The organism is Microbacterium aurantiacum (genome assembly GCF_002872075.1).
GTDB lineage: Bacteria > Actinomycetota > Actinomycetes > Actinomycetales > Microbacteriaceae > Microbacterium > Microbacterium aurantiacum_A.
This window is the reverse complement of record NZ_PGGU01000008.1, coordinates 1-51,374: the sequence shown is the minus strand read 5'-3', so window position 1 is coordinate 51,374 and position 51,374 is coordinate 1. Positions and strand designations below refer to the sequence as shown.

The 51,374-nt window shown below is 67.2% G+C and carries 46 protein-coding genes; 26 read left to right on the top strand and 20 right to left on the bottom strand.

The features are described from left to right. The 3 genes from CUR96_RS08345 to CUR96_RS08335 form a co-directional block, all read left to right on the top strand. Positions 1 to 1,412: rhamnan synthesis F family protein (locus tag CUR96_RS08345; RefSeq protein WP_102192854.1), on the top strand; the 1,412-nt coding region annotated here is incomplete at its 5' end. A 54-nt stretch (positions 1,413 to 1,466) separates the two neighbouring features. After that, positions 1,467 to 2,372: an ABC transporter permease gene (locus tag CUR96_RS08340; RefSeq protein ID WP_432612419.1), complete on the top strand. Its 906-nt coding sequence runs from the start codon at positions 1,467 to 1,469 to the stop codon at positions 2,370 to 2,372. Then, on the top strand, positions 2,372 to 3,571 hold the full coding sequence (locus CUR96_RS08335; protein WP_102192846.1) for an ABC transporter ATP-binding protein: 1,200 nt from the start codon (positions 2,372 to 2,374) through the stop codon (positions 3,569 to 3,571). The genes CUR96_RS08340 and CUR96_RS08335 overlap by 1 nt, the downstream gene beginning before the upstream one ends. A gap of 47 nt (positions 3,572 to 3,618) precedes the next feature. Here the strand turns inward: CUR96_RS08335 and CUR96_RS08330 are convergent, their stop codons facing one another. Continuing rightward, positions 3,619 to 5,766, bottom strand: a complete 2,148-nt coding sequence (locus CUR96_RS08330; protein WP_102192845.1) for a glycosyltransferase — start codon at positions 5,764 to 5,766, stop codon at positions 3,619 to 3,621. A gap of 94 nt (positions 5,767 to 5,860) precedes the next feature. Here CUR96_RS08330 and CUR96_RS08325 point away from each other — a divergent pair, with 94 nt between their 5' ends. Then, positions 5,861 to 6,757, top strand: coding sequence for a glycosyltransferase family 2 protein (locus CUR96_RS08325; protein ID WP_245861142.1), 897 nt, complete (start codon positions 5,861 to 5,863; stop codon positions 6,755 to 6,757). Between the two features lie 10 nt (positions 6,758 to 6,767). Further along, complete coding sequence (locus tag CUR96_RS08320) at positions 6,768 to 8,570, top strand: glycosyltransferase (protein WP_102192844.1); 1,803 nt, start codon at positions 6,768 to 6,770, stop codon at positions 8,568 to 8,570. A 45-nt stretch (positions 8,571 to 8,615) separates the two neighbouring features. On the opposite strand, the gene CUR96_RS08315 is transcribed toward CUR96_RS08320, so the two are convergent. Continuing rightward, positions 8,616 to 10,187, bottom strand: coding sequence for a DUF2142 domain-containing protein (locus tag CUR96_RS08315; protein WP_245861145.1), 1,572 nt, complete (start codon positions 10,185 to 10,187; stop codon positions 8,616 to 8,618). Positions 10,188 to 10,249: 62 nt separating this feature from the next. Between CUR96_RS08315 and CUR96_RS08310 the strand changes: the two genes are divergently transcribed. Genes CUR96_RS08310 through CUR96_RS08295 form a run of 4 tightly spaced genes read left to right on the top strand, consistent with a single transcriptional unit; the run spans position 10,250 to position 14,526 of the window. Then, positions 10,250 to 11,140 (top strand): glycosyltransferase, encoded by an 891-nt coding sequence (locus tag CUR96_RS08310; protein ID WP_102192842.1) that lies wholly within the window; start codon positions 10,250 to 10,252, stop codon positions 11,138 to 11,140. Positions 11,141 to 11,183: 43 nt separating this feature from the next. Continuing rightward, positions 11,184 to 12,320, top strand: coding sequence for an NAD-dependent epimerase/dehydratase family protein (locus tag CUR96_RS08305; protein ID WP_102192841.1), 1,137 nt, complete (start codon positions 11,184 to 11,186; stop codon positions 12,318 to 12,320). Continuing rightward, positions 12,317 to 13,402, top strand: coding sequence for an acyltransferase family protein (locus CUR96_RS08300; RefSeq protein WP_102192840.1), 1,086 nt, complete (start codon positions 12,317 to 12,319; stop codon positions 13,400 to 13,402). Before CUR96_RS08305 ends, CUR96_RS08300 begins: the two co-directional genes overlap by 4 nt. Before the next feature lie 17 nt (positions 13,403 to 13,419). Then, positions 13,420 to 14,526, top strand: coding sequence for a glycosyltransferase family 4 protein (locus CUR96_RS08295; RefSeq protein WP_102192839.1), 1,107 nt, complete (start codon positions 13,420 to 13,422; stop codon positions 14,524 to 14,526). Here the strand turns inward: CUR96_RS08295 and CUR96_RS08290 are convergent, their stop codons facing one another. Genes CUR96_RS08290 through CUR96_RS08265 form a run of 6 tightly spaced genes read right to left on the bottom strand, consistent with a single transcriptional unit; the run spans position 14,527 to position 20,117 of the window. Beyond that, positions 14,527 to 15,714, bottom strand: coding sequence for a DegT/DnrJ/EryC1/StrS family aminotransferase (locus CUR96_RS08290; RefSeq protein WP_102192838.1), 1,188 nt, complete (start codon positions 15,712 to 15,714; stop codon positions 14,527 to 14,529). It lies immediately after the preceding gene. Further along, positions 15,711 to 16,649, bottom strand: a complete 939-nt coding sequence (locus CUR96_RS08285) for an NAD-dependent epimerase/dehydratase family protein (RefSeq protein ID WP_102192837.1) — start codon at positions 16,647 to 16,649, stop codon at positions 15,711 to 15,713. The genes CUR96_RS08290 and CUR96_RS08285 overlap by 4 nt, the downstream gene beginning before the upstream one ends. Positions 16,650 to 16,655: 6 nt before the next feature. Then, positions 16,656 to 17,684 (bottom strand): GDP-mannose 4,6-dehydratase, encoded by a 1,029-nt coding sequence (gmd, locus tag CUR96_RS08280; protein ID WP_102192836.1) that lies wholly within the window; start codon positions 17,682 to 17,684, stop codon positions 16,656 to 16,658. A 42-nt stretch (positions 17,685 to 17,726) separates the two neighbouring features. Next, positions 17,727 to 18,998, bottom strand: coding sequence for a hypothetical protein (locus tag CUR96_RS08275; protein WP_102192835.1), 1,272 nt, complete (start codon positions 18,996 to 18,998; stop codon positions 17,727 to 17,729). After that, on the bottom strand, positions 18,985 to 19,392 hold the full coding sequence (locus CUR96_RS08270) for a DUF2304 domain-containing protein (protein WP_102192834.1): 408 nt from the start codon (positions 19,390 to 19,392) through the stop codon (positions 18,985 to 18,987). The genes CUR96_RS08275 and CUR96_RS08270 overlap by 14 nt, the downstream gene beginning before the upstream one ends. Next, positions 19,389 to 20,117 (bottom strand): glycosyltransferase family 2 protein, encoded by a 729-nt coding sequence (locus CUR96_RS08265; protein WP_102192833.1) that lies wholly within the window; start codon positions 20,115 to 20,117, stop codon positions 19,389 to 19,391. Before CUR96_RS08265 ends, CUR96_RS08270 begins: the two co-directional genes overlap by 4 nt. Before the next feature lie 119 nt (positions 20,118 to 20,236). Here CUR96_RS08265 and glf point away from each other — a divergent pair, with 119 nt between their 5' ends. The 3 genes from glf to CUR96_RS08250 are packed head-to-tail and all read left to right on the top strand — an operon-like array spanning position 20,237 to position 22,936. Next, positions 20,237 to 21,373 carry a UDP-galactopyranose mutase gene (glf, locus tag CUR96_RS08260; protein WP_102192832.1) on the top strand — a complete coding sequence of 379 codons (1,137 nt, stop codon included), beginning with the start codon at positions 20,237 to 20,239 and terminating at the stop codon, positions 21,371 to 21,373. A gap of 10 nt (positions 21,374 to 21,383) precedes the next feature. Next, positions 21,384 to 22,202, top strand: coding sequence for an ABC transporter permease (locus tag CUR96_RS08255; RefSeq protein WP_102192831.1), 819 nt, complete (start codon positions 21,384 to 21,386; stop codon positions 22,200 to 22,202). Next, entirely contained in the window at positions 22,202 to 22,936 is a 735-nt protein-coding gene (locus CUR96_RS08250; protein WP_102192830.1) for an ABC transporter ATP-binding protein, read from the top strand. The genes CUR96_RS08255 and CUR96_RS08250 overlap by 1 nt, the downstream gene beginning before the upstream one ends. A 10-nt stretch (positions 22,937 to 22,946) precedes the next feature. Here the strand turns inward: CUR96_RS08250 and CUR96_RS08245 are convergent, their stop codons facing one another. The 4 genes from CUR96_RS08245 to CUR96_RS08230 form a co-directional block, all read right to left on the bottom strand. Beyond that, on the bottom strand, positions 22,947 to 23,546 hold the full coding sequence (locus CUR96_RS08245) for a hypothetical protein (protein ID WP_102192829.1): 600 nt from the start codon (positions 23,544 to 23,546) through the stop codon (positions 22,947 to 22,949). Between the two features lie 2 nt (positions 23,547 to 23,548). Further along, the gene (locus tag CUR96_RS08240) at positions 23,549 to 24,505 is read right to left on the bottom strand and encodes a glycosyltransferase family 2 protein (RefSeq protein WP_102192828.1); all 957 of its coding nucleotides are present in this window, start codon (positions 24,503 to 24,505) and stop codon (positions 23,549 to 23,551) included. A 107-nt stretch (positions 24,506 to 24,612) separates the two neighbouring features. Continuing rightward, positions 24,613 to 25,914: an O-antigen ligase family protein gene (locus tag CUR96_RS08235; protein WP_245861141.1), complete on the bottom strand. Its 1,302-nt coding sequence runs from the start codon at positions 25,912 to 25,914 to the stop codon at positions 24,613 to 24,615. After that, positions 25,911 to 27,335, bottom strand: a complete 1,425-nt coding sequence (locus CUR96_RS08230) for an O-antigen ligase family protein (protein ID WP_102192827.1) — start codon at positions 27,333 to 27,335, stop codon at positions 25,911 to 25,913. The genes CUR96_RS08235 and CUR96_RS08230 overlap by 4 nt, the downstream gene beginning before the upstream one ends. 53 nt (positions 27,336 to 27,388) lie before the next feature. Between CUR96_RS08230 and manA the strand changes: the two genes are divergently transcribed. From manA to CUR96_RS08210, 4 genes are all read left to right on the top strand, one after another. After that, the gene (manA, locus tag CUR96_RS08225; RefSeq protein WP_102192826.1) at positions 27,389 to 28,516 is read left to right on the top strand and encodes a mannose-6-phosphate isomerase, class I; all 1,128 of its coding nucleotides are present in this window, start codon (positions 27,389 to 27,391) and stop codon (positions 28,514 to 28,516) included. A gap of 178 nt (positions 28,517 to 28,694) precedes the next feature. Beyond that, positions 28,695 to 29,015: a WhiB family transcriptional regulator gene (locus CUR96_RS08220; protein ID WP_102192850.1), complete on the top strand. Its 321-nt coding sequence runs from the start codon at positions 28,695 to 28,697 to the stop codon at positions 29,013 to 29,015. A gap of 100 nt (positions 29,016 to 29,115) precedes the next feature. Continuing rightward, positions 29,116 to 32,187 (top strand): glycosyltransferase, encoded by a 3,072-nt coding sequence (locus tag CUR96_RS08215; RefSeq protein WP_102192825.1) that lies wholly within the window; start codon positions 29,116 to 29,118, stop codon positions 32,185 to 32,187. Beyond that, entirely contained in the window at positions 32,184 to 33,569 is a 1,386-nt protein-coding gene (locus CUR96_RS08210) for a DUF5719 family protein (RefSeq protein WP_102192824.1), read from the top strand. Before CUR96_RS08215 ends, CUR96_RS08210 begins: the two co-directional genes overlap by 4 nt. Positions 33,570 to 33,621: 52 nt before the next feature. Here CUR96_RS08210 and CUR96_RS08205 read toward each other — a convergent pair whose 3' ends face one another. Then, complete coding sequence (locus tag CUR96_RS08205; protein ID WP_245861140.1) at positions 33,622 to 34,050, bottom strand: hypothetical protein; 429 nt, start codon at positions 34,048 to 34,050, stop codon at positions 33,622 to 33,624. Between the two features lie 78 nt (positions 34,051 to 34,128). On the opposite strand from CUR96_RS08205, the gene CUR96_RS08200 reads away from it, so the two are divergent. The 4 genes from CUR96_RS08200 to CUR96_RS08185 all read left to right on the top strand — a co-directional run bounded on the left by CUR96_RS08200 (position 34,129) and on the right by CUR96_RS08185 (position 37,332). Continuing rightward, on the top strand, positions 34,129 to 34,335 hold the full coding sequence (locus CUR96_RS08200; protein WP_102192823.1) for a DUF3499 family protein: 207 nt from the start codon (positions 34,129 to 34,131) through the stop codon (positions 34,333 to 34,335). A gap of 89 nt (positions 34,336 to 34,424) precedes the next feature. Continuing rightward, complete coding sequence (locus CUR96_RS08195; RefSeq protein ID WP_245861139.1) at positions 34,425 to 35,384, top strand: efflux RND transporter periplasmic adaptor subunit; 960 nt, start codon at positions 34,425 to 34,427, stop codon at positions 35,382 to 35,384. Then, on the top strand, positions 35,381 to 36,121 hold the full coding sequence (locus CUR96_RS08190) for an ABC transporter ATP-binding protein (RefSeq protein WP_102192822.1): 741 nt from the start codon (positions 35,381 to 35,383) through the stop codon (positions 36,119 to 36,121). The genes CUR96_RS08195 and CUR96_RS08190 overlap by 4 nt, the downstream gene beginning before the upstream one ends. Beyond that, positions 36,118 to 37,332, top strand: coding sequence for an ABC transporter permease (locus tag CUR96_RS08185; protein WP_102192821.1), 1,215 nt, complete (start codon positions 36,118 to 36,120; stop codon positions 37,330 to 37,332). The genes CUR96_RS08190 and CUR96_RS08185 overlap by 4 nt, the downstream gene beginning before the upstream one ends. Positions 37,333 to 37,350: 18 nt before the next feature. On the opposite strand, the gene CUR96_RS08180 is transcribed toward CUR96_RS08185, so the two are convergent. Then, positions 37,351 to 38,160, bottom strand: a complete 810-nt coding sequence (locus tag CUR96_RS08180; RefSeq protein WP_102192820.1) for an RDD family protein — start codon at positions 38,158 to 38,160, stop codon at positions 37,351 to 37,353. A 16-nt stretch (positions 38,161 to 38,176) separates the two neighbouring features. Here CUR96_RS08180 and CUR96_RS08175 point away from each other — a divergent pair, with 16 nt between their 5' ends. Then, entirely contained in the window at positions 38,177 to 39,169 is a 993-nt protein-coding gene (locus CUR96_RS08175; protein ID WP_102192819.1) for a stage II sporulation protein M, read from the top strand. Between the two features lie 3 nt (positions 39,170 to 39,172). Here CUR96_RS08175 and CUR96_RS08170 read toward each other — a convergent pair whose 3' ends face one another. From CUR96_RS08170 to CUR96_RS08145, 6 genes are all read right to left on the bottom strand, one after another. After that, positions 39,173 to 39,949 carry an aquaporin gene (locus CUR96_RS08170; protein WP_102192818.1) on the bottom strand — a complete coding sequence of 259 codons (777 nt, stop codon included), beginning with the start codon at positions 39,947 to 39,949 and terminating at the stop codon, positions 39,173 to 39,175. 19 nt (positions 39,950 to 39,968) lie between these two features. Next, on the bottom strand, positions 39,969 to 41,276 hold the full coding sequence (locus CUR96_RS08165; protein ID WP_102192817.1) for a DUF58 domain-containing protein: 1,308 nt from the start codon (positions 41,274 to 41,276) through the stop codon (positions 39,969 to 39,971). Continuing rightward, complete coding sequence (locus CUR96_RS08160) at positions 41,277 to 42,200, bottom strand: AAA family ATPase (protein ID WP_245861144.1); 924 nt, start codon at positions 42,198 to 42,200, stop codon at positions 41,277 to 41,279. It lies immediately after the preceding gene. Between the two features lie 98 nt (positions 42,201 to 42,298). Next, positions 42,299 to 43,486, bottom strand: a complete 1,188-nt coding sequence (locus CUR96_RS08155) for a DUF4350 domain-containing protein (protein WP_102192816.1) — start codon at positions 43,484 to 43,486, stop codon at positions 42,299 to 42,301. Then, complete coding sequence (locus tag CUR96_RS08150; RefSeq protein ID WP_146008136.1) at positions 43,483 to 44,124, bottom strand: DUF4129 domain-containing protein; 642 nt, start codon at positions 44,122 to 44,124, stop codon at positions 43,483 to 43,485. The genes CUR96_RS08155 and CUR96_RS08150 overlap by 4 nt, the downstream gene beginning before the upstream one ends. Beyond that, positions 44,121 to 45,476, bottom strand: a complete 1,356-nt coding sequence (locus CUR96_RS08145) for a hypothetical protein (protein ID WP_102192814.1) — start codon at positions 45,474 to 45,476, stop codon at positions 44,121 to 44,123. The genes CUR96_RS08150 and CUR96_RS08145 overlap by 4 nt, the downstream gene beginning before the upstream one ends. A gap of 115 nt (positions 45,477 to 45,591) precedes the next feature. On the opposite strand from CUR96_RS08145, the gene mtrA reads away from it, so the two are divergent. The 5 genes from mtrA to hpf all read left to right on the top strand — a co-directional run bounded on the left by mtrA (position 45,592) and on the right by hpf (position 51,245). Further along, complete coding sequence (mtrA, locus tag CUR96_RS08140) at positions 45,592 to 46,281, top strand: MtrAB system response regulator MtrA (protein WP_102192813.1); 690 nt, start codon at positions 45,592 to 45,594, stop codon at positions 46,279 to 46,281. A gap of 9 nt (positions 46,282 to 46,290) precedes the next feature. After that, complete coding sequence (gene mtrB / locus CUR96_RS08135; RefSeq protein WP_102192812.1) at positions 46,291 to 47,982, top strand: MtrAB system histidine kinase MtrB; 1,692 nt, start codon at positions 46,291 to 46,293, stop codon at positions 47,980 to 47,982. Next, positions 47,972 to 49,702 (top strand): LpqB family beta-propeller domain-containing protein, encoded by a 1,731-nt coding sequence (locus tag CUR96_RS08130; protein ID WP_102192811.1) that lies wholly within the window; start codon positions 47,972 to 47,974, stop codon positions 49,700 to 49,702. The genes mtrB and CUR96_RS08130 overlap by 11 nt, the downstream gene beginning before the upstream one ends. Positions 49,703 to 49,801: 99 nt before the next feature. Continuing rightward, entirely contained in the window at positions 49,802 to 50,491 is a 690-nt protein-coding gene (locus tag CUR96_RS08125; RefSeq protein WP_102192810.1) for a ComF family protein, read from the top strand. Between the two features lie 94 nt (positions 50,492 to 50,585). Next, the gene (hpf, locus tag CUR96_RS08120; protein ID WP_102192809.1) at positions 50,586 to 51,245 is read left to right on the top strand and encodes a ribosome hibernation-promoting factor, HPF/YfiA family; all 660 of its coding nucleotides are present in this window, start codon (positions 50,586 to 50,588) and stop codon (positions 51,243 to 51,245) included. Positions 51,246 to 51,374 lie beyond the last annotated feature (129 nt).

The window sequence follows — 51,374 nt, the reverse complement described above, 5'->3', positions numbered from 1 at the left end:
GGCGTGATCTGCCGGAGATGCCTTCGTATTTCGATGCGGTGCTGAAGCATGAGACGGTCTTCACGGAGCACTTCGCGGAGCGCGGCTTCACCCACGACGTCGCCTACCCCTCCACGGAGATCGGAACGAAGAACCCGTCTTTGTATCGTGCCGAGGCGCTCCTGGACGCGGGATGCCCGATCCTGAAGAGGCGTCCCTTCATGCAATGGCCTCCCTATCTGGATCGGCATGCTGTCGTCGGGCGGTGGACGTTGGAGGCTGCGGAGCGCTATGGCTATCCGATGGAGCTCTTCTGGCAGAACGCCGCGCACACGATCGCACCGAAGGATCTGAACACTGACGCATCGATGCTCGAGGTGCTTCCCGACATCGACGTCTCCTACGACCCAGGCCGACCGCTTCGAATCGTCGTGATCGCGCACATCTTCTACGTGGAGATGACCGACGAGATGCTGGACAGGGCCGACACGCTCCCGGGCGGGTACGACCTCGTGGTCACGACACCAGATGCTGGTCGCGCGGCACAGATCCAGGAAGTGATCAGCAAACGGGGCGCGAGGGACGGCAAGGTGGACGTCCGCGTCGTCTCGTCCAACGACGGGCGAGATCAGAGCGCCTTCCTCATCGAGTGCCGTGATGTGCTGCTCTCGGACGAGTACGACCTGGTGGTGAAGATCCACTCCAAGAAGACTCCTCAGGACGGCTTCAACGTCGGCCGCCACTTCAAGGAACAGCAGTTCGACAATCTGCTGAACAGCCCCGGCTACACCGCCAACCTCGTCGCGTTGTTCCAGCGCGAACCGGGTCTGGGACTCGTGTTCCCGCCGATGATCCACATCGGTTATCCGACCCTGGGGCGCGGATGGTCGGTGAACAAGGAAGGCGCAGCACGGATGGCCGCGGAACTGGGCATCCGTGTTCCGCTCGACGACGTGTCTCCGCTCGCCCCGTTCGGCTCCATGTACATCGCCCGTCCGCAGGCGCTGCGGATCCTCGTCGCGCACGATTGGTCGTACGAGCAGTTCGGTGGCGCCGAGGCGTACCGTGACGGAGGGCTCGCCCATATCCTCGAACGCATGCCCGCGTATGCGGCCGGGGAGCGTGGTTACCACGTCCGCACCGTCAGCACCACGGAGTACATGTCGATCAGCCACACCGCCATGGAGTTCAAGCTCGACGAGATGTCGGTGACGACGCCCGGCTACGCATACGAGCAGATCGAGTTGCTGCGACGCGCGGGCTTCGTCGGTACGGGGTCTGCGTCAGACTTTGCAAGAATGTACATGCGCATCAACTTCCCCGGAACCGGTGCGAAGCTGCGCGAGATCGTGGCGTCTGACGGCCTCGTGGGCAAAGCAGCCCGTGCGGTGCGGCGCCCTGGCGCAGCGATTCGACGCGTCTTCGGCCGCTGATCGCATCGGAACGAAGATGACGGCAGCGGATTCGCGAAAGTGTGAGTGAGAACAGTGGAAACCTTGCAACGATTTGAACGGCTCGAGACCGAGCCGTTCTCAACGATCGATTCGCGCGGTCTCCGCGTCCGGGGTGGGAAGCTGCGGGAGCTGGTGTCCCGCCGCGAATTGTTGGGCCTTCTCATCCGTCGCGACCTGCAAGCCCGGTATCGGGACAGCTTCCTGGGATTCCTGTGGACCGTCATCCGGCCGCTCATACAGTTCCTGATGTACTACATCGTGCTCGGGCAGTTCCTGCGGGCAGCTGAGGGCATTCCGGATTTCGCGATCTACCTGTTCTCCGGCTTGACGCTGTACGTCTTCTTCAACGACATGATCGCCGGATCCACCGGCTCGATTCTCAACAACGCCGCGCTCGTGAAGAAGATCTATCTTCCGCGCGAGGTGTTCCCGCTGGCGAGCATCGGCGCGGCGGGGTTCATGGGAGCCGTTCAGCTCGGCGTCCTCCTGATCGCAGCCCTTCTGTTCCGCGCGCTCCCGGAGCCGGTGCAGATGCTCTGGTTCTTCCCATCTCTGCTTCTGATCAGCGTGTACGGGCTCGCCTTCGGGTTGTTGCTCTCCGCGGCGAACGTCTACCTCCGCGACATGCAATACCTCACCGAGGTCGTCCTGATGCTCGCGATGTGGGCATCTCCCATCGTCTATTCCTGGGCGATGGTGAAAGACGTCCTCCACCGCTTCTCTCTTCCGGAGTGGTTCATCGAGATCTACGCGGCGAATCCTCTGACCATCGCCGTTCTCGGCTTCCACCGAACGTTCTGGGGGGCCGGCACGGATGCCGACTACCCAGCCAACCTCGGCTTGCGGATGGCGATCGCCACGCTCATCGGCCTCGTCCTCCTCTGGATAGCACACCGCGTCTTCGTGCGTGTCCAGGGCAACTTCGCACAGGAGCTGTGATGACGACGATCCAAGGACCCGACATCATTCGCCTCGACTCGGTGACCAAGCAGTTCACCGTGCGCAAGGACAACAGCCTGAAGGATCGGATCGTTCATTTCGGTCGTCTGGGCAAGGACTTCCGTGAGGACTTCGTCGCGGTCGACGACGTCAGCATGCAGATCCAGGCGGGCACCACCGTGGGTCTGCTCGGTGCCAACGGGTCAGGCAAGTCGACCCTGCTCAAGCTCATCGGCGGCATCATCTCACCGACCACGGGAACGGTGCAGACCCGAGGGCGAATGGCCGCACTGCTCGAGCTCGGGGCAGGATTCCATCCCGATCTGAGCGGCCGTGAGAACGTCTATCTCAACGCATCCATCCTGGGGCTCTCACGTGCTGACACCGACCGTCAGTTCGACGACATCGTCGAGTTCAGCGGCATCGGCTCCTTCATCGACACCGCGGTCAAGTTCTACTCGTCGGGGATGTACGTCCGCCTTGCGTTCGCAGTCGCGGTGCACACCGACCCCGACCTCCTCCTCGTCGACGAGGTCCTCGCCGTCGGCGACGAGACCTTCCAGCGCAAGTGCATGGACCGCATCTCCCAGTTCCGCGCCGAAGGGCGGACGATCGTCCTCGTGAGCCATTCGGCTCAGCAGGTGGCAGAACTCTGCGACCGCGGCGTCGTGCTCAGCGAAGGACGGGTGGTCCACGACGGAGATACGAACGATGCCATCCGGGTGCTGCGGGAGTCTCTCGAACTGCGACGTCGTGCGTCGGGTGGCGCCTCGGATGCTCAGCCGATCAGGGTCACCAAGGTCGACCTCCTCACCTCCGGGAGTCAGCCTGCCGACACCATCGTGTCTGGCGAACCGCTGACGATCCGCGTGCACGTCGCCTCCGACCATCGTTTCGACCGATGGGACGTCGGCTTCAGCATCGACACCCCCTTCGGCCATATGGTGCTCGCGTCCAACACCGAGCTTCTGGGTCGGGAGCTGGAGCCGATCGACGGTGAGGCGACAGTGGACCTCCAGATCGCGAGCCTCCAGGTCGGTCGCGGTCAGTACTTCATCAACGCGAACGTCGCCGGAGTCAGCGAGATCAGCACTCATGCGCTGATGCAAGGCGCGATGCTGAACGTGGACGGTGCCGAGGGGACCATGGGATCCTCCTCCGCGTTCATCACGGTCCCGGGGACTGACGTCCGCAGCTGATCCCGCGGTGTGGTCGGCGCGTCCCGAATCCGGGCCGAGCGTGCGACTCAGATCCGGTGCGCGACCGCGGCACGGAGCAGCTCTTTCGCGCGCGCGTCGAAGGAATGCAATCTGCGGACCCGTGATGAGATCTCGGCAAGGTCGTCCTCGGCCGGAAAGAGTGAGTCGAGTGGACTGGCCACGAGCTCGAGCAGCTCCTGTGTCGTGCGATAGGTGCGCACCGCCCCGCCGAAGAGTTCGGGGATCCCGGTGACATGATCGCTGATGGCGCGACCGCCGGCGGATACGACATCGTACAGACGGTTCGACACGAATCCTTCGCGCTGCATGGCCGGCCAATGATCGTTCATCACCGCGCCGGCGCTCTCGTAGAGCAGTGGCAGCTCTTCGTTCGGCACGTGGGTGCCGGCGATCGCCGAGGCGGGGATGTAGCCGCGCCAGTCCGGCCCGTAGACCCTCAGCGGTGCTCCCGCCCGCAGCGGTTCGACCACGGACGGCCTGACGATGCCGCGGGCGGTGCCGACGAAGACGAGGTCGTCTGACCGCTCGAGTCCCCTCGGCGAGAATCGGACCGCATCGCTGCACTGCAGCAGGGGCAGAATCGTCCGTCCCAGCCGTGTCGATGCCCCGGCACTCCACCCTTCGGACGCCGCGAACACGATGTCGAACAGCCCCACCTCTTCGGACGTGATCTCGTCGGGATGACTGATGATCCATTGAATCGTCGTCTCCGACTCGGGCGGGTCGATGCGTTCTGGACCGCGAAGGACGACAGTGACATCGTCGAGTCCGGCCGTCGCGCGCCGGGCGGCTGGGTACGCGTCGATGGCGACGTGCTGGCCGAGCCGCTCCAGCGCCGCCGCAAGGCCGCGAGCGAAGTGCGTGTCTCCCCAGGACTCGCCTCGTCTGCCGGCCGGCGCCGCCGTCTTGATCGCCCAACGCAACCGGGGAACCGAGTCGCCGTCCGCCAGGACGAGTCGTTCGGCGTGCCGTTTCTGCAGCGACGGCACGAGACCGGCTGCCGTCACGAACTCCAGCCCGCGACCTGGTGAGAGCTGGTCGAAATCCGTGTTGCCGGTGTGCGTCCGGAGTGCAGGCGCATGCCTGCGTTCCCGCGTCGCATGAGCGTCCAGCAGAGTGTTCGGTCGGGAGAGATCGCCGAGTCGGTGGGCCCTCACCGGCGCGTCCAGGGCAACGGCAGGGATGGTCTCACCGAGCTCCTGAAGGTCCTCGATCGGATGACCGGCGAAGAGGGGTACCGTCTGGCCGTCGTATGCGGCGGCGGCGGCGGAGGCGATCGTTCCGTCCGGAGCCAGCCAGAGTGCTTGGACCGGACGCGCCTCAGCGCCGGAGAGTATGGCGCGCACCGCCTCGGCAGCGATCTCCGAACCGGATTCGCGGACCAGGAGGATCGTGCCCGGAGGAAGCGAGATCTCGGCCTCTGCTTCGATGAAGCCGTTGACGATGAACGTGCGGTCTCGCCAGAGAGAGATCTGAGCGGATGCAGCGCGAAGATCGTCGGGTGCGGCTGGGTCGAGTACGAGGATGACGGCGGCGTCGTCGCAGTGCGAGGCCACGGACGCGAGAACTTCGAGCGAGGCGCCATCAGCGTCCTCCGCTCCGACCTTCCAGACGAGCACACGAGGCGCAGCGATCGAGTCGCGAGGGGGGAGGTGCGGAGGCGGATTCAAACCGGTCGCCGCAGTCCGCATGAGATCTTCGTGGGTGATCATGCGGTGGAGCGAGTCGGCCCCCATCGGGAGCTCGCCACCCTGTCGGAGGCTGCGCCAGGCATACCCGAGCGGGCCTCCCGCCCCGTGAAGGCTCTCGGGATGTGCTGCGGCGTACGCCGGCGCATCCCAACTGATCGTCGTCGAGACCTTTGCGGGGTCTCCCACGAGGTAGGCGTAGAGCGCCGGCACCCGATCACTGTCCGGCAGCTGCGCGGACACGAGTTGCTCCAGGAACAGCGGGTTGAGGGAGAGACCTCGCCGGAAGCCGCCTCGGACGTACGCGCGAACTGCGCCTCGGGCGGAGACGGCGCGTCGCAGCTGAAGCCGGACGAACTCGACGTCGACGATGTCGGCACGACGTATGACGCGGGACCAGTAGAGGCGGTCGGCGGCTGCGAGGACGGGGCTGACCACCAGGGCTGATCGCGATGCGCGCCACAGGCGTCGGAGACGGTTGAGCACCTTCGGAGTCTATGGGGTCAGCTCAAGGAAGCACTGAGTGTGGGAATGGTAGCCTCGAAAGATCGGTCACTTCGGCAGTCTGACAGGAGTACTTGTGTCTGACTCTTCTGCGCGTGTCGGCATCGTCGTGAGAACGAAGGACCGACCCACGCTTCTCGCTCGGGCGCTCGACGACATCGTCGGCCAGAGTTTCTCCGCCTGGCATGTCGTGATCGTCAACGATGGGGGAGACTCCGACGCGCTCGTGGCGCTGGTCGATTCTCTGGATGAGCAGGTCCGTGCCAAGGTCTCCGTGATCGACCACGACGTCTCGCTCGGTCGATCCGCTGCAGCGAACGCCGGCGTGAGTTCGCTGTCGACCGAATACGTCGTCCTGCACGACGATGATGATCTCTGGGATGCGGATTTTCTGGCGCTGTCGGTGGAGTGGCTGGACAGGACGCCGGCCGACATCGGCGTCGTGTCACGCACGGACATCGTCTACGAGCGTTTCGACGGTGAGCGATTCGTCGAGACCGACCGCGAGCCGTTCTGGGCCAAGATGAAGCAGATCAGCTATGCCGACCTGCTGCAGGTGAACAGGTTCGTCCCGATCGCCTATGTGTATCGCCGGGTCGTGCATGACGAAGTCGGGCTGTACCGAGTCGATATACACGCGGCCGAAGACTGGGAGTTCAACCTCCGAGTGTGCAGGAAGTACCCGATCGGATTCATCGATGGACCGGCCCGTGCCTTCTGGATGCAGCGCCGGGATGTCACCGGCGCCCTGGGCAACAGCATGTTCGTCCTCGCCGCCGAGCACGAATACTACGACCGCCTGATCCGGGATGAAGCCCTGCGCGCGTTCACGACGGCGCACGGAGATGGACTCGCCCTCTACCTCGCCCGCTTCATCCAGGAAGAAGTGGGTCGCCAGCTCGATGCGCGGCGTTCGATCGGCGATCGATTGATATCCCGCATCCGCGGACGCGGGAACAGGGCCGCACGGTGAAGGGACCGCGATGAGCACACTTCTGACGGCCCAAAGGCTCGTCATGCCCCCCCCAGAGCGCACGGACGCGCTGGCGCTCTATGCCCGAGGCGATGCCGACCCTCTCGGGCGCACCACCGCGCGGATCGCGGCCGGGAAGCGGGCATCGTTCGCGACGTACTTCAATGCTTTCCCTTGGGGTATCTGGTCCGAGAACACTTCGGCGGTGTCGCCGGTGCTCCGACTGGATGTGAGCGGTTCAGCAACGCTTACCGTGCACTGCGTCACGACTGCGGGCATCCGGACCGTCGTCAACGAGCTTCGCGATGCCCATGGGGAGATCCAGCTGGATCTCGACGGTATCCCGGTGGATGCGAGCTGGCTGTGGCTGGAGGCTTCCGCCGGTGGTGAAGATGCCGTTCTCAACGAGGTTCTTTGGCTTGTTCAGTCGGATCGACATCGTGAAGTCCGCCCCGTAGTCGCCATCACGACCATGAATCGCGTGGATGATTGCCTTCGCCTTCTCCGAGCGCTGGGAAGCGATGGGCTGCCCGGGCTTCTGTCACGTGTCTTCGTTGTGGATCAGGGTACGAAGCGGATCGCCGCCGCCACAGACGTCGACGCTCTGGCGGCGGGCGTCGATGTCCATGTCATCGAACAGGACAACCTCGGGGGTTCCGGCGGCTTCAGCAGGGGAATGATCGAGGCGCTCAGGACGGACGCCACGCACGTCCTCCTTCTCGACGACGACGTGATGCTCGAGCCCGAGTCCATCCGGCGAATGTGTGCGTTTGCGTCCGTTGCCACCGGTGCCCCCCTCGTCGGCGCGCAGATGCTGAGTTTGATAGATCCCACCGTCCTCCATTCGATGGGGGAGGTCATCGACCGCAGCACGATGTGGTGGAATGCCACGGAGCCCGAGATGACGGCGGCAGACCTCGCAGAGCATCCGATCGAATCCACGCAGGCTTTCCTCAATCAGAAGCCGGTCGACTTCAACGGCTGGTGGATGTGCCTCATCCCGCTGCAGGTCGTCCGCGAGATCGGCGCTGCTCTTCCCTACTTCCTTAAATGGGACGATGCCGAGTACGGCCTGCGCGCATCGGCATCCGGCCATCGGACGATCACCTTGCCCGGGGCGGCGCTGTGGCACGTTCCCTGGACGGCGAAGGATGATGGTCTCGATTGGCAGGCGTACTTCCAACTGCGCAACCGCCTGGTCACCGCGCTCGTGCATTCGACCCGCCCCCGGCGCGTGCTGAGTGACACGTGGCGCAACGATGTGAACCACCTCATCGGAATGCAGTACGGAGCGGCCGAGGTGCGGTGCATGGCCCTTCGTGACATTCTCAGCGGTCCCGCGCACCTGCAGAACACTCTCAGAACTCGACGCGCGGAGCTTCAGTCTCTGCTGCGTTCCCGCGGGCAGGCCGTGCGGTCGTTCGACGATATCGATCATTCGGACGGGACCGAGTTGCCGTCCGCGCCGCATGGAATGGCTCGGAAGATCTCACGGATGGTGTCGGTTCTCGTGCACCAGCTTGTTCCTGCGCGGCCGGGGTATGGACCCAGGATCGAGCGTGACATGGGCAGATGGTGGCTTCTCGGAAAGCTGGACGGCGCTCTGATGGAGAGCGCGGCGGGCGATGGCGTATTCGTCCTGCAACGCCGACGCTCGACGATGTTGCGCCTGCTGGTGCGGTCCTTAGCGTTGCGTGCCCGGATCTGGATCAGTTGGCGGTCGCTCTCGCGGAGCTATCGCCAGGCAGCGACGGAGCTCTCCCAGCCACTTGCCTGGCAGAGGTGCTTCGTGGAGAACGTAGCGTCTCACTGATGTGAGCAGACGATCGTGGCAGCGGATCAAACCCTGACGCGGTGACTACGACCCGCTGATCCCGCTGGGGAACCGTCGCCGAGCCCCGTGGGTCGTGGTGCTACGGCGTCTCAGATCGAGCGGGGCGGTTGCCGATGAGCGACGCAGTTCGATTTCGAGCGCCGCGAAGATCGCCGCGAAGGAGACGACTCCGACCAGGAGCACGATCAACGGGGAGGGCGCGACGGACCACCACCATTCGGCCCTGGCCCCAGGATCGATCGCACGATCGTCGATTCCCGTGGTATATCGACGGATGTTCGTATGGAGCGCCAGTCCCATTGCGACCGTCAGAGCGATTCCGGCGACGAGCAGTCTTGGTCCTTGCCAACTGCGTACCGGATCGACATCGAGGGCAGCCACGCCGATCAAGATCACGAGCAAAGGCAGAATGTATCGCGGCTGCACCTGCTGACCGACCACCGCCTGAGTCTGTGCGAGTAGGACGAAGGGTACGCCCCACGCGGCAGCGACAGCGAGTGTGAGTGCGATCGTCTTACGCCATGGGAGCCGATGGATGCCGATCGCGATCGCGCCGAAGAAGACCGAGCTGGCCATGACCGTCACGCTTCCCGGCATGATCGTATCGAGCCAGCCCAGTCCCCACCCTCCCAATGCGCCGGTCCAAAGCGTTGGAATCTCCAACAGGTTCCCGACGTGCTGAGCGAGCGTCAGCGGCACCTGATCGGGAGCAAGCCCGGTCACGACCGCGCCACCCTGTCCGGCGCTCAGGTAGAAGGCGAGGCTGATCGCGCCGCCGACGGCGGCTGCGATCGCAGGCAGGAGCAATGATCGGCTCAAACGCTGAACGCCGACCACGCACGCCAGGAGCAGACCGAAGACGGCAAATGCCGCCGCGTCCGCGCGCGCACCGGCGCCGATCACCGTCGCGACGACCGCGAGTACCGAGAGGACGATCTGTCGTCGGCCAGTGGTCGTCAATGCACCGAGGAAGGAGACCCACACGGTGGCGGCCGAAAGCAGCGTCCAGGACGTCGGATTGGTGGAGGGGATGATGAAGAATCCCAAGGGAACGGCAGTGGCGAGTACGGAGATCACCAGCGGGACTCGGAGTCTGCGCGGGAGCGCGATGAACACGACGGTCAGGAATCCGACGAACAACGCCGAATTGGCGATTCGCATGCCTAGGACGGACGCCTCGACATTCTCGCTGGCGAAGATCGACATGGTGCCGTAGAAGAGCGGTGGGTAAAGACCGCCGGTATTCAGCCGCTCGACCAGCACGAGTCCGTTCTCATCTGAATCCCAGCACGCGCCACTCTGCTCGGGCGCGAAAGCGTAGCAACTGGCGTCGATGAGTGGCTCTGGGACGAGGCGGGCGTCGTTGCCCTGGGCAGGCTCGCACAGGCCTTCCCTATCGCCCAGACCGCACCAGATGGAAGGTAGATGGAAATTGTCGTCCGGGCTTGATCCTGCAGGCGAGGCAAAGGCCCACATCACGAGAGAGAGGAAGAGCAACACCGGAACAGCGGATAGAAGGAGTCCGGGACGCGTGATTCTCTTGAGCTGCACGAATGGCATCGTATCCTGCGGTCCCCGATAGACTCGTGCAGACACTTCCAGCAAGACAGAGTCGAGGTCGCCGCTCGAGCAGGCATCTCGCAGACGGAGCGCATCTGATGACCCCTGAGATCTTCGTGCCTTTCTGGGGAGAGCCGGATCTGCTCTTCGAGACGGTCGACTCGGTGCGTGCTCAGACTCGTGACGACTGGAGAATGACGATTCTGGATGACTGCTACCCCGATGATTCGGTCGCGCAGTACTTCAGTTCACTCGGCGACCCCCGCGTGGTGTACCTGCGCAACGAGGTGAATCTCGGGATCACGGAGAACTATCGCGAAGCGATCCGTCGGGTGCGCGGAGAATATGTGACGATTCTCGGTTGCGACGACCTGATGCATCCGAACTATCTGGAAGTGATCTCAGACACCATTTCGGCGGTGCCGGAGGCCGACGTGATCCAGCCGGGAGTGGACGTCATCGATGGGCACGGCTCGCCTGTGCGACCGCTGGTAGATCGCGTCAAACAGCAGATCCTCGCGCCAAGAGGTGGCGACGGCATCGCTGTGCTCACTGGCGAGGCGATGGCGACGAGTCTCATCAGAGGGGATTGGCTCTACTGGCCGTCGCTGACCTTGAAGACAGAGACGTTGCGGCGCATCGACTTTCGTGACGGCCTCCCGATCATTCAGGATCTTGCGCTCCTGATGGACGTCGCGTTCCAGGGCGGCACCCTCGCCTTCAACGCCCAGCCCGCGTTCTCGTATCGACGCCATTCGGGCAGCGCTTCGCAGAAGACGTTGCTGGATGGGCGGCGATTCCGCGATGAGCGGTCTTACTACCACGAGGCCGCACGGATCGCCCGGGGACAGAATTGGCGAAGAACAGCTCTGACTGCCCGAGTTCGTCTCATGTCACGGCTGCATGCTCTTGCCGAGCTGCCAACGGTCATCCGGAAGGGAACGCGGCCCGGGATACAATCGACGCTGGCTCATATCTTCGCGCCCTGACATGGGGTCACGCAGAGCGCACTACGACTGGAGACCCTCTTCCATGGCTGAACACGTTCTCATCACCGGTGGCGCCGGATTCATCGGATCCAGGCTTGCACGGAGGCTCGTAGACGGCGGACACGCGGTCACCGTGCTCGACGCACTCATCCCGCAGGTGCACGGGGCGAATCCGGCCGAGTCCTCGCCGTTGCTGAAATCGCTCGACGGCGTCGCGTCCGTCATCCACGGAACGGTGACGAGCGTCGAAGATCTCCGCAGGGCGCTTTCCGGCGCGACCGTCGTTGTCCATCTCGCTGCAGAGACCGGTACCGGGCAGTCCATGTACGAGATCGATCGCTATGTCGAGACCAATGTCGGGGGCACCGCCAAGCTCCTCGATCTGCTCGCGAACGAACCGCATTCCGTGAAGCGCATCGTGGTCGCTTCCTCTCGCTCGATCTATGGCGAAGGCGCTTACGAAACGAGCGAGGGGCAGATCGTGTATCCGCCTCATCGGTCGGATGAAGCCATGTCACAAGGGGACTTCCACGTCCGCGGGACGCAGGGGGAGCAACTGTCGTTGATCCCGACCGACGAGACTGCGAAGCTGCATCCCTCGTCTGTGTACGGAATCACGAAGCAGATGCAGGAATCACTGATCATGACGGTCGGGCCGACGCTCGGCATCGAGCCTGTGGCCCTGAGGTACCAGAACGTCTACGGGCCGGGGCAATCCCTCAAGAACCCGTATACGGGGATCTTGTCCATCTTCTCGACCTTGATCCGCCAGGGCAAGCCCATCAACATCTTCGAGGACGGCTTGGAGAGTCGCGACTTCGTCTATATCGACGATGTCGTCGAAGCGACCTACCTCGGTGTGACGCATGCCGACGCAGCGGGCGGGGTCTTCAACGTGGGGTCCGGTGTCGCGACGACGGTCAGTGAGGTCGTCGGCTCGCTCTTCAAGGCGTTCGGAACAGAAGTGCCGACCCACATCTCAGGCAACTACCGCCTCGGCGACATCCGTCACAACGTAGCCGACACCACCCGGTTGCGGGAGGTGCTGGGCTTCACGCCCGAGACGCCCTTCGCGGATGGCGTCCAGAACTTCGTCGAGTGGGTTCTCACCGAGCCCGTCGAAGGCGACACCTATCAGCGGTCACTCGATGAGATGGCCTCCCGAAACCTCCTCAAGTGAGCGCCCGGACCCTTCTTGCAGGCAAGCCGTACCCGTATCGAGGGAACAGCCTCAACCTGTTCCGACTGGCGCTCGCAGCGATCGTACTGTTCGCCCACAGCTGGTACATCGCCGGCCGGGGGACCGGACCTCATATCCACGAGGAGAACCTCGGCGGCTGGGCGGTCGCCGGCTTCTTCGTTCTCAGCGGCTTCCTGATCACCAGGAGCCGCATGCGGACGTCAGCAGGCGACTACCTTCTGCATCGAGTCGCACGGATCTATCCCGCGTTCGTCGTCTGTCTGATCATGACGGCCGCCGTCTTCGCTCCCGTCGCTGCGATTCTCGAGCACGGGACACTCGCCGGTTATCTCACGACCCAGGTCACCCCGTTGCAGTACATCTGGGGGAACCTGGGGTTGGCCGTCTCCAGCTATGACATCGGCGCCACGCTCGACACCGTCCCGTACCCCAATGCGTGGAACGGTTCGCTCTGGACGCTCTACTACGAGTTCCTCTGCTACCTCGTCGTCTGGATCCTCGGGGCACTGGCTATCTTCCGCCGCTCGATCGTCCCGGCGGCGTTGGTATTCGTCGCCAGCGTGGTCATCTGGATGAACATCGGCCTGGCCGGCCGGCTCGGCCTGGACGCGAATTTCGGGTTGCTTTTCAAGCTGCTGCCGTTCTTCATGGGAGGTGCGTGTGCATACTTCGTGATCGAGCGGTTCGGACTCAACCGTTGGATCGGCATCGCGTCTCTGGCGGTCGCAGTACTGCTCATCGCTTTCGTGCCAGGATGGGGCGGGCAGGCGTCGTCACCATTCCTCGCATACGGGCTGCTCTTCCTTGCCACGGTGATCCCGCAGCCGACATGGATCGCACACAACGACATCTCCTATGGCTTCTATATCTATGCGTGGCCCGTGCAGCAACTCGTTGCGCTCGCCGGCGGGGTGCAGTGGGGCATGCCCGTGTACATCCTCATCACCGTGGCCGGAACGGTGGTGCTCGCCGCATTGAGCTGGTTCCTCGTGGAGCGGCCGTGCATGCGTCGCGTGCGCGGCCGATCGGTTCCCCGTCCCGTCGTGAACGCCGTCGCCTGACGCAACTGGAGCACACAATGGCCCGTATCTTCGTCGATCTGCTCTCTCTCACCGGGAAGAAGGGAGGGATGGAGACCTACTCACGCGAACTGTACACACAGCTGGGGCGACTGGCTCCGGAGCACGAATACATCGGCTACTTCAGCAAGGAAGGCTGGGAGCTCGACCGCAGCTGGTTCCCCGGCGAGGGGGTCGCGTCGGGCATCAGCGGCGAGAACCGATTCTCGTGGGCGTGGGGTGAGCTTCGCTGCGGCCGTGCCGCATCCCGAGTTGGCGCCGATCTGCTGCATTCCCCGATGACGCTCGGGCCCGCTCGCACCAGGATGCCGGCCGTGATCTCGATGCACGACATGCTGTACTGGAGTCATCCGCAGTACATGTCGACACCGATGTACACGCAGCCGGTCAAGCTCATGGAGAGGATCGCCGCGCGAAACGCCACGCGCATCCTGACCATCAGCGAGGTCTCGAGGGAAGCGATCGTCCGCTATCTGAAGGTGCCCGTCGAGCGCGTCGACCTCGTGCCGCTCGCCGGTACTCCGATGCAGGATGTCGACCGGTCTCGGGCATCGGAGAACGGCCCGATGATCCTCGCGACCGGCAACCGTCGTCCGCACAAGAACTGGCCATCGCTCATTCGAGCGCTTCCTCTGATCGACCCGGCGCAGCGCCCTCACGTCGTGGTCACGGGAAGCCATGGTGACGACCCGCTCATCGAGGTGGTCGCCGAGACCGGCATGCAGGACTGGGTGACGTTGAAGAGCTGGGTGGATGCCGACGAGATGCGCGAGCTGTACTCGACGGCCACAGCCCTCGCGATGCCCTCATTCGCCGACGGCTTCTCCCTTCCTGCGCTGGAAGCGATGATGGCGGGGTTGCCGGTGATGATCAGCGACATTCCCGTGTATCGCGAGGTGGTGGGCGATGTCGCGTTGTTCATCGATCCGAACGACTTGGGGTCGATCGCCGACGTGATGCGCACGGCCGCGACCGACGCGGTGCTGATGCAGGATCTGACTCGTCGAGGCTACGTCAGGGCCGAGCGGTTCTCGTGGGAGCGTACGGCAAAGGGCACGCTCGAATCCTTCGAACGCGCCCTCACCGAAAGCCCCCGGAAGCGCTAGCTAGCTCCTCGCGACGCGCTCGACCGTTTCTGCCACCAGATCGATGCCGTCGGTCACCGGGTAGTGGTGGTTTCCCACGAACAGGCCGTCGGTGTCGATCTTGTCCGCGGCTGGAAGGGCGTCGGGAACGATCGCATCCAGGTGCGCCATCACCGGGTTCCGCGTGAAGTTGCCGGCGACGATCGGCCGGGATTCGATTCCGGCCTGGGCGAATGCGGCGACGAGGTCGGAGCGGCGCCCGGCCAGTCCTTCCTCCAGGACGAGAGAGAATCCGAACCAGCTGCTCTCCCCGATCTCCTGCTGGAGCCGTACGGACGGGATGCCGGCGAAGCGCTCCCGGAAGTAGCGGGCGTTCTCGCGCCGGCCTGCGATGAGGGCGGGAATCTTCTTCAGCTGTTCGATGCCCAGGGCCCCCTCCATCTCCAGCGGGCGCACGTTGTAGCCGGGGAGGACGAATCGGAACAGGTCGTCCCATGCGTTCCCCGTCTTGTTGTGCACATGGTTCTCGTTCGGAAGATCGCGTGTCCAGCCGTGCGATCGGAGAGAGAGCATCTCCTGATAGAGCTGCTCGTCATCCGTGAGGATGATCCCGCCCTCCATCGTGGCGATGTGGTGGGAGAAGAAAGAGCTGAAGGTGCCGACGAGTCCCGCAGTTCCCGCGGAGATGTCATCGCTCACAGCACCGAGCGATTCGCAGTTGTCCTCCAGCAGGACCAGGCCGTGGCGATCCGCGAGAGCGCGCAGTCGGACGAAGTCGTTCGGATTGCCGAGAAGATTCACGGCGAAGATCGCCTTCGTGCGAGGACCGATCGCCTCCTCGAGCAGGTCGAGATCCATGTTGAGCGTGTCGAGATCGATGTCCACGAAACGCGGACGGAGTCCGTACTGAGTCAGGGGATAGTAAGTGGTGGGCCAGGAGACCGCGGGTACCAGGACCTCGTCGCCACGCGACAGATCGAATCGTGGATCAAGGACGGCGGCGGCGACGGCGATGAGATTCGCGGAGCTGCCCGAGTTGACCATGACGCCGAAACCTGCGCCGAAGTGCTCGGCGAAGGAAGCTTCGAACTGGCGGACGAGGGGACCCATCGTGAAACGACCGCTCTCGGTCACTCGCTTGATCGCCTCGTATTCTGCGTCATCCCAAGTGCTGGTGGCTAGGGGGTATGCGGGCTCAGCAGAGGTCATCGAAGTTCTCCGTTCACAATCTGTCTCAGGTAGGAGTCGTAGCAGGCGCGCATGCCGTCCAGCATGGTCGTCTGCGGATGCCAGCCGTGCTCGCGTGCCAGAGACGAGTCGATCAGACGCTGGGGCACGCCGCTCGGTTTGGTGGGGTCGAATCTCAAGGATCCATCGAAGCCGACGATCTCGGCCGCTAGCTCGTAGAACTCACGGATGCTGTGATCCGAACCGGCGCCCACGTTCATCGTCGCGGGCCAGGTCGAGAGCTGGTCGATTTCGTCGACCAGCCAATCCGCAAGGTCAGGCGCGTACGTGAATTCCCGCCGCGCGGTGCCGTCTCCCCACACTTCGACGTTCTCGACGCCACTCGCCTTGGCTTCGTGGGTCTTTCGGATCGTTGAGGCGATCAGGTGCGCCCGCTCGGGTGAGAAAGTGTCCTTCGGGCCGTAGAGGTTGGAGGGCAGGATGGACCGATAAGCGTGGCCGGTCTGCTGGGCGGCGTACCTTACGGCCGTGAGGCCGGTGAGCTTCGCGAGGCCGTAGCCCTCATTCGCCGATTCGAGAGAGCCTCCGAAAAGCTGCGATTCCGCGATCGGATTCGCAGCATCCGCCGGGTACGCCGCCGCGCTGGCCACGTACAGGAAGTTCGGGACATCGATCTCCACGGACGCGCCGATCACCGACCTGTCGATACCGAGGTTGTCCAGGAGATAGGGCAACGGGCGGGCGATCTTGTCGCCGATCCCGCCGACGAAGGCGGCGCTGTGGATGACGAGATCCGGGTCGATCTCGCGTATGGCATCGAGGGTCGCAGTCGAGTCCCGGAGGTCGACCTCGCGGCGTCCGAGGGTGACGAGTTCATCGCCGGATCGCCGGGAACGCCAGTTCTCGGCGATGCTGGAGCCGAGCATGCCGCCCGCTCCGGTCAGGAGTACGCGCACGTGGCGTCAGCTCTGAACCTGATCGACGAAGTGCCGGCCTTCGACCTCGAGCGCGGCGACGTCGGCATCGACCATAATCTGCGCCAGCCGAGGAGTGAGCACCTTCGGCTCCCATCCGAGCAGATCCTTGGCGCGTCCGTAGTCTCCGACGAGCGCATCGACCTCGGTCGGGCGCAGGTACCGCTCATCGAACCGGACGTACTTCTCCCAATCCAGCCCGACGTGCTCGAACGAGAACTGCAGGAAATCCTTGACGGTGTACGCGGTGTTCGTGGCGAGCACATAGTCGGTCGGCTCGTCATGCTGCAGCATTCGCCACATGCCTTCGACATACTCGGGTGCGTAGCCCCAGTCACGAACGGAATCCAGGTTGCCGAGGTACAGCTCATCCTGGAGGCCGGCCTTGATCCGGGCAGCAGCCCGCGTGATCTTACGAGTGACGAATGTGCCGCCTCGACGGGGGGACTCATGATTGAAGAGGATGCCGTTGACGGCGAAGAGATCGTACGCCTCGCGATAGTTGCGAGTGATCCAGTAGGAGTACACCTTCGCCACTCCATACGGGGATCGCGGGTAGAACGGCGTGTCCTCGTTCTGTGGCGGCGGCGTCGCTCCGAACATTTCGGAGCTTGATGCCTGATAGAAGCGGCAGTCGATGTGTGCGGCGCGAATCGCCTCGAGGAGTCGGATCGTTCCGAGCCCTGTCACGTCGCCCGTGTACTCCGGCTCGTCGAAGCTGACGCGGACGTGCGACTGCGCGGCGAGGTTGTACACCTCATCAGGCTGGATCTCGTTGAGGAGGGTTACAAGGCGGGATCCATCCGCGAGGTCTGCGAAGTGCAGAAAGAGACGGTGGTCCTCAGCCTGGGCCGGCTGGTAGACGTGGTCAATTCGCTGGGTGTTGAAGGACGACGAACGACGGATCAGCCCGTGGACCTCGTATCCCTTCGCCAGGAGCAGTTCGGCGAGATAGCTGCCATCCTGTCCGGTGATGCCGGTGATGAGGGCGCGTTTCGGCGACTTGCTTTCGGTCATTGGGGAACTCCTGGATCGCGAGGGTCTGGGCGATGGCCGCACTCAGTCTAGCGGAGACGAATCAGCGAACCTCGGCGTCACCGACGGTCGCGCGGGCCGCACGGGACGCAGGAGCGCGACCAGATGGATGACCAGCCCTAAACACGGAGGAAGCGCGAGGGCGATATCGATTCGGGTCATCAGATCTAGCGGGAGCATCAGGCTGAGAACGGTGAAAACGGCCGCGGTCGCCCATCCCGCGATGTTCACGCTGTGCTTTCGTTCCGCGACGAGCGCAGGGCCCGTGATGCACATGAGTCCGACGAGGCCCGCGCTCGCGACGATGACTGCCATCATGCCGGCCTCGATGCTGTACCGGCCGCTGGAAATCATGTGGATGAGGAACGGCCCCACGAAGAACGCCAGGATGGCAAGAAACAAGATGGTTCCGAGTGCTGTGGTCAGCAGCGCGAGTATTCTGCGTGGGCTCGCACGTGCGCGACCACGGAACACTGCCGAGATCAGAAAACTCTGAAATGCGAGGATCGGAACGACGATGGGCGCGCGCGAGAGGGTGATGGCGAGCATCACGGCGCCCAGCGCTGCGGGAGACTCGCGCGTGCCGGTGAGACCGATGAGGAGCGGCAATCCAGAGATCATCGCGCCGGTGCATGCGGCTGCGCCGACTGTGCTGAGCACGTTCCGGATCAGGCCGCCCAAAGGCACGTCGAGAACGAACCCGCCGACGACCCGGCGCCGAGACGTGGCCCAGATGGCCAAGAATGCGAGACCGAAAGGAAATGCGACCGCGCAGGCGAGCCAGATCACGGGAAGCTGCAGGAAGAAGGCGATCACGAGCATCGCCGTTCGCAGGGCCGCATCCACGATCGTGAGTAGCGCCACGTGCCGCCAGAGGTGGAGGCCGTAGAGGACGCCACCGAGCACGGCGGTCAGAAGGTAGCCAGCCAGTCCGATAGCCAAGATCCCGGAGAGCGCGAATGCAGACACGGGCACTGCGCGGACGCCGAGGGCGATCCCAAGGATGCAGCTCACGACGACGACAGCTGCGCCGGTGATCAGGGTGAAGGTGCGCAGAACCGTGTTCGGCTCATGATCGCTTGAGCGGTGCGAGGCGCGAGTGACCTCTTGCTGGATCCCGGACATGGCAGAGACACAGAGATAGATCGTCGACCACACGACCGAGAACGCGACGTATGCGGCGGGATCGAGAAGTGCGGGGGCGAGCAGCTGGGTGACATAGCCCAACGCTCCCGCAACCGCCGTGGCGAGCAGAATCCATCGGAAACCGCGGGCCGCCCCGTCAGTCGTCGTCATCGGACTTTCGGGGTTCGTGATCCGAAGGGAGCGGCGGCGCTGTCTCGCGCCCCCGCTGGGCCATCAGGGATTCGACGTCCGCACGAAGGAGTGTCACTTCTTCCGCAACACGCCGCACCTCGTCTTCTGCCTGGGACAGTTCCCATGACAGGTGGAGGGTGACACCGACCAGAAGGACCAGCGCGAGGGCGAAGATCAGGTTCGAGGGCACTTCGACGTTGAGGAGCTCGGAGAGGCCGACGAGGAGTCCGGGGAAGACCGCGAGAATCAGGATCGCGAAACCGATGAGGAGCCACATGATCGCGTACTTCTCACGAAGTTGCCGCCGTAGAAGCAGAGTGAAGATCACTCCCAGTACCGCGAGCGCGAATATGACTCCGAGCATGGCGATCATGCGGGCACTTCCTCTGTGCGTCGCCCGCGGAGCAGGGCGAGCGACAACGCGAAAGTCGCTCGAAGCAAGTACCGTGCGGCGCTGAACGGGTTGTGACTCGGCTTGCCGTAAGCGCGCGGTCGCATCGCGACCGGGACCTGGGTGACTGTGAGGCCGGCATGGATCGCGCCCACAAGAGAGTCGATGGTGTCTCCGAGGTACTCGGCGGGATAGTAACGAACGTACTGATCGATCGCGCGGTCGTTCGCGGCTCGGAAGCCGGAGGTCACATCAGTCAACCGGACTCCACTGATCCGCGAGATCACTCCCGCGAGCATCTTCATCGCCCATCGCCGCGGCCCTCGGGCCTTGTAATCGCCGACTTCGGCGAATCGTGCGCCTATCGAGATATCGGCGGTTGAGAGTCCCGCCAGTACGGCCGCGATATCGGCCGGATTGTGCTGCCCGTCGGCGTCCACCTGGATCGCCCTGCGGTATCCGCGGCGCTGCGCATAGGTGAATCCGGTGCGCATCGCACCGCCGACTCCCATATTGAACGGCAGGGTCAGCACTTTGGCGCCTGCCGCGCGAGCCCTATGTGCTGTGTCGTCAGTCGAACCATCGTCGACCACGACGACGTCGTATGCAGGATCGGCCGCGAGAATTTCGCTTACCGTGTTCCCGACGTTCTGAGACTCGTTCCAGGCCGGAACGATGATGAGGGCGCGCTCAGCGGATGAAGGCATGGTGTGCTGATTCTAACTGGTGGCGACGGTCCGATCCGAAGGCTTCCCGCAACGGGGCGAAAGAGTCGGATCGGGCCTTGAGGACTGAGCTTCCAGCCGCTCGCCGATACGATGGGGAAATGGATCTCCTCGTCGTCGGGTCGGGCTTCTTCGGCCTCACCATCGCAGAACGCGCCGCCAACGCCGGCCGCAAGGTCACCGTGATCGACCGTCGCCACCACATCGGCGGCAACGCGTACAGCGAAGCCGAGCCCGAGACCGGAATCGAAGTGCACCGCTACGGCGCGCACCTGTTCCACACCTCGAACGAGACCGTGTGGGAGTACGTCAACCGTTTCACGACCTTCACGAACTACGTGCACCGGGTCTACACGACGCACAAGGGCGTCGTGTTCCCGATGCCGGTGAACCTCGGCACGATCAACCAGTTCTTCCAGGCGGCCTACACGCCCGATGAGGCGCGGGCACTGGTCAAGGAGCAGGCGGGTGAGTTCGACGCGAAGACAGCAAGGAACTTCGAGGAGAAGGGCATCGCACTCGTCGGACGTCCACTGTTCGAGGCGTTCTTCCGCGACTACACGGCGAAGCAGTGGCAGACCGACCCGCAGAAGCTGTCGGGCGACATCATCAGCCGACTCCCGGTGCGCTACAACTACGACAACCGCTATTTCAACGACACGTGGGAAGGACTGCCGACCGACGGCTACACCGCGTGGTTGGAACGGATGGCAGATCACCCGAACATCGAGGTGAAGCTGAATGTCGACTACTTCGACGAGTCGCAGCCGCTGAACAAGCGCGCGACCGTCGGGCAGGTTCCGGTGGTCTACACCGGTCCCGTCGACCGCTATTTCGACTACACGGAGGGTGCACTCAGCTGGCGCACGCTCGACTTCGAGCAGGAAGTGCTCGACGTAGGCGACTTCCAGGGCACGACCGTCATGAACTACCCCGACATGGATGTCCCGTACACCCGCATCCACGAGTTCAAGCACTTCCACCCCGAGCGCAAAGAAGTTTATGCGTCGGACAAGACCGTCATCATGCGCGAGTTCTCGCGCTTCGCAGAGCGTGAGGACGAGCCCTACTACCCGGTCAACACGCAGACGGACCGTGACGGGCTGCTGGCGTACCGGGAACTTGCGAAGGGGGAGCAGGGCGTGCACTTCGGCGGGCGCCTCGGCACCTACCAGTACCTCGACATGCACATGGCCATCGGCTCGGCGCTGTCGATGTGGAACAACTCTCTCTCGTAGACTCGGCATTGTGAGTCACGCAGCTGTCGGGGCGCCGGGGACGCCCCGGCGATACCTGCATTCTCTGTGGATCCTGTCCGCCCGCGACCTCAAGGTGCGTTACGCGACCAGCATGCTCGGCTACGTATGGTCGGTGCTGGACCCGCTGGTGATGAGCCTGATCTACTGGTTCATCTTCACGCAGGTGTTCCACCGCGACGTGGGCGAGGAACCGTACATCGTGTTCCTGATCAGTGCGCTGCTGCCCTGGGTGTGGTTCAACTCGTCGGTCAGTGACTTCACGCGCGCCTTCAAGAAGGACGCCCGTCTGGTGCGCTCCACGGCGATCCCGCGGACGATCTGGGTGAACCGCATCGTGCTGAGCAAGGGCATCGAGTATCTGTTCTCGCTCCCGGTGCTCGTGCTTTTCATCGTCATCAGCCTGCTGATGGAGACGGACCCGAACAACGTCGTCCAGATCGGCTGGGGCATTCTCTGGATGCCGGTGGCGATGCTGCTGCAGACGGTACTGCTCGTCGGACTGGGGCTGCTCATCGCCCCGCTGTGCGTCATGTACGTCGACCTGGAGCGGACGACGGCGCTGATCCTGCGCGCGATGTTCTACGCGACGCCGATCATCTACAACGTCACGGATCTGCCCGGTATCGCCCAGACGCTGGGAGCCTTCAATCCGCTCGCCGGCATCTTCATGCTGTATCGGATGGCGTTCTTCCCCGATCAGTGGAACCTCTTCGCCCTCGTGATCAGCGTCGTGATGAGCCTGGCGATCCTCGCGCTGGGAGCATGGACCTTCGGCCGGCTCGAGCGCCCCGTGCTGAAGGAGCTGTGATGACGGCGGCGATCGAAGTGCAGGGGCTCGGCGTCCACTTCCGGCGCAACAGGCGGGGCAACCGTACGTTCAAAGATCTGTTCGCCGGGGCATCCCGTCGATCGCGGCCGGGCGAGTTCTGGGCCCTGCGCGATGTCTCGTTCACCGTGCAGCCGGGCGAATCGATCGGCGTCGTCGGACGCAACGGCCAGGGCAAATCCACACTGCTGCGCCTGGTCGCGAAGGTGCTGCTCCCCGATGAAGGCACGGTCGTCGTCGACGGAGGAGTCGCCCCGCTGATCGAGATCACCGGCGGCTTCGTCGGCGACCTCACGGTGCGCGAGAACGTCCGTCTCACCGCCGGCCTGCACGGGATGTCCCGCGACGAGGTCTCGCGCAGGTATGACGGCATCATCGCCTTCGCCGAGCTGGCCGGCTTCGAGGACACCCCGTACAAGCATCTCTCCAACGGGATGAAGGTGCGTCTGGCGTTCTCCGTGGTGTCGCAGCTCGACGAGCCGATCCTGCTCGTCGACGAGGTGCTCGCCGTCGGCGACAAGGCCTTCCGCGAGAAGTGCTACAAGCGGATCGACGAACTGCTCGCCGAGGGTCGAACGCTGTTCTTCGTCAGCCACAACGAGCGGGATCTCCGGCGCTTCTGCACGCGCGGCCTCTACCTCGACAAGGGCGGTCTGGTGCTCGATGCGCCGATCCGCGAAGTCCTCGATCGCTACAACGCCGACTACGCGCTGTGATCCGCAGGGCTCAGAGCCCGACGAGGCCTCGCAGGTGCTCCGCCGCTGCTCGCGCCGCATCCACGGCGCCCGCCGTGTCGGACCCGGCGTCGACGGCGGCGCGCAGTTCCTCGAGACGCTGGGCGTAGGCGGAGACGCTGTCGTACCACGTCGCCTGGATCGACGAGGGGGCCACGACACCTGCGAGGTGCTGGGCGTCTCCCTGCAGCGTGTCCAGAACGCTCAACGCTTCCTGGCCACTCGTCTCGGACACGATGTCGAGACCGGTCATGGCATCGCTGAGCCGGGGGCTCACCTGATCCCGGAACGCGTCCAGATCGGGATCGGCGACGGGTGGCTCGGTCACGACCGGTTCCGGTGAGGGAGGTGGAGGCGTGGGAGCCGGCGTCTGGGTCGGCGTCGAGGTGGGAGTCGGAGTCGGAGTCGGAGCCGTCGTGGGTGAGGGCGTGACGTCCGGAGTGGCAGCGCCGCGCGGGAGCAGGAAGAACAGCAGTGCGCCGACGATCGCCAGCGCCGTGACCGTGAGCCCGACGATGAGCCAGATGCGGCGGCCATTCTTCGGCTTCGGGGGGATGGGTGCCCACCGGACTTCGGGCTGATTTTCGCTCATCGTCACGCCTCCAGCGGTGGCATCGGCTTCCAGTTGCGGTCTCGACTGAGCTTGCCGCCCTCTCGGAGTCCACGGAACAGATTGCTCGTGCCGCGCACGGTGCGCTCCACGAAGACGAGACGGATGAGCTCCTTGGCGAAGGTCATCGACGTGCCGAGAGCGAAGAGAACTGGGTTGTAGGCGCCGTGCGCCCGGTAGTACTTCTTGATGTATGCCCGATTGCGCATGATGTAGAAGCGGTAGGCGTTGCTGGACGCGTTCATGTGACGGACGCCCATGTCCCACTGCTTGATCTCACGGGTGCGGCGCAGCACGAACTCGTCCACGATCACCGCTGTCGTCTTCCGTGAGGCGAGCCAGCCGTACATCTGGTCATCCCAGTAGATGAAGAAGCGCGGATCGGGCAGGCCGATCTGAGTGACGATGGAGCGATGGATGAACATGCCCTCGAAGCATCCGCTGTTCATCTCCTTGAACCCGGACTCGTCGAAGCCCGAGGGGGCGAACGGGATCGGGATGCCCATGCGCTCGGCGATGCGGTACTGCCAGTAGAACTCGCTGCCGTCGTAGTCGTATCGACGACCCTGGATGCTCTTGAAGCGCGGCGTCCACTTGCCCATACGAGCGAGGCCGTCGGGGAGCACCTCGACGTCGTCGTCCATCATCCAGATCCACTCGGATCCGAGCTCGTACGCCGTGCGCATTCCCTCGCTGAAACCGCCGGATCCGCCGGTGTTCGTCTCGAGCCGGCGATACACGATCTCGGTTCCGATGCCCTCGCGGAACGACTCGACGACCTCGGTCGTGTCATCCGACGAGGCATTGTCGATGATCACGACGTGGCCGGGTTTCGGATCCATCGCGGTGATGCTCGTGAGGAGGCCGGTGAGCAGGTGCGATCGGTTGAAGGTGACGATGACGATCGTCGCGGATGCAGGGTCGAAGGGGACGTGTGTCACGAGGTGGGATCTCCGGAAGCTGTGCACCCGCAGGGAGCCGCGAGCTGACAACAGCCTACCCGGGCCCTGGCTCGGGATCAGCCGAGAACGCCGCGCGGGGGTTCGGTCTACCGCTCCGGTCGCAGGGTCGGGATGGCTCCGGTGTGCGCCGCATCGATGTGCTCGCGCCAGGAGCGCGACTGCCCGGCACGCAGCGCGCACAGCACGAGCATGAACCAGCCTGTCCCGGCCAGCGTGAAGCTCTCGAACATCGAATCGACGGCGAGCGTGACCAGCACGAGAGGCGTCCACGCATAGACGACGGGGCGGCGGACGCTCGCGACCAGCCAGGAGCGGATGAGGGCGACGCCGCCGAGCAGCAGGAACAGCGCGAGCCCGGCCGCGCCGAGCTGCAGCAGGGCGTCGAAGTACGCGTTCAGGGCCGTCTCGTGCCGTTCGTCGAGCTGGAAGTTGATGTACGTGAAGGGATACTCTCCGCGCTGCCACGGGCCGAACCACCCCCAGCCCTGCAACGGCTTCACAGCCGAGAAGTCGAGGATGGTGTTCCACAGCGTCGCGCGCACGGAGAAATCGGATCCGGCATCCATCATCGCGATGATCTGGTGGCGGAGCACGAACGCGAAGGTCAGACCCGCCGCGACCACACCGCCGAGCGCCCACTGCACCACGTTGCGACGCTCGGCGGGGGCATGCCGGACGATCATCAGGGCGGTGGATGCGATGCCGACGGCCACGGCGAGCACCAGAACGGTGGGGGAAGACGACAGGAGCGCCAGGAAACCGGCCACGCCGACAGACGCGACGGCCACCGGGGGGTTCACCGACTGCGTGCGCCATTCGATGACGAAGGTGATCAGGGCGATGACGGCGACGAAGCCCAGCATGTTCCGGGTTCCGAAGATGCCCTGCACGGGGCCGCCCATCGCGAGCTGCCCCTGGATGCCGAGGAACGTGAACGGCAGGTCGAGGAGGACCCCGGAGAGGATCTCGAGGCCCAACGAGACGGCCAGCAGCACCCGAAGCGCATCCCCGATCGCCCGCACCGTCTGCAGGGTGTCGCGGATGTGGCCGACCGTGATCGCGAGGAAGGCGAAGCCGAACAGCGACATCCAGCCCAAGAGCGTGTCGGTGCGGTCGGTGGTCCACACGAAGCTGACCAGCGCCCAGCCCATGAACGCGAGGAGCGACGACGGCGCGATCCGCAGCAGCGACAGTTCCTCACGCCGCACGAAGAGGATGCCTGCGCCGAGTACGCAGAGGACCGCGATGACCGCGGCGAGGGTGACCGGCGAAGTCATCCTCTGGATCGCGAAGGAGCCGAAGATCGCGGTGAGCACGGCGAGCGTGAATGCTCGCGCCATCTCCGCGGAGCCGAGCAGGCGCCCCAGCCGCCGGCGCGGCGTCGTCACGGAACCCGCCGTCGGCGCTCGCCGTGATCGGTGACGCGGGCACGCTCGCTGAGGCCGACCCCGACCAGCGGAACGGACTTGATCTTGAACGAGAGCAGCACGAGCAGCATCCACCCCCACAGCATGATGGGGGTCGACTCCGCGTAACCCTGGACGAGCAGCACGACGGTGAAAAGGCTGGGAAGCAGAGTGAGCGCCGAGTACGGGCGGTCCGCCTGCAGATCCCACCGCGGGCGGTCCACCGCGAGGAACCAAGACCGCCAGAGCAGGCTGAGATACGCGACCGCCATCAGGACGACCCCGACCGCCCCGAGCTGCAACAGCACGTCGAGCCACATGTTGTGAGCGTGGAACACGGTGATGTTGTGATCCACGATCCAGCCGTCGAATGCGGGGTCGGTGGGAACCCACGGGCTGGAGAACCCGTTGCCGAAGACGGGATGTGTGCCGGCGCGTTCGAGCACCTTGCCCCAGATGAGGTCCGAACGGCCGGTCAGGTCGGAACTGCGGCCGAGGAGCGTCAGCAGCGGTCCCTGCAGCGCCCAGAGCGCGGCGCCGCCGACCACCACGGCGGCGACGCACACGACGTAGATCCGAGTGCGGTGGCCGGGCGTCGTCGCCCGGCGCATGAGCAGAGCAGCGACGAGCACGACGACGGCTGCCGCGGCGCTCGCGTACGCCGTCGCGGAGGATGCCCGGAAGAGGAAGAACGCGGCGACGAGCATCCACAGCGCGAGCATCGTCCGCCGTCGCGCGCGGGCGGCGAACAGGATGCCGAAGGTGAGGATCGCGAAGACGCAGATGACCGCCAGGAGATTCGCATTGCCGACGATGCCCTGAACACGTCCGCCGTCGAGGAGGTTGCCGCGCACCCAGTACCACTGCGGGTCGATCTCCTCGCCCACGGGGACCATGAAGAAGTTGGGCAGGATCGGGCCGCGCACGAACAGCGACACCCAGAGCTCGAGCAGCAACGAGAGACCGAGGATCCACTTGAACGCCGACGAAAGGGCTCGCACGATGTCATGCCAGGTGAGCGCATGCGCGATGAAGAGGGCGTTCACGGTGATCGAGGCCAGCAGCGCCCAGGTGAGCAGCGTCGGACCGCGCCACTGCGACCAGGCGACGGAGACCAGCGCGAGCGCGGTGTAGCCGAGCGCAGCCCAGGGCAGCCGGCGCCAGGCGAACGGCTGGGGGCGATTGCGGGCGAGCATCGGCACGCCGATGGCCGCCGTCGCGAGCGTGAAGACCAGCAGGACGATCCCTGCTCCGACCTCGCCGAGAAGGTTGTACACCGCGGAGTGCGCGAAGGTCGCGAACAGCACCGTGACGGCGTACGCGCGCAGCATCAAGTGCCCTGTCGACTCGCGCTCCGGCGGGGCGGGCAGGGCAGCCACCGGGTGCTTCGTGTACTGCGCCATCGCGTTCAGGCTACCGCGCCGGGCGATGCGGACGGTGGCTCTACGCTGGTGGCATGCTGCTGAGTCTCACCAACGTTCCGCGTGACTACTCCTGGGGGTCGACGACACTGCTGGCCGGCTTCGAGGGCCGTGAGCCGTCCCGTGCGCCGGAGGCGGAGGTCTGGTTCGGCGATCACCCCGGCGATCCATCCGACGTGGACGGCGGCGGCACTCTGGACGCGACAACGGAGGGCACGCTTCCGTACCTCCTGAAGCTCCTCGCGGCTGGCGGCCCGCTGTCGATCCAGGTGCATCCCACGATCGAGCAGGCTCGGGACGGATGGGCGCGCGAGGCGGCCCTCGCGCCGGACGACCGGCGTCGCAACTACCGCGACGACAACCACAAGCCCGAGCTCATCGTGGCGCTCAGCGACACGTTCGAGGCGCTCAGCGGACTGCGCCCCGTGACCGAGACCCGGCGGATGCTGGATGCGCTCGGCGACGCGCCGGCTGTCCTCGCACTGCGTGATCGGCTCGACGGGAGCGGAGACGTGCTGCGCGGCACCATCGGCTGGATCCTCTCCGAGGCGGAACAGGAGGAGATCGTCGAGATCATCGACGCGGTGCGCAGCGCAGCCGATGCCCGCCCGGGGGAGTGGGCCGCCGTGTTGCGGGCTGTCGTCGGCGTCGCGGAAGTCTTTCCGGGCGACCCGGGGGTGATCGTCGCCCTGCTGATGAATCACGTCGTCCTGCGGCGCGGCGAAGGCCTCTTCCTCCGTGCGGGGCTGTTGCACGCCTACCTCGCGGGCCTCGGCGTGGAGATCATGGCGGCGAGCGACAACGTGCTCCGCGGCGGTCTCACACCCAAGCACATCGACGTCCCCGAACTCCTCTCGGTCCTGGACACGACGACCGAGCCGGTTCCGGTGATCCGCCCGGCGGCGGACGGCGCGATCACCTCGTACCCGGTTCCCGTTCAGGACTTCGCGCTGCGCCGGGTGACGGTGGCGGGCGAGCCGATCGTCATCGAGGTGACCGGTCCGGCCATGGTGCTCAGCACCGCCGGCGACATCGCCGTCAGCGGTGCGGATGCGGTGCAGCACCCGGTCGCCATCGGCGCCGTGGTGTTCGCCTCGGCCGACGAGCGCTCGCTCGAGATCTCCGGCACCGGCGAGGCGTTCATCGCCACTCCCGGCCGATGACCCGCGCTTCGGGGTCGCTGTGCGTGCCGAAGGGCCCCGCGACACGCCGATGAAAGCTCAAGAACCTTCAAGAGGCGCTTGAGGCTTTACGATCCGCGACTTGACCGATGCGAATGACACGGGTGTAATTAGGTATTGCACGGCCCGCCGGGGGGCGGAAACAGGGTTGGAGATCGAGATGACGGGATACCGTTCCGACGTACCGGAGAACTGGTTTGTCGATCCGATCAACCTCGGAGTACCGGGGGTTCGCCGGACCGACGCCGCCGATGACGACAACGCTCTCGCCTGGCAGACCGACGCGCTCTGCTCGCAGACCGATCCGGAGGCCTTCTTCCCGGAGAAGGGCGGATCCACTCGCGACGCGAAGCGGATCTGCACCACCTGCGACGTCCGCGGCGAATGCCTCGAGTACGCCCTGAACAACGACGAGCGCTTCGGCATCTGGGGCGGGCTGTCCGAGCGCGAGCGCCGCAAGCTCAAGCGCCGCGCCAGCTGACGCATTCGCAGTCATCGCGGGGAGCACGCGTCTCGGCTTCGCGGGCGCGCCGCATCCACTGCTCTTCACAGCGGCGGCGGACGCATAGGCTGACCTCGCCATGCCAGCCCGAGTTCATGCCATCATCGTCGCGCGCCCCGGCCCCACAGCCCGAGCGCAACTCCTCCGAACGCTGGATGCCCTGCGCTCGCAGAGCACTCCGCCCGATGCGATCACCCTGGTCGTCTGCGGCGATGCCGCATCCGCCCGTGACAGCGAGACGGTCGCCCGCGCCGTCGAGGGGATCATCGAGGCGCGGGGGACCACCTCGTTCGCCGAGGCCGTCGAACTCGCCCGTCCGCGCGTCGCCGCTGGCAGCGCGGTGTGGCTCCTCGCTCACGACACGGCGCCGCATGCGCTGGCGCTTGAGCGCCTGACCGGCACACTGGAGCGCTCGCCGTCGGCGGCGATCGTCGCTCCCAAGCTGGTGCACACCGACAACGAACGCGAGATCGTCTCCCTCGGCGTGAGCATGACCGCGCTGGGGCGATCCGTCGAACTCGCGGCCGGCGAGCTCGACCAGGGCCAGCACGACCGCGGGGACGATGCGCTCGGCGCTGACATCCGCGGGCTTCTCATCCGCTCCGAGGTGCGAGACGCCCTCCGCCCGGACACGGCTTTGGCCGGCGCCGACGAAGGACTCGATCTCGGCGTCCGGGCGCGCCTCGGCGGCGGCCGTGTGGTCCTCGCGCCGAACGCCCGTATCTCGGTGCAACCCGACGGGCCGGCTGCACTCCCGCGAGGCCGGTCACGCCGAGCTTTCGTCACGAGGCTCGCGCAGCTCCATCGTCGTCTCGCATACGCACCCGCGCCAGCACTGCCTCTGCACTGGCTCGCGCTGCTCCCGCTCGCGCTCTGGCGTTCGATCACGCATCTGGTGGGCAAGCGCCCCGAGGCGGTGTTCCCGGAGTGGGGTGCCGCGCTCACCGCCATGGTCCGGTTCGGGGCCGTGACGCGTTCACGGCACCGCATCCGCTCGTTCCGCACCTCGTCCTGGGCGACGATCGCCCCGCTGAGGGTGACCGGGGCGCAACTGCGGCGTCGGCTGGACGACGGCCACGGCAACGAGAACTCCGCGGCCGGTGAGCTGCATTTCTTCTCCGGGGGCGGCGCGTGGGCCGTGCTCATCACCCTCGCCGTGAGCATCGGTGCCTTCACGACTCTGCTGGCGTCGCCGGTGCTCGGCGGTGGGGCGCTTCTTCCACTGCGTCAGACGATCGACGCTCTCTGGCGTGACGCGTCATGGGGCCTGCGCGGGCTCGGCGTCGACGTCGTCGGGCCGGCCGACCCGTTCGCGGGCGTGCTGGCCGTTCTCGGCTCTCTCTGGCCGGGCGCTCCGTCGTTCTCGCTGGTGCTGCTGTGGGTGCTCGCGCTCCCGCTGGCGGTGCTCGGCGGGTGGTTCGCGGCCACGCGGGTCACCGACCGGCCGGGGCTCCGTATCTTCGCCGGCGTCGCGTGGGCGCTCGCGCCCACGTTCCTCACCGCGCTCACCGAGGGTCGTCCCACCGCGGTGCTCGTCCATCTGCTGCTGCCCTGGCTGTTCCACGCGGCGGTGGTCGCCCATCGCTCCTGGGGTGCCGCTGGGGCCGCATCCGTGCTGTTCGCGGCCGTGCTGGCGTGCGCACCGTCGCTGGCGCCGGCGCTGATCGTGCTCTGGATGATCGCCCTCGGTTTCGTCCTCAGCACCGCTCGTATCCGAGGTGCCCTGCGTCTGCTCTGGCTGCCGGTGCCCGCCGTCGCGCTGTTCGCTCCGCTCGTCATCTGGCAGCTGCAGCACGGCAGCCTCTGGGCTCTCCTCGGCGACCCCGGGCTGATCTGGAACGGACCGCACGCCTCGGCCGACGCCGCCGGCCGACTCGCGCTCGCCGCCGGATTCCCGTCGATGGACCTCGCCGGGTGGCTGCCTTTCGCCGCGGATCTGCGCCTGCCGGAGTCGATCGCCGCATGGGCGCCGGTGCTGTGTGCACCGCTCGCGCTGCTCGCGCTCGCCGCCGCGGTCTCTCCGCGCTGGCGAGCAGGCATCACGCTCGTCGTGATCGCCATGACCGGGATCGCCACCGCCTTCCTCGCCGTCGGCGTGCAGGTGAGCTTCGTGCAGGGGACCCCGGTGCCGATCTGGCCGGGGACCGGTCTGAGCATCGGGTGGATCGGCGTCGTCGGCGCCGCGCTGGTCACCCTCGACACCGCTGTCACGATGCCGCGTCTGCGCGTGCTCACCACATCGGTCGTCGGCCTCGCCCTGCTGGTCTGCGCTGTTCCGGCGCTGACCGCGCAACATGGCGGACGCACCGTTCTCACCGACGGACCCGCGTCCACACTGCCGGCGTACGTCGCGGCTCAGGCGGCTGGCGATCAGGAGATCGGGACGCTCGTGCTGACGCCGCAGAACGACGGCGGGCTCGCCGTCGAGGTCGCCTGGGGCGCGAGCGAGACGCTCGGCGCGCAGACCACGATCCTCTCCACGGCGACCGAGATCCAGGGCGCCGACATCACGGCGCTGGCGGTCGATCTGCTCTCGGCCCGGGACTTCGACGCTCCTGCCGAGCTCGCCGACCACGGTATCCGCTATGTTCTGCTGGCGAAGAAGACCGGTGATGAGGATGACAGGGCGAGAGCCTTCCGTACCACGGCCGTGACCTCGCTCGATCAGCGCGCCGGCTTCGTGCAGGCGAGCTCGACGGATCGCGGCGTGCTGTGGAGGCTGGAGTCGGATGTCGCCGAGCGCCCTGGCCTCACCGGCGGACAGAACGCCACCGCCCGGCTCGTCATCACGCTGCAGTTGATCGTCGTGTTCGCGGCGCTCCTGCTCGCCATTCCCACCCGCGCTTCGCGCCGCGCGGCGCGTGCGCAGTCCCGCATCGTCGGGCGCGCCCCCGAAGAGCCGCTGGTCCTGCCGAAGCACGGCGAGGATGCGGAGTCCGTCCCGCCGGAGGAGGAAGCGGTCGAGGAGCCGGTCGGCGAAGCGGCCGACGAACCAGCCGATCCCTCAGAGCCGTCTGCTGGAGCCGAGCCGGTCGACGACGAGCCGGACCCCGACCATGAGCCGGATCCACTGGCCGCCGATCCCGAGGCGGTAGTACCCGATACGACCTCGCCGAAACCGGAATCGAACACCACCGAGGAGGTGCGATGAGCGGCACCCGCGCGTTCCGCGTCGTGACCACGAGCGCCCGCGTCGTCACCGGAGCAGCCGTCGCTGCGGCGTGCGTCGTCGGCGTCGCGCTGGCGGTCGCCGCTCCCTGGCCGACTCTGCACGGCTCTCCGGCGCAAGCCGAGGTGACACCGCTTCCCGGCGACACCGTTCTGGTGTGCAGCGGGGACTTCCGCGCCATCGGTCGCGTTCCCAGTGACCCGCTGAAGATGGACTCGGCAGCGACCCCGCGGCTCACCGTCGACGGCTCGGCCGGTGCGCCGGCATCCACACCTCTGGCGATGCCCGAACTCGCGCAGGCAGGCGAGCTCCAGAAGCTCACGAGCGCCGTCGAGGACCGCGGCGCGCCGCTGATCGGCGCCGCCGAGTCGGTTTCGTTCGCCGAGGCTGACCTCTCGGGCCTTGCCGCCGCCCCCTGTCGCGAGGCTCTCACCGAGTCGTGGCTGATCGGCGGCAGCGTCGCCACCGGCACAGAGGACATCGTGACCCTCACCAATCCCGGCGACGTCGCAGCGACAGTGACGCTCTCGGTCTTCGGCGACAAGCGGAGCTCATCCAACGTGGTGGTGCCTCCGGCGACTCAGGTCGCGATGCCGCTCGCATCCTTCGCCACGGGGAATCAGACGCCCGTGATCCACGTGACGACGACCGGCTCGCCCGTGCGGGCCATGCTGCAGTCGTCCCTGACGCGCACGCTGGACCCCGCCGGCGTCGACCTGCAGGATGCCGTCGCCGGCCCGCAGCAGCATCCGGTGATCCCGGGCGTGCAGGTGTTCCCTGTCGACGGCGACGACACGGAGATGGCCGTGCTGCGCCTGCTCGCGCCCGAGACCGACGCACAGGCGCAGGTCACCGTGCGCCCGGTCGGTGAGCCCGCCGGCGCCACATCGGAGTTCATCGTCCCGCTCACCGCCGATGTGCCGGCTCAGGTCTCACTCGGAGACCTCGATGAGGGGTCGTACACGGTCGAGGTCGACGCGGATGCGCCCGTGCTCGCCGCCGTGCGCCAGCAGGACGGTCCAGGACGCGGCGCCGACTTCGCCTGGGCGACCCCGGCGCCGGAGATCGACGGTGAGGTGCTCGTGGCTGTCCCGGCCGGACCGAGCCCGCAGCTGGTCATCGCCGGGAATGCGGATGCCGGCTCGACGGTCGCCATCGAGCCGCTGGACGGCGGTGACCCGCAGACCGTGGTCGTGCCCGCCGGGGGCTCGATCGCCTTCCCCGTCGAGGCGCGCACGGTCTACACGGTGCGCCCGACGGGGCCTGTGCACGTCGCGGTGACGATGACGGCTGCCGGTGCGCTCGCCGCCTGGCCGGTCTGGCCGGCCGCAGGGGCGGAGCAGAGCATCACGGTCTTCCCCTGACCCCGGATACCCGACATGCTGGGGCGCTGAGCCGGCCGGAGGGCCGGACGCGTCAGTGGTCGTGTCCGAGATCCCAGGGCTCGCGCCCGACATACTCGGCTGCCGCCCTGAAGACGGCGCTCTCGATCGCCATGCGCCGGTGCGCGGCATCGTCGTGACCCGGCGGGAGCAGCCGCTCGATGGGCAGGCGGAACAGCACGATCCGGCGCGCATCGCGATCCAGATGCCACCTCGGCACCTCATCGGTGGCCTCGTGCGTCGGCATCGCGCCGATCTCGAAGCGCACCTCCTGCAGTTCCGGCCACGTCCCGCGCAGGAACTCCACTGCGGTGCCCACGGTCAGATCGAACCGGTCGATCCGCCCCTCCAGAGGGGCAAGCGGCGGGCGGACGACCTCGCTGCGCCCGATTCGCCCGTGACGGCCGTGCCGGGCGCCACGCCGGGGAGCGGCGGATGCGCGGGCTGTGCGTCGACGTTGCATGACGAAAGTCTAGGCGTTCCGCCTGCGCGGCGGCGCGGCATCCGGACGTCGCCGTGGTCGGCCCGTACGCTGGCGGAGATGGACGGACGACTCTGCTCGAAGGTCGGCTGCGCGCGTGAAGCCGTGGCGACGATCACCTACGAATACGGCGACAAGATGGCCGCACTCGGCCCGCTCGGCGCGGCGAATCACCCGCACGCGCACGACCTCTGCTCGCCGCACGCTGATCGGGTCTCCGTGCCGTCCGGCTGGCTCATCGTCCGGCACGAGGCGCTCCGCGCCTGAGACGCCCCACGGACAGACGAGACTCCTTATCGAAGATCAGGGTCACCCCTGATCCGGTTCTCCGTCGCCCCGCGTTAGGTTGAAGTCGGATGCGCCAGAGCGGCGCCTTCGGAAAGGCAGCCGTGATCGTCTGGCGTCGGTGGATCCTCCCCATTCTGCTCGTCCTCGTGCTGGGGGCCAGTGCAGCAGCCCTCGTCAAGATCGCGTTCTTCCCCGACCGGACGGAGGCGTCGGTGAGCCCCGAGGCCGGAGTCACCGATCCGGTGATCGCCGTCGAGCGGGGATCGGTGGTCAACGCCCTCTCCCTGTCGGGCAATGTCGCGCGTGACGAGGAGTACTCCGTGCGTGGCGAGATCAACGGGACGGTCACCGCCGTGCACATCGGCGAAGGCGCGGCGGTCGCCGCGGGACAGGTGCTGTTCACCGTGAAGCAGGACGACCCGAGGAAGGACATCGACATCCTCGCGCCGGAGGCCGGCGAGGTCACCGATCTGGCCCTGGTGAAGGGACAGGTCACGAGCGTGGGCTCCGAGATCTACACCCTCACCCCGGCCCGTTACCACCTGCTCGCCACTGTCGAGCCCGTGCAGCTGTACCGCCTCGTGAACGCGCCGGCCGAGGCGTCCGTCACCATCACCGGCGGACCTGCGCCGTTCACGTGCACGGGAGTGCGCGTGCAGGTGACCGCTGAGGGCACGGCGAGCGTGCGCTGTGCGATCCCCGCCGATCAGGTCGTTTTCGCCGGTCTCCCGGCGACCCTCGATCTTGCCCTCGGACAGGTCGATGACGCTCTCGTGATCCCGGTCACGGCGGTCACGGGCGGCGCCGGCACGGGCAAGGTCTGGGTGGACGCCGGGGACGGCGCCGAACCGGAGGAGCGGGCGGTGACGCTCGGCGTGAACGACGGCACGGTGGTCGAGGTGGTGGAAGGACTCGCCGAGGGCGACAGCATCCGGCAGTTCGTCCCCGGCTTCATCGCACCGGTGGAGGAGGTCTGCTACGAGGTCTCACCCGGAGTGGAGCAGTGCGAGAGCGGAACTAGCTGGTGACGCTCGTCGCGCTGGACGACATCACCAAGAGCGTCCGGCTCGCCGATGACTCCTGGCTGGAGATCCTTCGAGGCATCAGCCTCGAAGTCGGCGCCGGCGATCACGTGTCGATCGTGGGCCGTTCCGGATCCGGAAAGTCCACCCTGCTCAACATCCTCGGAATGCTCGACGCCCCGACCACGGGTTCGGTGGCCTTCGAGGGTCGCGAGGTCGGCAGGATGCGCTCGGGGCGACTGGATCGACTGCGCGGCGACAACGTCGGCTTCGTCTTCCAGCAGTTCAACCTGCTGCCAGGACGCACGGCACTGGACAACGTGATGATGCCTCTCGGGCACGCCAAGGGGCGGCTGTTCTGGAACCGCCGCGCGATCGCGGCCGACATGCTCGAGCGTGTCGGTCTGGGCCATCGCATCGGCCAGATCGCCGACCGGCTCTCCGGCGGCGAGCAGCAGCGCGTCGCGATCGCCCGTGCGCTGGTGCGCCGCCCGGTGCTGATCCTCGCCGATGAGCCGACGGGAGCCCTCGACATCGACACCGGCGCCTCGGTGATGGCGCTTCTCGACGAGGTGGCGACAGAGACCGACGCCGCGCTGGTGACCATCACCCACGATCTTCATGTCGCCGCCCGCGCCCGCCGCCACTACCGACTCGATGCGGGGCATCTCGCGCCGGTCGATCTCAGCCGAGCCTTCGAGGCGTCGACGCTGTCGGCGTCCGTGCCGGGGGGCGCAGCATGAGCGGGTTCCTCGGGGCGCTCGCCGACGCCTGGGCGGAGATCCGCGTGCACAAGCTGCGGGTGCTGCTCAGCCTGATCGGCATCGCGGTGTCGGTCGCCGCGCTCACCGCCGTCATCGCATTCTCCGAGTACCAGAAGCAGTTCCAGGCGGAGCAGTCCGACCGCTGGGGCGGGCGTGCGGCGACCATCGCGATCTCGCCCTTCGCCGAGGACGGCACGCCCGTCGACATCGAGGCGTTCGACGAGCGCTTCGAGCGGGTCGGCGAGCGCTTCGGCTTCAGCCACACGTCCAGGAACATACAGGGGCTGACGCTGCCGGTGCAGCTCTCCGAAGGGGTAACGCAGGTGCCGGCGCGGCTGGTCGACCCCGACTTCGCGCAGATCCACCGGGAGCAGCTCCTCGAGGGGCGGGGGTTCCGCGACGGCGACGTCGAGGCGCTCGCGCCGCCGGTGATCATCAGCGAACCCCTGTGGGACAGGCTCGGGAGGGTACCGCTGGCGCAGCATCCGACGATCAGGGTCCTCGGCGACGCGGGAGGCGCGTACCAGGTCGTCGGAGTCACTCCGCGGCAGGGCGTGTGGGACGAAGAGCCGCGTGTCGACGTCCTGTACGAGTCGTACCTGACCCGGGTGGACGGCCTGCCCGAGGGGGCGATACCCGTCTACGAGGTGTGGGTGGGCCAGGAGCAGGCCTCCGAGATCGGCCCGGTGCTCGCGATGGATCTGCGGGCCGGGCTGCCGGACGGGCAGGGGATCTCGGTCAACCGCACCGATTGGGCGGCCCAGCCCGGTGCGGAGCTCGCGATGGCGACCTTCGAACTGGTGACCGGCGGCATCGCCGTCGTCATCCTGGCGCTGGGCGCGCTGAGTCTGATCAACATCCAGCTCGTCGCCATGCGGCAGCGGGTGCGCGAGATCGGAGTGCGTCGCGCGTTCGGCGCGACGTCTGGGCGGGTGTTCTCCTCCGTTCTGCTGGAGAGCCTCGTCGCGACGACGGTGGCCGGGATCATCGGCATCGCGATCGTGGTCGCCGTGCTGCGCAGCGACCTCGTGGTGCCGCAGATGTTCCCCGGGATGCAGGACGTTCCGCCGTTCCCGATGCGCGCCGCGATCATCGGCCTCATCGCCTCGGTCGCCGTCGGCGCCATCGCCGGCTTCATTCCCGCACTCGTCGCGCTCCGGGTGAAGGTGATCGACGCGATCCGCTTCTGAGCGCGTGGGGCGGGGACCTCAGACGCCGATCCGACGCCCGGTCAGCTTCTCGGCGCGCCGGTCCGCGTTCTGCAGGGCTCGCCGCTCGCGCTCGCGGCGGAGCACCGTGATGCCCACGAGCACCTCCTCGGCCGAGACCGGAGGCATCGGCGAGACGAAGGGCGCCGCCTCGGAGAGCAGTTCCTGCGCCACGCGAACCCGGGCTCCCGGCGCCAGCCGAGGCGCCGTCTGCAGGAACTGCGAGATGCGCCGGGCGAGCCGGTCGGGGAGTCGCGCGACGTCGGCGACCTGCGCCCAGCCGGCGAGGGAGGGCGGAAGCACCGGTGCATGCGGAACGAGCTTCGGCGTCCTGACCCGCTGGCTGTACGTCCCGGCGACCATGTCGCCCAGGCGCTGCGATCGCGCGTTGAAGGCGCCGGCGAGCACGGCGATGCCGCCGAGCGTCATGTAGATCTCGAGCGCCCCCAGCAGTGCGCGGATGAACGCGTGGCGGAAGCCGGCCGCGCCGCCGTCGACACGCACGATCCGGCCGCCGACGGCGAGCTTGCCGAGGCTGCGTCCCTTGAGCGCTACCTCCATCGCGATCGGGACCACGACGAAGCTGACCACGAGGGCGACGACCATCGCGATCCGGTCGGTCGCCTCATCGAGGATCCCGATGTCGAAGAGCCAGATCCGCACGAAGATCCACAGGATGAACAGCAGGAAGCCCAGCAGCATGTCGATGATGGCGCCCACTGCACGCAGGAGGAAGCCGACCGGCTGCACATCGATCGCGACGGCCTCACCGGAGAGGACTTCGTCTGAGGCATCGATCGAGGCGGACATGAGTACAGTAAATCAGGTGGATGCCGATGCGCTCAGTGATGCACGCCGCGCCGAATGGGAGCGGCTGGAACAACTCAGTCGCGCCCGCCTGGACGGCGCAGGCGTCGACGAGCTCATCGTGCGGTACCGCGCAGCGTCGGCCGACCTCGCGGAGCTGAAGACCTCGGTGGGCGAATCACCGCAGGGCGCGTACCTCTCCACGATCCTCGTCCGCGCGCGGCTACGGCTGACCGGAGCATCCGACAACGTCCTCACTCAGATCGCCCGGTTCTTCAGCCAGCAGCTTCCCGCGGCGCTGTACCGGCTCCGCTGGACGACTCTCGCGATCGCGCTCGCCTTCGTGGCGATCGCCGTCGGGACCGCGGCGTGGATCGCGAGCGATCCCGAGCTCGTCGCCACGCTCGGGCCCCCTGATCTGCTCCAGCAGTACGCCGACGAGAGCTTCACCGGGTACTACACGGAGAACCCCGCAGCGGTGTTCGCAGGCATGGTGTGGACGAACAATGCCTGGATCGCCGCGCAGTGCGTGCTCTTCGGCGTCACCGGTCTCTGGCCGGTGTACATGATCGTCCAGAACGGCATGGGTCTGGGCGTCGCTGGTGCCGTGATGGCCGTTCACGACCGCGTCGACGTGATGGTGCTGTACATCCTGCCGCACGGCATGCTGGAACTGACCTGCATCTTCGTCGCCGCGGCCGCCGGTCTGCACGTCTTCTGGGCCTGGGTCGCGCCGGGGCACCGCACTCGCGGCGAGGCTCTCGCCGAGGAGGGGCGCGCGCTGGCGACCGTCGCGATCGGGCTGATCTTCGCGCTGTTCCTCGCCGGGCTCGTGGAGGGGTTCGTCACCGGATGGGCGCTGCCGTGGCCGGTCAAGATCGGGATCGGCGCCGCGGCGCTCGCCGTCTTCCTCATCTACATGCTCGTCGTCGGAGGCCGCGCGCACCGACGCGGCGAGACGGGCGACCTCGTCGAGTACGAAGCCGGAACACCGCGCCTCGTCGCCGGCTGACGGTCAGGCGGAACGCTCGACCTGTTCGACGGCCGCGCCGTCGAACAGTCCCTTGTACGCGAAGCCGGCGATCAGGGCGCCGATGACGGGGAAGACCAGGAACACCCACAGCTGGGCGAGAGCGTCGGTGTTGCCGTAGACGGCGGTCGCGATCGAGCGGGCCGGGTTCACCGAGGCGTTGTCGATCGGGATGATCGCCAGGTGGATCAATGCGAGGGTGAGGCCGATGACGAGTCCGCCGAAGGCGGTGCCGCGCGTGGGATGCGTCACGCCGAGGATCACGATGAGGAACAGGGCGGTGAACAGCACTTCCACGACGATGGCGGCGCCGATGCCGAAGCCGCCGGGGGACGCCGCGTCGAAGCCGTTGCTCGCGAAGCCGGCGTTGCGCTGCGCCTCCAGCCATCCCTCCGGCCCGAACAGGCCGACCAGGAAGATGAGGGTCGTCGCGACGAGGCCGCCGATGACCTGTGCGATCACGTAGCCGGGGACCTCGCGCCACGGCATGCGGCCGGCCGCGGCGACGCCGACGGTCACCGCGGGGTTGAAATGCCCACCGGAGATCGGGCCGAACGCGTACGCGCCGGCGATGACGGTGAGGCCGGCGGCGAGGGCGACGCCCACGAAGCCCACTCCCTTGTTGTGAGCATCCGTTCCCTCGCCGAACCCGGCAGCGAACAGCGCTGTGCTGATCAGGCCGAGGACGAGGAGGAACGTGCCGAACGCCTCTGCGGTGAGCCGGGCTGACGTGGAGGGGGTCTCCGTGCTGGTCTCGCTCATGTTCTTCTTCTCCTCGGGTTCACAACCGGCCTGCGGCCTTCAGTTCGAGATAGCGGTCCGCGATCCGTGGCGGCAGGTCTTCGGGATCGGCAGCGATCGCCTCTCCGCCCGCGCGCCGGATGGCGTCGGCGACGTTCTCCGCATCTCGGAGCGTGCGTTCGGCGGCTGCGGCGAGGTAGATCTCCTCGCGCGATCCGCGCTGCTGTGCGAGCGATGCGACATCGTCGTCGGTCACGGATCCGACGAGCACGGTGGTGGCCCGCGATGCGTCCGGGAACGCGCCGAGGAAGCCACGCGCCGACTCGGCCGCATCCTGGGCGGTGAGGACCACGATGAGCGAGGGCCGGGTCGTGAGCGTGCGCACGGCGGCGAAGGCGCCGTGCCAGTCGGTGTCGACCAGTCGCGCGTGCACCGGCGCCATCGCATCCGTCATCGCGGGGAGCAGGCCCGCGCCGTCCACACCGGTCACGCGGCCACGCACCACTCGGTCGTAGAGGAGCAGATGCACGTGGTCTCCGGCCCGAGAGGCGAGCGCGGCGAGCAGGAGAGCGGCCTCGAGAGAGGCGTCGACCCTCGTCCCGTCGCCGACGCGGGCCGCTGCCGTGCGGCCGGTGTCGATGATGATGACGACGTGCCTGTCGCGCTCGGGGCGCCAGGTGCGCAGCATCGTCGTTCCGGCGCGCGCCGTCGCCCGCCAGTCGATCGACCGGACGTCGTCCCCGCGGACGTACTCGCGCAAGGAGTCGAATTCCGTGCCCTGGCCACGGACCTGGATGCTCGTGTTGCCGTCGAGTTCGCGCAATCGGGCCAGCCGCGAAGGCAGATGCTTGCGGGAGGAGAAGGCGGGGAGGACGCGGATCGCGCCGCGCACCCGGTGGCGTGCCTGACGTCCGGCGAGTCCGAGAGGACCGCGGGACCGGATCATCACGAACTCGCTGACCAGTTCACCGCGCCGGCGGGGGAGCAGCGGGATGGCGATGCGCCGACGTTCGCCAGGCGGGACGGTGAGGCGCGAGCGGTCCGGCCTCGCACCGGCGGTCGGCTGCCAGGCGTCCCTGATCAGCGCATGCAGCGTGCGGGAGCCCTGGTTGTGCACGGCGACGCTCACCGGCACGGGCTCGCCGAGACGTGATCGCGTCGGCACGCGCCGGCTCACCGCGACGGTGTGCGCACTGGCGGCCAGCACGACATCGAGGCCGACCAGGAGCGCGCACAGCCCCACCCACGCGCCCAGCAACGCGTATGGAGGGTAGCCCGCCATCCCGAAGGCGACGAGCGGCACCACACCCACGGCGAGGGCGATGGCGAGGCGGCCGGTGACGAACACCTAGATCGGCACCCTGGTCTGCTGGACGACGGAGGTGAGCACGGCATCCGCCGACACGCCCTCCATCTGCGCGTCGGGACGCAGAGACAGGCGATGACGCCACACGGGGACCAGCATGGTCTGGACGTGGTCGGGGGTGACTGCGCTCGAGGCGTTGAGCCACGCCCACGCCTTCGCCGCAGCGAGCAGCCCGGTCGAGGCACGTGGGCTCGCCCCCAGCTCGACCGAGGGGGACTGACGCGTCGCCCTCGCGAGATCGACCACATAGCCGAGCACGTCATCGGTGACCTCGACGCGCCCCGCGGCCTGCTGGGCCGCACGGATCTCGTCGGCGCTGACGACCGCCTCGACGCCGGTGAGTTCACGCGGCGAGAAGCCCTCCGCATGACGACGGAGCACCATCACCTCGGCATCGCGCTCCGGCATGCCGACGACGAGCTTCATCAGGAAGCGGTCGAGCTGCGCCTCGGGCAGCGTGTAGGTGCCCTCGTGCTCGATCGGGTTCTGCGTCGCCGCGACCAGGAAGGGATCGGGCAGGGGGCGGCTGACACCGTCGGCCGAGACCTGGCGCTCCTCCATCGCCTCCAGCAGCGCCGCCTGCGTCTTCGGCGGTGTGCGGTTGATCTCGTCGGCGAGCAGGATGTGCGTGAACACCGGCCCTGCCCGGAAGTCGAACTCACCGGTGCGCGCGTCGTACACGAGAGATCCGGTGACGTCGCCCGGCATCAGGTCCGGTGTGAACTGCACGCGCTTGGTGTCCAGTCCCAGCGCGCGGGCGAAGGACCGCACGACGAGCGTCTTCGCGACTCCGGGAACGCCCTCGAGGAGCACATGTCCTCGAGCCAGGAGGGAGACGAGCAGGCCGGTGACGGTGCCGGCCTGTCCGACGACGGCCTTGTCGACCTCGGTGCGTACTCGGTGCATGGCCTGACGCAGCGCGGCATCGTCGGTGGTGAGGTTCTCGGTGGTCACGGGGTGTCCTCGGCTTCCGTCGGGGTGTGGGTACGTCGGATCTGCTGCGGTCATTCGGATCTCCTGGCCGCGTGCGAACTCTGCTCGACCGAGGCCTCCAGGTCGCTGAGGCGGCGGGCGAGGTCGATCAGCCCGTGGTCGTCGGTGGGCAGCGGGCCGCCGAGCAGCTCCTGCAGTGATCCGCGCGGGATGCGGAGCCGGTCGGCGGCGGCATCCGCGACCTCATCGACGCCGGCGCGCGCCGTGAGTCCCAGGCGGCGGGCGAGGCGACGCATCGACCCCTCGCGGAGCGCCTCAGCCGCGTGCGGCGCATCGGCGGCCTTTGCGGTGAGACGTGCCCTGCCGTGCATGGTCTCGGAGGCGCGCACCGTCACCGGGAGGGTCTCGGCGACCAGGGGGCCGAAGCGCTGGCCCCGCCAGATGGCGGCCGCAAGCCCGGCGATCATCAGCAGGAGGATCGCCGGTGTCACCCATCCCGGTGTGAGGGTGCCCAGGGTCTCGGGGGCGTCGCCCTCCAGGTCGGAGTCCGCGAAAGAGGGCACGTACCAGACGACGCGTTCGGTCTGGCCGAGAAGTGCGAAGGCGAGCGCCGCGTTGCCGTTCTCGGCGAGGTAGGCGTTGCTGAACAGCTTCGTGCCCTCGACGGCGGCGATCCGGCGGTCAGCTCGGTCGTCGATCAGCACGGCGGAGCCCGCAGCATCGCCGAAGCAGCCCTCGACGCCGTCGGCAGGCTCGAAGAGGCGGTCGGGCCGGATGCTCCCGACATCGGCGAACTCGGTGACGGAGCAGTCGGACTCGGTCGGCCCTGCACTCCCCGATGAGGTCTCGCCGATCTCGAGCAGCCGCAGCAGATGCGTACCCGTGGAGAGGAACACGACGCGGTCCGCCGGCTCGATCAGCTCGAGTGTCGCCTCGTCGGAGAGCGTGTAGGGGTTGGACATCACGAGCGTGGTGTCGTCGTCGACGGCCGCCCGTGCCTCGGCCCTGCTCCGGAACACGGAGACCTCGACTCCCCGTTCCCGCAGGATCTCGGCCAGGGCGAGGGTGCCGCTGTCATTGCGGCCCTCCGGGTCCAGACCTCCGTGGGCGTTCGGGGCCGTCGCCGACACCCTCAGCGCCACCAGCGCCACCACGATCACGAGGAGCACGACGAGCGCCCACCCCGCGACGCGGCGCAGCCGCCCGCGGGTGCGCACCGCGGTGGACGGCACGGCGGTGTCATCGTCGACGAGAGTCATGCGGGCACCGCCTCCGGGCGCAGCGTGCTGAGCCGGTCGTCGGTTGCGGCCAGCTCGCGGTAGCGTTCGGCGTCGGACGGATGCTGCATGTATCGGACATCATCGAATGCGGTCGCCGCAGTCCGCACCGGTCCGCCCTCGGCCGGGAACACCGTGGCCGCCTGGCGGGCGATCGCCTGCGCGGTGGCGCCGGGCGCCGGGTCGATGAGGTCCCTTTCGAGCAGTCCTCGCGCCAGAGCGCGGAAGCGGAGGATGGTCGCGGTGTCCCAGTCCCCGGCGCGGGCACTGCGCTCGGCCTCGGCTCGCAGCTGGGCGGCGCTGCGGTCGTCGCGCTCGCCGAGGAGATCGCTGCGGGCACGACGGACGGCCCGCGCATCACGAGGCCGACCCCAGATGATGAGGGCGGCGATGAGGGCGGCGACGATCACGACCGTGACGACGATCAGGGCCGCCGGACCCACATCGGCACCGGTCTCCGACGTGAACAGGTCGGCGAGGAAACGGCCGATGTCGCGCGCCACGAGATCGAACCAGTTGGGTCTCGCATCGGCGTACCGGGGATCGGAGAGCTCCTCCTCGGCCCAGCGCCTCGCGTCGTCGCCGTCCGGGATGAAGAGTTCGTCGAGCCGCCGGATCATGCCGGATCGGAACCCGGGGCGGCCCACGGGCTGTCGGTCGGCGGACTGGCGACCATGGGGGGATGGTGCGCCGGCGGAGGCGGGGCGAATCCCTGCTGCGGGACCGAGGACGTTGGCTGCGGAGCCGGGGCGGCGGCATACGGAGGAGTGGGCGGCGAGCCGGGGTACGCGGGAGCGGGATACGCCTGGGGCGGGTACGGCGCCGCGGCATACTGCTGCGGCGGATATCCGTAGGCCACGGGCGCCGTCGCGTACTCGGGTGTCTGCCTGGGGGGCGGCGCGCTGCTCACCGCACGGGCGGGGTCGACCTCATAGGGATCACCCAGCTGCTCCTCGCTCCAGCCGAGATCACGTTTCTCGACATGGGAGATGAGCGCCTGGTCGAGGCCTTCGTATCTCATGCGGCAGTCCAGGTAGACGAGCGCGGATCCGGTGCTCTGCACGACCAGGGTGATCGCCTGCAGCACGAGAAGCAGGATCTGCGGCGCGAGCAGCGCGAAGACGAATCCGAAGATCGCACCCGTATCCGGCGAACCGGTCGGGGCGATGACCGAACCGAACAGGGTGCTGAGCAGCGACACGGGAATGCTCACGACCTGCATCGCGAGGCCCATGATGACGCTGATCAGGGCAGTCACGCCGAACGCGACCCAGAAGCGTCCTCTCGTCAGACGCCAGGACCGCACCAGCGCTTCGCGGAAACGCGCTCGTTCCAGCACGAGGATCGCCGGGACCAGGAGCAGCTTCGTCGACAGCCAGATCATCAGCGGGATGCTGGCGGCGAGGATGAGGAGCACGATGATCACGGTGAGCCCGATGAGCTCCGCGCTCGAGCCGAGACCGCCGGCTACGAAGGCGGCGATGACGCCGACCACGATCGCGACGAGGCCGAAGACGAAGAGCACCGAGAGCGAGGCGAAACCGGCGAGTCGCCAGAAAGCCGGAGCCATCTTCCGCCAGAGCGCGCCGAGCGAGGCCTTCACCCCGACCGCCGCGTAACCGACTTCGGCGGCGACGACGCCCTGCATCAGTGCGGTGAACGCGACCGAGGCCACGCCGACACCGAGACCGGCGAGGATGTTCGCGAGAATCGTTCCGGCGAAGACGGCCTCGAAGTCCGGCGAGGACGGCGACACCGTCTCGAGTCGGGAGAACGTGGTGAAGAGCACCACGCCCATCACACCCGCCATCGCCAGCGTGGCGATGAGCTGGATCACCACGGCGAAGCCGAAGAGCACCTTGGGGTTGTGGCGCAGAGCGGAGAACGCTCTGCCCAGCAGCATGCCGAAGGTCAGAGGGTGCAGGGGGACGATGCCCTTCTTCGGGGCAGGGGTCCACGTCTGGCCGCTCACAGCACTCCCTCCGTCATGCGTTCCCATCGTGTCACATCCTTAACAGCGACGCGCGTGCAGGACATGGACGCCGGGTCGCGGAGCAGGAGGGAGCGAGTGTCATAAGGTAACAGTTATGACCTCACGCATTCTTGTGGTCGACGACGACACCGCGCTCGCCGAGATGATCGGCATCGTGCTGCGCACCGAAGGCTTCGAACCGGTGTTCTGCGCAGACGGTGCGCGGGCCGTCGAGGAATGGCGCGCCCAGCGCCCGGACCTGGTCCTGCTCGATCTCATGCTGCCCGGCATGGACGGGATCGAGATCTGCACCCGGATCCGCGCCGAGTCCGGCATCCCGATCATCATGCTCACCGCGCGCACCGACACCGCGGACGTCGTCCGCGGTCTGGAGGTCGGCGCCGACGACTACATGGTGAAGCCGTTCAACCCGAAGGAGCTCGTCGCACGCATTCGCACGCGACTGCGGCCCGTGACGCAGACGGCCGGCGAACAGCTGCGGGTCGGAGACCTCACTGTCGACGTCGACGCGCATGAGGTGCGCCGCGGCACCGCGCCGATCGCTCTCACACCGTTGGAGTTCCAGCTCCTGGTGGCGCTCGCGTCGAAGCCCCAGCAGGTGTTCTCCCGCGAGATGCTTCTCGAGCAGGTCTGGGGATACCACTACAAGGCGGACACCCGGCTGGTCAACGTTCACGTGCAGCGGTTGCGCGCGAAGGTCGAACTCGACCCGGACAACCCGAAGATCGTGATGACGGTGCGCGGCGTCGGCTACCGAGCCGGCAGCGTCACCGGCGCCGGCTAGGAGCGGGTGATGGCGGGGACGGGCACGACCACCACGGCGGTCGCGGTCCTGCGCGACTGGCGAGGCTGGCCCGATGCGCTGGCCGCCCTCTGGCGGCGATCGCTGCGTTTCCGCACGCTCTCCGTCACGCTGCTGCTGACCTCGCTCGCGATCTTCGTCACCTGCGTCACCATGGCCCTCGTCATCCAGAGCGACCTGTTCGATTCGCGCAGGGATCAGGCGCTGGAGGATGCCCAGCGCGCTGTCGATCAGGCGCAGAGTACCCTCGATGTCGCAGAGGTCGGTGAGGACCCTGCCGCGCTCAGCGACCTGTGGGACCGGATCCAGGAAGACCTCGGACGCAACTCCTCGTCGGACATGCTCGCGGCCATCAAGATCGATGAAGGGCCGACCGGCATCCGCCTCAACGGCTTCACGGCCGGACTCAGCGCGAACCATCTGAGCCCGGCGCTCAGCACGCTCGTCGCCAAGTTCGATGACAGACAGTGGTGGCAGTCGGTCGCCCTCCCGACCGAGAGCGGGCGAGAGGTGCCGGGCATCATCGTCGGTCAGCAGCTGGTCGTGCCCGAAGCGGGATCGTTCGCGCTCTACATCGCCTACGACCTCAGCGACGCCGATCAGACGCTCAGTTTCGTGCAGCGCACGCTGTGGATCGCCGGGATCGGACTGGTCGCGATCCTCGCCGCGATCTCCTGGATCGTGCTGCGCACGGTGTCGACCCCGATCGTGGAAGCGGCGGAGACCAGCGCCCGGCTCGCATCCGGCGACCTCGGCGTGCGCCTGCAGGTGCGCGGCGAGGACGAACTCGCAACCCTGGGCCGCTCCTTCAATGCAATGGCCGACAGCATCGAGGCGCAGATCAAGGAACTCGGTGAGCTGTCGCTCGTGCAGCAGCGCTTCGTCTCGGACGTCTCGCACGAGCTGCGCACCCCGCTCACGACGATCCGGCTCGCCGCCGACATGCTGAACGACCAGCGAGACGACTTCGACCCGACCACTGCGCGCACCACCGAGCTGCTGCACACTCAGGTGCAGCGCTTCGAGACGCTGCTGTCGGACCTGCTGGAGATCAGCCGCTACGACGCAGGTTCCGTGCAGCTCGAACTCGAGGCCACCAGCCTCGCCCATCTCGCCGAGGACATCATCGAGCAGATGACGCCCCTCGCCGAGGGCCACGGCAGCGAGTTGCGCCTGGTGGCGCCGGGTGGTTACTCACCGGTCGACATGGATCCGCGGCGCGTGCGCCGGGTGCTGCGCAACCTCATCGGGAACGCGATCGAGCACGGCGAGGGCAAGCCCATCGTGGTCACGGTCGACAGCAATCAGCACGCCGTGGCCGCGGGAGTGCGCGATTTCGGGTTGGGTATGAAGCCGGCCGATGCCGAGCGGGTGTTCGACCGCTTCTGGCGGGCGGACCCCTCGCGGCAGCGCACGATCGGCGGCACCGGTCTCGGACTGTCGATCGCGCTCGGCGATGCCACGCTGCACGGAGGGACTCTCGCCGTCTGGTCCGAGCTGGCGGTGGGCACGAACTTCGTGCTGACGCTGCCCCGGCGGGCGGGCGCGCTGGAGGGGGTGTCTCCGGTGCCGCTGGAGCCGCAGGAGATGCTGATCGAGGTGGGCAGCGCGACGCAGCCGATCGAGGTCACGGACCTGCACCGGGAGCTGTTCGACGAGACCGGGGGCCGAGATGACCGCTGAGCCTGCAATCCGTCGCATGCTGCGCGGGATCGCCGTCGTGGCCGCCGCGGCTCTGCTCTCGGCGTGCGCCGGCCTGCCCACCAGTGGTGATGTGACGGTCGGCCTGGAACTGGGACAGGTGCGCGACGAGCCGGACTTCCTTCCGCTCGCATCGGGGCCGCTGGCCGGAGCAGGTCCCGCGGAGATCGTCGAAGGCTTCATGGAGGCGGCGATCACCCCCGAAGAGGGATGGCAGACCGCCCGGAAGTTCCTCACCCCCGAATTCGCTGCATCGTGGCGGCCAGCAGAGGCCGTCGCCATCGACGCCGATGCCTCGGCACGCACGATCAGCTCCTCCGTCCAGGACGGCGACGAGGCCGAAGAGGCCACCGACGCCGACGTGCACGTGCAGACCGACCTGGTCGCCAGCGTCGACGAGTACGGAACATACTCCGACGCGCCGGGGCCGGGCAACCTCTCGTTCCAGGTGGTGCGCAGCGAAGACGGCGAGTGGCGCATCTCCGAGGCGCCGGACGGGATCGTGATCGACCAGAGACGGTTCGTGGTGGTGTTCACCGGCTACGCGCTGAGCTACTTCGACCAGACCTGGGAGCGCCTGGTCCCCGACGTGCGGTGGTTTCCCCGCCGCCCCGCGCCTGCCACCACGATCGTCCAGGCATTGATCGGCGGTGCGCCGAGCGCCTGGCTGGAACCGGCAGTGCAGAGCGCCTTCCCCTCCGATGTGCGCCTCGCCCTGGGCGCGGTCCCCATCGGGACCGACCTGGTCGCCGACGTCGCTCTCAACAGTGCCGCGCAGAATCTCGATCAGACGACGCTCGCGCGCATGCGCACGCAGCTGGAGCGCAGCCTCGCCGACGCCGGCGTGCGAGTGAACCAGGTGCAGTTCAGCGTCGACGGACGCGCGCTCGAGGCGGGCGTCGTCGAGGTGGAGCAGCCGTCGGCGCAGTCCGGCTCCCTCGTGCTCGCCGATGGAGCGTTCGGCACGATCGTCGGCGATGAGATCACGCCGATCCCCGGGGTGAGCGAGGACATCCTGGGCATCACGCAGCCGATAGCTGCCATCGATGTCGCCGCCGACGATTCCTTCGCGGCTGTGCAGCTGGCCGACGGGCGCGTATACCGTGTCGGCGACGGGCAGATGGACGAGTTGCCTGGGGGGACAGGCCTCGTGGAGCCATCCATCGATCCCTACGGCTACACCTGGACGGTGCCCTCCGGCGATCCGCGCGGCCTCATCGCCTGGGGTGCGGGGGTGACGGCGTTCCCCGTCGCCAAGGCCTGGCCCGAGGGGTCGAGCATCACCCAGCTGCGGGTCGCGGCCGACGGCGCCAGGGTGGCCGCGGTGCTCAACGTCGGCGGCCAGCGCCGCGTCGTGATCGCTGCCGTGCTCCGAGATGCGACCGGTGCCCCCACCGCACTCGGAGATGAGGTCGAGGTCCTCGGCACGCTGAACGGGGCGGCGACCGGCCTGGTGTGGCTCGGCACGGACCGGCTCGGCATCCTCACCGGCCCCGACGACCCGACGATGGTCTGGCAGCGGGTGGCCGGGCCGTCCACGAGCGAGGCCGCTCCGTCCGATGCGGTCTCCATCGCAGGCTCCAGGACCCCGGCCGGCGTGCGAGTGCTCGGTGCGGGCAGCGCGCTGTTCGCGCGCAGCGGCTCCGCGTGGCGCGAGTCGACCTCCGGTGTCTCGGTGCTCGCGACGCGCGCAGGGCAGTGAACCCGCTCTCGATCTGCACATGTCCCGATCATGGCGAGTTCTCCGCCAGTCGTGCGATTCGGTGCGCGGGCGAGGTCTCGGTGGCCGCAGGATCGACGGATGCTCTCGTCGACCCGCTCGCCGTCGGCCCAGTTGCGGGCCATCGGCACCGAACTCGCCGCGCTGATCCTCGCAGCCTGCTGTGCGGGCTGCGACACGCCAGGTGAGCTGCTCTGCGAACGCTGCCGCGCGCAGTTGTCGCCGACTCCGAGCGACTTCACCACCCCTGGCGGACTGCGCGTCCGCGCGGCGCTCACCTATGACGCTGTCGCCGCGCGCTGCATCCGTCGGCTCAAGGGAGATGGCGAGACTCTCCTCGCTCGTCCCCTGGGCGACGCGCTCGCCGGCGTCCTGAGGGCAGCGCTGACACCGGAGGCGTTCGCGGTGCCGGTCCCGACGAGTCGTTCAGCGTTCCGACGTCGTGGCTACCGCGTCCCTGACCTCCTGATGCGTCGTGCTGGCGTCGCCCCGCGGCGGCTGCTGCTGCCGGCCCGTCCTACGGCAGATCAGCGCGGACTGGGAGCGCAGGAGCGCGCCGACAACGTGCGCGGAAGCATGCGCGTCCGAGCGCGCGGAGACGGTACCGAGGTCGTCCTGGTGGACGACGTCGTGACGACCGGCGCGACCTTCGACGAGGCGGCACGGGTGCTCGGATCCGCCGGCTTCCGCGTGGTCGCAGCGGTCGCGCTCGCCGCCACGCCGCTTCACCGGAGACTCATCGGCAACGCACCGGAGACACGGAGAAAATGAGTCGTGACTTCCCGCGATGAGCGGACTACGGTTAGGGACCACAAGGCGACCACGGTCCGCCCTTGGCCGGGAGGACCGGGACAAGGAGACAGCAATGGAAATGAGCATCGTTGGCGTCGGAGTGGGTATCACCGACCGCTTCCGCACCGTTGTCGAAGAGAAGATCGCCCGGGTCGAGCCGCTCGCGTCGCGAGCGTTGCGCCTGGATGTGAAGGTCACGCATCGCGTCTACCGGAATGGCCACGTGCCCGATGAGACCGTGGAACTCACGCTCGTCGGCAAGGGTCCGGTGGTGCGAGCCGAGGCAACCGACGGCGACAAGTTCGTCGCACTCGATTTCGCCATCGACAAGCTGTCGACGCAGCTGCGACGCGCGAAGGAGAAGAGGGTCGACGGACGTCAGCATCCTCGTGGAGCGCATTTCGAGAAGGGCAGTGGAGCCCTGGAGGGAATCGACGTGCAGCCCGCCTCCGTCGAGGTGCTGCGTGCCGTCGCGACCGGCGCGGTGCCGGTGCAGAACGTGGAGGAGGAAGAGGCGTACTCGCCCGTCGTCATCCGCACCAAGAGCTTCGATGCCGAATGGATGACCGTCGAAGAGGCCGTCGACCGGATGGAGCTCGTCGGGCACGACTTCTTCCTGTTCGTCGACGCCGCCACCGATCACCCGAGTGTCGTGTACCGCCGCAAGGGCTGGGACTACGGTGTCATCGCGCTGAGCACGCAGGCGCCGCCTGCGGAGGCTCTGGCGTCCTGAGCTGAGATGCGGAGCGGCCCGGTCCCTGAGGGGACCGGGCCGCTCTGTCGTCGCCAGCCCGCGCGTGGACCGGCTCGTCGATCGATTCCGACGTCAGTCGAAGATTCCGTCGAGGAGGCTGCCGATGAC

Coding starts and splice junctions, on each gene's coding strand:
- CUR96_RS08335 (WP_102192846.1), top strand. CDS start 2,372: ATGACGACGATCCAAGGACCCGACATCATTCGCCTCGACTCGGTGACC.
- CUR96_RS08320 (WP_102192844.1), top strand. CDS start 6,768: ATGAGCACACTTCTGACGGCCCAAAGGCTCGTCATGCCCCCCCCAGAG.
- CUR96_RS08310 (WP_102192842.1), top strand. CDS start 10,250: ATGACCCCTGAGATCTTCGTGCCTTTCTGGGGAGAGCCGGATCTGCTC.
- CUR96_RS08305 (WP_102192841.1), top strand. CDS start 11,184: ATGGCTGAACACGTTCTCATCACCGGTGGCGCCGGATTCATCGGATCC.
- CUR96_RS08295 (WP_102192839.1), top strand. CDS start 13,420: ATGGCCCGTATCTTCGTCGATCTGCTCTCTCTCACCGGGAAGAAGGGA.
- CUR96_RS08290 (WP_102192838.1), bottom strand. CDS start 15,714: ATGACCTCTGCTGAGCCCGCATACCCCCTAGCCACCAGCACTTGGGAT.
- gmd (WP_102192836.1), bottom strand. CDS start 17,684: ATGACCGAAAGCAAGTCGCCGAAACGCGCCCTCATCACCGGCATCACC.
- CUR96_RS08275 (WP_102192835.1), bottom strand. CDS start 18,998: ATGACGACGACTGACGGGGCGGCCCGCGGTTTCCGATGGATTCTGCTC.
- CUR96_RS08270 (WP_102192834.1), bottom strand. CDS start 19,392: ATGATCGCCATGCTCGGAGTCATATTCGCGCTCGCGGTACTGGGAGTG.
- CUR96_RS08265 (WP_102192833.1), bottom strand. CDS start 20,117: ATGCCTTCATCCGCTGAGCGCGCCCTCATCATCGTTCCGGCCTGGAAC.
- glf (WP_102192832.1), top strand. CDS start 20,237: ATGGATCTCCTCGTCGTCGGGTCGGGCTTCTTCGGCCTCACCATCGCA.
- CUR96_RS08250 (WP_102192830.1), top strand. CDS start 22,202: ATGACGGCGGCGATCGAAGTGCAGGGGCTCGGCGTCCACTTCCGGCGC.
- CUR96_RS08245 (WP_102192829.1), bottom strand. CDS start 23,546: ATGAGCGAAAATCAGCCCGAAGTCCGGTGGGCACCCATCCCCCCGAAG.
- CUR96_RS08230 (WP_102192827.1), bottom strand. CDS start 27,335: ATGGCGCAGTACACGAAGCACCCGGTGGCTGCCCTGCCCGCCCCGCCG.
- manA (WP_102192826.1), top strand. CDS start 27,389: ATGCTGCTGAGTCTCACCAACGTTCCGCGTGACTACTCCTGGGGGTCG.
- CUR96_RS08220 (WP_102192850.1), top strand. CDS start 28,695: ATGACGGGATACCGTTCCGACGTACCGGAGAACTGGTTTGTCGATCCG.
- CUR96_RS08215 (WP_102192825.1), top strand. CDS start 29,116: ATGCCAGCCCGAGTTCATGCCATCATCGTCGCGCGCCCCGGCCCCACA.
- CUR96_RS08210 (WP_102192824.1), top strand. CDS start 32,184: ATGAGCGGCACCCGCGCGTTCCGCGTCGTGACCACGAGCGCCCGCGTC.
- CUR96_RS08205 (WP_245861140.1), bottom strand. CDS start 34,050: ATGCAACGTCGACGCACAGCCCGCGCATCCGCCGCTCCCCGGCGTGGC.
- CUR96_RS08200 (WP_102192823.1), top strand. CDS start 34,129: ATGGACGGACGACTCTGCTCGAAGGTCGGCTGCGCGCGTGAAGCCGTG.
- CUR96_RS08195 (WP_245861139.1), top strand. CDS start 34,425: ATGCGCCAGAGCGGCGCCTTCGGAAAGGCAGCCGTGATCGTCTGGCGT.
- CUR96_RS08185 (WP_102192821.1), top strand. CDS start 36,118: ATGAGCGGGTTCCTCGGGGCGCTCGCCGACGCCTGGGCGGAGATCCGC.
- CUR96_RS08180 (WP_102192820.1), bottom strand. CDS start 38,160: ATGTCCGCCTCGATCGATGCCTCAGACGAAGTCCTCTCCGGTGAGGCC.
- CUR96_RS08170 (WP_102192818.1), bottom strand. CDS start 39,949: ATGAGCGAGACCAGCACGGAGACCCCCTCCACGTCAGCCCGGCTCACC.
- CUR96_RS08160 (WP_245861144.1), bottom strand. CDS start 42,200: ATGCACCGAGTACGCACCGAGGTCGACAAGGCCGTCGTCGGACAGGCC.
- CUR96_RS08155 (WP_102192816.1), bottom strand. CDS start 43,486: ATGACTCTCGTCGACGATGACACCGCCGTGCCGTCCACCGCGGTGCGC.
- CUR96_RS08150 (WP_146008136.1), bottom strand. CDS start 44,124: ATGATCCGGCGGCTCGACGAACTCTTCATCCCGGACGGCGACGACGCG.
- mtrA (WP_102192813.1), top strand. CDS start 45,592: ATGACCTCACGCATTCTTGTGGTCGACGACGACACCGCGCTCGCCGAG.
- mtrB (WP_102192812.1), top strand. CDS start 46,291: ATGGCGGGGACGGGCACGACCACCACGGCGGTCGCGGTCCTGCGCGAC.
- CUR96_RS08130 (WP_102192811.1), top strand. CDS start 47,972: ATGACCGCTGAGCCTGCAATCCGTCGCATGCTGCGCGGGATCGCCGTC.
- CUR96_RS08125 (WP_102192810.1), top strand. CDS start 49,802: ATGCTCTCGTCGACCCGCTCGCCGTCGGCCCAGTTGCGGGCCATCGGC.
- hpf (WP_102192809.1), top strand. CDS start 50,586: ATGGAAATGAGCATCGTTGGCGTCGGAGTGGGTATCACCGACCGCTTC.